Raw genomic sequence first — 56589 nt, forward strand, 5'->3', positions numbered from 1 at the left:
GCCACCATGAACAGCGGGATCGTCGGCAGTCCGATCCGGACTCCCGCGCGGGCGATGACACCGGCGGCCAGGAACGCACCGCCGACCGCGAGCAACGCGTGGCCTGTGTTCATCGGTCCTCCAGCACGATCGCCACCGGCGCCGCGGTCAACACGGTCGAGACCGTACCGGCGACCAGCCCGATCAGCAGCGCGGTGGAGAAGTCGGCCAGCGAGCCGTCACCGAGCACCAGCAGCGCGGCCAGCACGAACAGCACGCCGATACCCGTGTTCACCGTGCGCGGCAGGGTTTGCAGCACCGCGGAACTCATCACATCGGGGAACGGCGCCGGCGTCCGCCGCAGCTCGCGCACCCGGTCGAACACCACCACCGAGTCGTTCACCGAGTACCCGATCACGGTGAGCAGCGCGGCCAGGAACACCGCGTCGGCCGTCTTGCCCAGCCACGCGAACGCACCGACCAGCACGACCACGTCCGTGACCAGCGCGACCACCGTGGCCACGCCGAGCCGCCAGTCGAACCGCACCGCCAGGTAGACCAGCTGCGCGGCGACCGCGATGGCCAGCGCGATCAGCGCGTTGCGCCGCAGCTCCGAGCCGAGGCTGGGGCCGATCAGCTCGTTGCTGAGCTGCTCCGCGCCACCGGTCGCGCGGTCGACGGCCTTGCCGACCCGCACGGCCGCGGCCGAGTCGATCGGGCCGGTGCGCACCGAGATGCCATCGGAGCCCGAGGTCACCACGACCGCGTCGGCGAACCCGGCGCTCGCCAGTTCCGCCCGGACCCGACCGGTGTCCACCGAAGACGCGGTGAACTCCAGCACGCGGCCGCCGGTGAACTCGACGCCCAGCTCCAGCCCGCGCACGAGCAGGCCGCCCACGGCCGCGAGCACCACGAGACCGGCGGCGAGCAGCCAGCGCCGAGGCCGCCGGAACAACGTGAGGCCGCGCGCGGTGAGCCACGTGCGCACCCGCCCCAACGTGTGCAGCCCGCTCCACCGGGGCCGCCGTTCCAGCAACGGCATGACCAGCTGCAACAGCACCCGGCTCAGCACCAACGCGCTGAACAGCGACGCCAGCACACCGATCGACAGCGTGACGCCGAACCCCTTCACCGGCCCCGTAGCCAGCCAGAACAACAGGCCCGCGGCCAGCAGCGTGGTCACGTTCGAGTCGGCGACCGCGCTCAGCGCGCCGCGGAAGCCCTCGTCCACCGACCGGGTCAGGCGCTTGCGCCGCGCGTACTCCTCCCGCGACCTCTCGAACACCAGCACGTTGGCGTCCACCGCCATGCCGATGGCCAGCACGAACCCGGCCAGTCCCGGCAACGTCAACGTGGCGCCGATCGCCAGCATCGCGGCGTACGCCAGGGCCGCGTAACCGCCCAGCGCCAGCACCGCCACGAGCCCGGCCAGCCGGTACACGAACACCAGGAACAGCCCGGTCAGCGCCACGCCGATGATCGCCGCCCGGGCGCTGGCCTCGATCGCCTCCGCGCCGAGCGTCGGCCCGACGGTCCGCTGCTCCACCACCTCGACCGGCACGGGCAGCGCGCCGGACCGGATCACCAGCGCCAGCTCCTCGGCCTCGGCCTGGCCGAACTGCCCGGTGATCGACGTGCTGCCGCCGATCATGCCGGTGCCGCACACCGTCGACACGTCGACCTGCGGCGCGGACACCACTTCGCCGTCCAGCACGAACGCCACCCGCCGCTTCGGGTCACCCGGCGGTGAGCACGCGGCCTCGGCGGTCACCCGCTGCCACGCCTGCGGCGCGTCACCCTGGAAGTCGACGCCGACCAGGTAGCCGACGCCCTGCGGGTTGGGCGTGGCGCGGGCGTCCTCGATGCCCTCGCCGGTCATCACGACCTCGCCGAGGCCGACCGCGTCACCTTCGGGCGTGGGCACGTCGCCGGGCCCGGTCACCGGCTGCACGCGCAGCTGGGCCGTGCGGCCGAGCACTTCGATGGCCTCGGTCGGGTCCTGCACGCCGGGCAGTTCGACCACGATGCGGTGGTCCCCGGACCGGGCCAGCACGGGTTCGGCCACGCCGAGTTCGTCGACCCGGCGGCGCAGCACCTCCATCGCCCGGTCGGTGGCGTCGGAGGTGGCCTCGGACGGTGTTTCGAGCACGATCTGGGTGCCGCCGCGCAGGTCGAGTCCGAGGCGCGGTTGGACGGTGAGCAGGGTGAACGTGGACGCGGCGAGCACGCCGAGGGCAAGTAGCCCGCGGACGAGTAGCGCTCGCCGCGCGCTGGGGCGCGGCATCGTGAAGGGACCTCCGGCTGAGGTGAACGGGGGTGAGGTTCAGCTACCGGGGGTCGGGGGCGGTGCGCGTTCGCCGAGCGGGGTCTGGCCGTTGCGCTCGGGGGTGCGGTGGGTCGGGTCGACGACGTGGACCCGCACCGGTGGCGCGGGTGGGACGTGCACGGCGGGCTGGACACCGTCCAGCGGCTGGCCCAGGTGCACCTGCACGGGGTGCACCGCGTGCGTGCCGCGGGTGGCCGTGCCGGGCAGGTGGGTGGCGTCGACGGTCGAGGAGACGGCGACCGCGTCGACGGGGGTGCTCGGGCCGGGTCCGGACACGACGAAACCCGCGATCAACGCCAGGATCGCGAGCAGCGTGCGCCGGGTCATCGGCCTCCTTCCCGGCGTCCAGGTTAGCGACCGCCGCCGAGCACGACGACCGCTCCGCCGATCAGCGCGCACAGCCAGGCGACCACGAGCGGCTGCATCGTCGTGGCGCCGACCAGGAGCGCGACCGACCAGCCGGCCAGGATCACCGCCGACAGCCAGAACATCGTCGCCACGATCGCGACCTTGGGCCGGTGCGCCGGCAGGCGGAGCAACGCCCGGCGCACCCCGCGCCGCGCCTTGAGCAGCAGCAGCCCCACGACCACCAGGCAGGCGACCACCAGCAGGCCGGAGAACGCGCCGAGCAGCGGCGTCGGCTTCGGCATGCCCGCCAGCAGCAGCACCAGGCCGCCCGCGACGAGCAGCGCGGCCAACCGGGACAGCGCGGGCCACACCAGCACGTGTGCGGCGTGCAGCGCTTCGCCGGACGGTGGCGGGATCGGCGCGCCGCCGCGCTTGCTCCGCACGGTGGCGAGGTTCGCCCGCACGTCGTCGGCGTCGGGGTCGAGGCGCAACGCGGTGCGGTAGGCGCGTTCGGCGGTGCCCCAGTCGCGCACGCGCAGCGCGGCGTCGCCGAGCACCTGGAACGCCCGGGCCTCCGCGGGCGCGAGGTGCGCGGCCTCCCGGGCGACCTCCACGGCTTCCCGCGGGCCTTCGGGGCTGTTGGCCAGCACTTCGGCCAGCACCACCTGGCAGCGCCAGTCGCCGGGCTTGCGGCGCGCACACTCCCGGGCCGCGACCACCGCTTCGGGGTGCCTGCCGAGTTCGCTCAACGCCAACGCGGTCAGCCGCTGCGCCCACACCGGGTCGCCGTCGAGGACCAGGGCGCGCTTCGCCGCGTTCAGGGCCGGGTCGGGTTCGCCCGCGTCGAGGTACGCGGCGGCCAGGCGGCACCACGCCTCGCCGTGCAGGGGGTTGACCACCAGGGCCGGCTGGAGCAGTTCGATCGCCTTGCGCGGCAGCCCGCGCGCGATCAGCTCGGCGGCGCGCAGCACGACCGCGGCGATCGACTCGGACATGGCCCCCAGTGTCGCAGTCCGAACAAGCCTCCTCTATCGGGTGACGGGCCGCCCCCTCGACCCACGGCCCGTCACCCGATACCCCCTTTCAGGCGACGGCCAACTTGCGCACCACCCGGTGCGCGTCCTCCAGCGAGGCGGCCGCGTGGTCGCGGAACTGGGCCAGGTGCGGCATGACGCCGGCCATCGTCATCTCGGCGTGCACGAACTCCAGGTGCTCGCCCATGCCCAACGTGGTGAACACGGCCCGCAGGTACGGCTCCTGGAAATCGAACGAGTGCCGGGGCGTGCCGGGCGCGTAGGAGCCGCCCCGCGCGGTCACGACCACGACCCGGGTGCCGGTCAGCACGCCTGCACCGGTCTCCTGGTCGGCGAACAGCTCCGGCACCGCGATCCAGTCGAGCCAGGCCTTGAGGCTCGACGGCACGCCGTAGTTGTACATCGGCACGCCGAGCAGCACGGTGTCCGCCGCCTTCAGCTCCGCGACCAGCCGCTGCTCCAACGGGCGGTCGCCATCGGCCTGCCGGACGGCCAGCGCTTCGGGGTCGATGTGGGGCAACGGGTCGGCGGCCAGGTCCCGGTAGGTGTACCCGCCGTCCGGGTGCGCCGATCGCCACGCCTCCGCGAACGCCCCGGTGACCTCGCGTGACACCGACCCCTCGAACCGCAGGCTGGTGTCGAGGTGGAGCAGTTCCGCCATAGTTCCTCCCAAGAAGTTCTCGGTTGAGAACATATGACCAAAGTTGTTCCGAGTCAAGACGTTCTTACCCGAGAATATCTCGTGCCTCGCGTATGATCGGGGCATGGATCTCGCCCCTGACCTCGGCTGCACCAGCCGTGCGGGCCTGAACTGGCTGCTGCACCGCGTGGCGCAGAAGCTCGGCACGGTCGCGCAGGAAGCGGCGGTGCGGCACGGCATCACCACCCGGGGCCAGATCGTGCTGACCGCGTTGGCCAGCGAGGAGTTCCAGCGCACCCAGCTCGCGCTCGGCCACGCGCTCGGCGTGGACAAGACCACGCTCACCGCCGAGCTGGACCGGCTGGAACGAGCGGGCCTGATCGTGCGCAAGCCGGACCCGAACGACCGGCGCGTGCGCGTGCCGGTGATCACCGAGCAGGGCCGGGCCGTCCAGGGCGCGGTCGAGGCGCTGCACGTCCAGGTGGAGCGCGAGTTCACCGCCGGGCTGGCGCCCGAGGAAGCCCACACCCTGCGCGTGCTGCTGGAACGCCTGATCGAGACCGGTCACGGCCCCGACAGCGGCTCCTGCCTCTGACGCAGCTGCTCCGGCGTCACCTCGGCTTGGGTGTCGAGCCGGTTGCCGGGATCAGCCGATCGCACGAATGCGTTGCGCCAGTGGAGTCCTCGACCGACCGACCGTCGACGTCCACGCGGACGATCTCGACCCCGAGACGCAGCTCGACTCGGCGGTCTTCGTAGAAATCGGGCTCGTGCACGCGGTTCGGCTCGTCGGCGTCACCGAGCAGCATCTGCTTGGACAGCACCGGAAGCTCGTACGACCGGTGACTCTCCCGCCCGAAGAGGACGAGGTCACCGACATAATCCCGATCCCGCAACGCACCCGCCGCGGCGGCACCGGCCAGGCCCGAGCCGATTATCACGATCCGTTGCGGTTCAGCCATTTTCTCACCCTTTCAGGTGACTGTGACGACAGCCGCATGCGACGCTAGCGACAGCTCGGCACGGTCGCCCGGCGGAATCTCCCGTCATGGCACCAACCCGCGTGCGTCTCCTCCTCGCGGGCGCCCGGATTGGTCCGAGCACCCCGTGTCGAGACAGTTGGAGGTTGGGGGCCGTGGGTACAGACAGGGAGTGGCAGATCTCGTGCCGCGACATCGCGTCACGTCGCCGCGACATGACCGTTTTCGTCAGCCAGGGCCACGTCGTGGTGACCGTGCCGCCGGGTGAGGCGGCCGTGCTGACGCCGTTGGAGGTGGGCCGCCTGCGCGCGGCTTTGCGCGACGCGGTGGTGAACGCGTCCGGCACGCCGGAAAACTGATCACCAGCGTTCCGATTTCGGACCGCACTCTTCCTACTCGCGGGTAGGTAATGTCAGTATCGGGGTCGTGAGTACCTACTTCGTCACCGGCGCGACGGGTTTCATCGGCAGGCGCCTGGTCGCCGAGCTCCTCCGGCGACCGGACTGCGAGCGGGTGTTCGCGCTGGTCAGGCCGCAGTCGGCGGACAAGCTGGACCGGCACGACAAGCTGACCGCGGTGCTCGGCGACCTCGGCTCCCCGATCGACGCCGACCGGGTCGACCACGTCGTGCACCTGGCCGCCGTCTACGACTTCACCGCGTCCGCGGACGAGCACCACACCGTCAACGTCGAGGGCACCCGGCGGGTCGTGGAGTACGCCGGGCGCACCGGTTCGGGGCTGCTGCACCACGTGTCGTCCATCGCGGTCGCGGGCGACCACCGCGGCACGGTCACCGAGGACGACTTCGACCTCGGCCGGCACCTGCCCTCGCCGTACCACGCGACCAAGCACGCCGCCGAGAAGATCGTCCGCGAACAGGGCGATGTCCCGTGGCGGGTGTACCGGCCCGGCGCGGTGGTCGGCGACTCGCGCACCGGCGAGATCGACAAGGTCGACGGCCCCTACTACTTCTTCCCGGCACTGGCCGCGCTCGCCCGCCTGCCGCGCCTGCTGCCGCTGGTCGCGCCGCACTTCGGCGCCGTGAACCTGGTCCCGGTCGACTACGTGGTGGCGGCGCTGCTGGAGCTGATCCACGCGGACGTGCCCACCGGCAGCACGTTCCACCTCACCGCGCGCCGCTCCCTCCGGCTGGACGCCGTCTACAACGCGCTGGCCGACGCCACCGGTGCGCCCAAGGTCCGCCTCACCGTGCCGCTGCCGCTGCCCGCCGCGCCGACCAGCGCGATCGTGACCGGCGTGCTCACCGAGCTGGGCATCCCGCCGCAGGTCGTGCCCCACCTCGCGATGCGCGCCGAGTTCGACTCGACCGCCACCCGCGCGGTCACCGGTCTCGAACCGCCGGACTTCACCACCTACGCGCACACGGTGTGGCGGTACTGGGCCGACCACCTCGACCCGTTGCGCGCCGCGCGCAAGCACGGCCTGGCCGGGCGCACCGTGCTGATCACCGGCGCGTCGTCGGGCATCGGCGCGGCCACCGCCCTCGCCGTGGCCCGTCGCAAAGCCGTGCCGCTGCTGGTCGCACGCCGTGCCGACGAGCTGGAGAGCGTCGCCGAGCGGATCCGCGCCGAGGGCGGCACGGCGCACACCTACCCGTGCGACCTGACCGACGCCGAAGCAGTGGGCGCACTGCTCAAGCAGGTGCTCGCCGAGCACGACGGCGTCGACGTGCTGGTCAACAACGCGGGCCGGTCGATCCGGCGCAGCGTGCACCTGAGCGTGGACCGGCTGCACGACTACGAGCGCACCATGGCGTTGAACTACTTCGCACCGCTGCGGCTGGTCCTGGGCCTGCTGCCGCACATGAGGGAACGGCGGTCCGGGCACATCGTGAACATCTCCAGCATGGGCGTGCAGCTGAACACGCCCCGGTTCTCCGCCTACCTGGCGTCCAAGAGCGCGCTCGACGCGTTCAGCCGGGTGGCGGCCAGTGAGACCGTCGCCGACGGTGTGACGTTCACCTCCGTGCGGATGCCGCTGGTGCGCACGCCGATGATCGGGCCGACGAAGGTCTACGACGCGTTCCCGGCGGCGACGCCCGAGCGTGCCGCGCAGTGGGTCGTGCACGCGCTGGAACGCCGTCCCGAAGAGGTCAACCGGCCGTTCGGGGTGCTGGCCGAACTCGCCCGCAGGACCGCGCCGAAACAGGTCCGGTCGCTGCTGCACCTGGCGTACCGGGCGATGCCGGAGCAGGGCACCCCGCGCACCTCACCGCTGGCCGCCGTCGCCGCCGGGGTCACCCGCCTGGTCCTGCGGGCGACGCGGTGAACCGGGTCCTGGGAGCGCTGCGCGCGTTGGCGACGCTGGTGCGCGCCGGTGTCGTGCGGCCGATGGGTCCCGGCAGGCTGCTCGGCGTGGTGGACGCCTACCTCCAGTGGGACATCACGGTGGCGTTCGGCTTCGCCCACGGCGCGGCGCGCCACCCCGACCGGCCGGCGATCGTCGACGACGCGGGCACGCTCACCTACGCCCAGGTCGACGAGCGCACCACCCGGCTCGCGCACGGCCTGCGCGACCTGGGCGTGCGGCCGGGTTCGAAGGTCGCGGTGCTGTGCCGCAACCACCGGGGTTTCGTGGAGACCGTGGCCGCGTGCGTGAAGCTCGGCACGCACACCGTGCTGCTCAACACGGGGCTGAGCGCGGCCCAGATCGCCGTGGTGCTGCGCGAGCAGGACGTGTCCGTGGTCGTCGCCGACACCGAGTTCCGCGACCTGCTCGCCAACGCGCCCCGCAAGGTGCGCCGGGTGATGGCGTGGGTGGACGGCGCCACCAAGAGCAAGACGCTGGAGCAGCTGATCGCGGGCTCCCCCGCCACCCCGCTGCCGAAACGACCGCCGCGCGGCCGGATGATCGTGCTGACGTCGGGAACCACGGGCGCGCCCAAGGGCGCCAAGCGGCCGGAACCGGCGAGCCTCACGCCCGCCGCCGCGTTGCTGTCGCGCATCCCGCTCAAGGCGGGCGACCGGTTCTCCGTGCCCGCGCCCCTGTTCCACACGTGGGGCCTGGCCGCGTTCCAGATCGGGCTCGTGCTGGGCGCGACCTTCGTGCTGCGCCGCAAGTTCGACCCGGCGCTCGTGCTCGCCGACGCGCGTCAGCACGGCAGCGACGCGCTGTTCGTCGTTCCCGTGATGCTGCAACGCGTCCTGGAGCTGACCGGGCGCCCCCACCTGCCGCGGCTGCGGGTGATCGCGTCCAGCGGCTCGGCGCTGCCGCCACCGGTGGCCCGGCGGTGCCTGGCGGAGTTCGGTCCCGTGCTCTACAACCTCTACGGCTCCACCGAGGTGTCCTGGGTGAGCATCGCCCGGCCCGACGAGCTGGCCAGGCACCCGGACACGGCGGGCGTGCCGCCGCACGGCACCCGGCTGCGGATCCTGGACGACGACGGCAACCCCGTGCCCGCCGGCACCACCGGCCGGATCTTCGTGGCCAACGACATGCTGTTCGACGGCTACACCAACGGCGCGAACAAGGAGGTCCGCGACGGCCTCATGGCGACCGGCGACGTCGGCTACCGCGACTCCAACGGCCTGCTGTACGTGGCGGGGCGGGACGACGAGATGATCATCTCCGGCGGCGAGAACGTGTACCCGCGCGAGGTCGAGGACCTGCTGGCGGGCCTGGCCGGGGTGCGCGAGGTGGCCGTGGTCGGCGTGCCGGACGAGCAGTTCGGCCAACGGCTCGCCGCGTACGTCGTGTGCGAGGAACCGGGCGCGCTGGACGAGGACGCGGTGCGCGAGCACGTGCGCGGCAACCTGGCCAAGTTCTCCGTGCCGCGCGAGGTCGTCTTCCTCGACGCCCTGCCCCGCAACGCGACCGGGAAGGTGCTCAAGCGCGAGTTGGGGTGAGTACGCTCTCCAGCCGGGGGGCAACGATGACGATTCCCGTCCAGCGAGCGGCCGATCCGCGTGAGGCCGCGGTGTCCAACCTGCGCGAGGCGCGGCTGGCGTTGGACGAGGGCCGCCCCGGTGACGCGCTGGAGGCCGCGGAGAAGGCGCTGGCCGCGTTCTCCTGGCTGGACGACGCCGAGGGCGTGGCGCACAGCGTGCTGGCCCAGTCCGTGGCGCTGGGCAAGCGCGGCCTGCTGCCGGGCGCGCTGGACACCATCGACCGGGTGCGGGCGATCGCGGTGGCCAACCGGCACGTCGGGTTGCAGGCGTGGTGCGGTTTCGCGCAGGCCGTGGTGGAGCTGCGGCTGGACTCGCGGGAGCGGTCGCTGCACTCGTTGGCGCGGGCGCTGGGCCTGGCCGAGCTGACCAAGGACGTCGAGCTGATCGGCTCGATCCTGTTCGAGCAGGCCGACGTGCTGCGCACGCAGTACCACGAGCACTGCATGGTGCGCACGGCGGCGAGCCGGTGCAGCCCGGACGGCGAGCCGTGCACGCGCAAGCTCCGGCGCGCGGAGGCGCTGTGCGCGCAGGTCCGGGACCGGTGGAAGCACCTCGACCAGCCGTGGCGGATGGCCCGGTTGAACCTGCTGCTCACGCACGTGCGGCTGGACCTGGGCGAGGTGGAGCGGGCGCTGCGCTCGTGCCAGCGGGCCGACCGGTTGCTCGACGGGCAGGACCGGCCCGTGCTGCGGGCCGAGCTGCTGATGGCGCGGGCCCGGATCAACGGCGTGCGCGGCCGGCACGACGACCAGGTGCGGCTGCTGACCCGTGCGGCGGAGCTGGCGATGGGCGTGCTGGCGCGGGAGGTCGCGGTGCGGGCGCACGGCGCGTTGAGCGTGGCGCACGAGCGGGCCGGGAAGCTGGACTCGGCGCTGCGCCACGCCCGGTCTCAATTGGAGCAGTACCGGCTGTGGGAACTGCAGGAAGGCCGCGACCTGCTGCGGATGCGCGAGCACGACCTGTCCGCGCGGCTGGTGGACCAGTTGGCCGAGCGGACGTTCGGACCGCACCGGGAGCACCGGACGGCGCCGGACCCGCTGCGCAGCTCGGCCACCGCCGAGCAGGACAACCGGCGGATCGCGCGGGCGTTGCGGTCCGGGCTGACCAAGCGCGGTATCGAGGTGCTGCGGCGGGTCGCCGCGGGCGAGAGCACGGGTGACATCGCGGCCGAGCTGTCGCTGTCGCCGAAGACCGTGCAGAACCACCTCCAGCGCATCTACCGGACGATCGGCGTGCGCGACCGTGCGGGCGCGGCGGTGTGGTGGGTGGACCTCGACGAGGAGACGCGCGCACGAGCCGTGCTCGACTGAGTCACTTCCGGGTTTCCGGCTCGTTACCCGTGATGGTGGGATGTCCCCGACGATCGGGGCGACCGCTCCGGGGGTATTGCCTAGCGGGCAGAGGCAGAAGTGGGTGATGACCGTGACGACCCCTCTGTGCCATGCTCCGCTTGGACGCTTCCGGGCGTTACCCGCGGATCTGGTCCGGCTCCCCCCTGCCGACAAAGCCGCTACGATCGAACGGAGTTCGACGATGGTTGTGCACTCCCTGCACAAGATCATGGCTGCGCTCGCCATCTGCGCCGGTCTCGCGGTCGTCGTCGGCGTGCCCGCCGCTGTGGCCGTCCAGGGCGAGGGCGCCCACGCGAAGGTGTTCCAGGCGCCGTACGCACCGCAGCCGTAACCGGTCGGTGACGGGGTCGGGTTCGCGCGCACGCGGGCTCGGCCTTGAGGCACAGTGGACGGCGTGAGCAACGAAGTGTTGCGCCTGCGTGCGCCGCGGCACCAGGTGAGCCGCAAGTCGATCACCCTCTGGACCCTGCACGCGCTGATCGGCTGGGCGGTGCTGCTGGTGCCGCAACTGGTCGTGCTGATCTTCGCCGCGTCGCCGTGGCAGGTCACCGCCGCCGTCGCGACGCTCGTGCTCGGCACCGCGCACACGCTGGTGATGCCGCGCTGGCGGTACCGGGTGCACCGCTGGGAGGCCACCCCGGACGCGGTGTACACGCTGGCGGGCTGGCTCAACCAGGAGTGGCGGATCGCGCCGGTCTCGCGCATCCAGACCGTGGACACCAAGCGCGGTCCCCTGCAACAGCTGCTCGGGCTGTCCACGGTCACCGTGACCACGGCCTCGGCCGCGGGCCCCGTGCTCATCGAGGGCTTGGAGCACGACGACGCGGTGCGGCTGGCCGACGAGCTCACCACCACCACGCAGGCCACGCCCGGTGATGCCACGTGACCACGGACCTGCCCGCCGCGCCCGAGTACGCCGAACCGGTGGTGGACTGGCACCGGCTGGACGTGCGGATGCTCATCGTCCGCCCGCTCAACGAGCTGATCGGCCTGGTCCCGCTGTTCGTCGGCCTGCTGGTGCTCGGCCGGGGCGAGACGTGGCGGATCCTGGTCAGCGTCGGCGTGATCGCCGCGATCGTGCTGCTGGGACTGCTGCGCTGGATCACCACCCGGTACCGGATCACCACCGAGCAGGTCGAGCTGCACACCGGCCTGCTGGTGCGCAAGCGCCTGGCCGTGCCGCGTGACCGGATCCGCACCGTTGACCTGACCGCGAAGCTCGGGCACCGGCTGTTCGGGCTGTCCGCGATCCGGGTCGGCACCGGGCAGCGCGACCAGCCGGGCGAGGACGGGTTGACGCTGGACGCGGTGTCGTCGGCCGAAGCGGAACGGCTGCGCGTGCTGCTGCTCACCATCGCCAAGACCGAGGCGCCGGCGGCTGCCGAGGAGCGGCCGGGGGTCGTGCTGTCCGAATGGGACAACCGGTGGCTGCGGTACGCGCCGTTGACGCTGTCCGGGCTGGTGGCCGCCGGTGCGCTGTTCGGGTTCGTGATGAACTTCGCGCGGGAGCTGGACATCGAGGTGTTCGAGCCGATGAGCGAGGCCGCGCGCTGGGTGGTGGAACAGCCGCTCGGGCTGACCGTCGCGGTGTTCGCGGGTGTCGTGCTGCTGGTCGCGACCCTCGGCTCGGTGCTGGTGTACGTGGTGCAGTTCTGGGGCTACCGGCTGACCCGCGAACCGGACGACACGGTCCGGGTGCGCCGCGGCCTGCTCACCACCCGTTCGGTTTCCGTTGCCGAGCAACGGCTTCGCGGCGTGGAGCTGGTCGAGCCGCTGCTGTTGCGCGCCGGGCGCGGTGCGCACGCCAAGACCGTGACGACCGGACTGGGCCGCAAGGGCGAGAGCAACCTGCTGCTGCCACCCGCGCCGGTCGCCGAGGCGCACCGGGTGTCCGCGGAAGTGCTGCGGCCCACCTCCGACGACTCGCCGACGCAGGCACCGGGCTCGCCGACCCGGACACCGTTGCACCGACACCCGCCCGCCGCCCTGCGCCGCCGGATGGTGCGTGCCGTCGTGCCCCTGCTGGTCCTCGCGGCGATCCTGGCGTGGTTCGCACCGAGCTGGACGTGGCAGGTCGTCCTGGCACTGGTCCCGTTCTCCGCCGCCCTGGGCTGGGACCGCTACCGCTCGCTCGGCCACGCGCTGACCGACCGCCACCTGCTCGCCCGCGCGGGCTCGGCGATCCGCGAAACCGTGGCGCTGCAACGCACCGGCATCATCGGCTGGCGCATCTCCCGTTCCTTCTTCCAGCGCCGCGCGGGCCTGGTCACCATCACCGCCACCACCGCGGCGGGCGACGGCGCGTACCACGTGATCGACGTGGGCGAGTCCACCGGCCTGACCCTCGCCGACGAGGCGGTCCCGGACCTGCTCCGTCCGTTCCTGGAACCCGGACCACCCGACTGATGCGGAACGTGTGCGCCGCTTACGTGGTCACCGGCGCTTGCGGGAGGTTCCGAAGAGACCGCGGGTGATCTCACGGCCCAGCGCGCTCGCGGCTGAGCGGAGGAACGACTTGACGGCCGTGTTGCCGAGCACCTGCGCCACTACGCCCGGCTCCTCGCGCTCGGCACGCCGTTCGGAGGGCTCGGGCGGTGGCGCCTGCTCCTGGTCGGGCGGGGGCGCCACCTTCGCCGCCAGCTTCTCGTACGCCGACTCGCGGTCCACCGTCCCGGCGTACTTGCCGTGCAGCTCGGACGTCCCGGCGGCCTGCCTGATCGCGTCCGGCCCGATCGTGTCCATCAAGGACCGCGGCGCGCGCAGCCTCGTCCACGCGACCGGCGTCGGCGCGCCCTTCTCGCTCAGCACCGTCACCACCGCCTCGCCGATGCCCAACGACGTCAACGCCTCGTCCAACTCGTAGTGCGGCGTGTTCGGGTAGGTCTTCACCGCCTTCGCCAACGCCGCCTGGTCCTCCGGCGTGAACGCCCGCAGCGCGTGCTGCACCCGTGCGCCCAGCTGCGACAGCACGGCGTTCGGCACGTCGGTCGGCAACTGCGTGCAGAAGAACACACCGACACCCTTGGACCGGATCAGCTTCACCGTCTGCGTGATCCGCTCCAGGAACGCCTTCGACGCGTCGGCGAACAGCAGGTGCGCCTCGTCGAAGAAGAACACGAGCTTCGGCTGGTCCAGGTCACCCTCCTCGGGCAGCACCTCGAACAGCTCCGCCAGCAGCCACATCAGGAACGTCGAGAACAACGCCGGCTTGGCCTGCAGCTCCGCCAGCTCCAGCAGCGACACCACGCCGCGACCGTCGACCACGCGCATCAGGTCGAGCGGGTCCAGCTCCGGCTCGCCGAAGAACGTGTCACCGCCCTGCGCCTCCAGGTTCACCAGCGACCGCAGGATCACCCCCGCCGTGGCCGACGACACACCGCCCAGGCCCTTCAGGTCCGCCTTGCCCTCGTCGGACGTGAGGTGCGTGATCACCGACCGCAGGTCCTTGATGTCCAGCAACGGCAGCCCGCGCGTGTCCGCCCAGTGGAAGATCAGCCCGAGCGTGGACTCCTGGGTGTCGTTGAGCCCGAGCACCTTCGACAGCAGGATCGGCCCGAAGCTGGTGACGGTCGCCCGCACCGGCACCGCCGCCCCACCCGTGCCCAGGGACAGGAACTGCACCGGGCACGCCCCCGGCTGCCAGTCGTCACCCGTCTCGGCGGCCCGCGCGGTGATCCGCTCACCGCCCTCGCCCGGCCGTGACAGACCGGACAGGTCGCCCTTCACGTCCGCCATCACCACCGGCACGCCCGCCGCCGACAGCTGCTCCGCGATCAGCTGCAGCGTCTTCGTCTTGCCGGTGCCGGTGGCACCCGCGACCAGGCCGTGCCGGTTCAGCGTGGCCAGTGGGAGCCGCACCCGCGCGGTCGGCTCCACCTCGCCGTCCACCAGCACGGCGCCGAGTTCGATGGCCGCGCCCGCCGAGGCGTAGCCGGCAGCGATGTCGCTCTGGGCCGTCATTGCGATGAGCGTAATGAGATTGGAAGGGGCCGCCACCCGAAGCGACGCGGGACCGGCGGGAGCGGGCGACTAGGCTCGCGCGGGTGATGGATCGCCTGGTGTGGATCGACTGCGAGATGACCGGCCTCGAACTGGGCAAGGACGCCTTGATCGAGATCGCGGCGCTGGTGACGGACGCGGAGCTGAACGTGCTCGGCGAAGGCGTCGACGTGGTGATCCACGCCGACGACACCGCGCTCGACTCGATGCCGGACGTCGTCATGCAGATGCACGCCAAGTCCGGGCTCACCGAGGAGGTGCGGCGGTCCACCGTGACGCTCGCCGACGCCGAGGCGCAGGTGCTGGCCTACATCAAGGAATGGGTGCCGGACCCGCGCACCGCTCCCCTGGCGGGCAACTCGATCGCCACCGACCGCGGGTTCATCGCCCGTGACATGCCCGAACTCGACGCGCACCTGCACTACCGGATGGTCGACGTGTCGTCGATCAAGGAGCTGTGCCGGCGCTGGTACCCGCGCATCTACTACGCGCAGCCGGGCAAGGGCCTGGCGCACCGCGCGCTCGCCGACATCAAGGAGTCGATCCGCGAGCTGGCGTACTACCGGCGCACGGCGTTCGTGCCGCAGCCAGGGCCGACGTCGGAGCAGGCGCAGGCCGTGGCCGCCGAGCTGCTGGCCGACGAGGGCCTCGAATAGGGTCGATTTCAGACCCGGCGGTAGGGCACTGTATGCTTCACGCGCCGGGTCAGCCGGTCTTGGTGGGTGTAGCTCAGCTGGCAGAGCACTGGGTTGTGATCCCAGGTGTCGCGGGTTCAAGTCCCGTCACTCACCCCAAGCGGAACGCCCCTCGACGCCCGAGTCGAGGGGCGTCTTCTTTTGCCCTGGAGTCGTCGTGAGCGCCACCCTCGTCGCGAAAGACCTGGCCGCCGGGCACGGCGACCGCGTGCTGTTCTCCGAGCTGGACCTGGTCGTCGCACCCGGTGACGTGATCGGGCTGGTCGGCGCCAACGGCGCGGGCAAGTCCACGTTGCTGCGGACCCTCGCGGGCCTGCTGCCCGCCGAACAGGGTGTGATCCGCCTCTCACCCACGAGCGCGACGGTCGGCCACCTGCCGCAGGAGCCGGACCGGCGTCCGGGTGAGACGGTCCGGGCGTTCCTGGCCCGCCGCACGGGCGTGGCGGCGGCGCAGGTCGAGCTGGACCGGGCGACCGAGGCGCTGGCCTCCGGGTCGGGTGACGACGGGTACTCCGACGCGTTGGAGCGGTGGCTCGCGCTGGGCGGGGCCGACCTGGAGGAACGGTCGCTGGAGGTGGCGGCCGAGCTGGGGCTGGAGGTCTCGCTCGACCTGCCGATGACGGCGTTGTCGGGCGGCCAGGCGGCGCGGGTCGGCATGGCGTCGTTGCTGCTGAGCAGGTACGACGTGTTCCTGCTCGACGAGCCGACCAACGACCTGGACCTGGACGGCCTGGCCCGGCTGGAGCGGTTCGTGACGGGGCTGCGCGCGGGCGTCGTGGTGGTGTCGCACGACCGCGAGTTCCTGGCCCGCACGGTGACGCGGGTCGTGGAACTGGACCTGGCGCAGCAGCAGGTGCGGACCTACGGCGGCGGGTACGAGTCGTACCTGGAGGAGCGTGAGATCGCCCGCAGGCACGCGCGTGAGGAGTACGAGGAGTACGCGTCCACGCGGTCGTCGTTGGAGGAGCGCGCTCGGGCGCAGCGGTCGTGGATGGAGAAGGGCGTGAAGAACGCCCGCCGCAAGGCGCCCGACAACGACAAGGTGGGACGCAAGTTCCGCACCGAGGCAACCGAGAAGCAGGCGTCCAAGGCGCGGCAGACCGAGCGGCTGATCGAACGGCTGGACGTGGTCGAGGAGCCGCGCAAGGAGTGGGAGCTGCGGATGGAGATCGCCGCCGCGCCCCGGTCCGGTGCGGTGGTGGCGGTGCTGCGGTCGGCGGTCGTGACGCGGGGGTCGTTCACCCTGGGGCCGGTCGACGTGCAGGTGGACTGGGCCGACCGGATCGCCATCACCGGCGCCAACGGGTCGGGCAAGTCGACGTTGCTGGCGGCGCTGCTGGGCCGCGTCCCGCTGGCCTCCGGGTCGTCGTCCCTGGGCTCCGGCGTGGTCGTGGGCGAGATCGACCAGGCCCGCGGCCTGTTCCTCGGCGACGAGCCGCTGCTGGACGCCTTCGGCGCGGCCGTACCCGAGCTCGTGCCCGCCGACGTGCGCACGTTGCTGGCGAAGTTCGGGCTGAAGGCGGCGCACGTGCTGCGGACCGCCGCCTCCCTCTCCCCCGGTGAACGCACGCGTGCCGCGTTGGCGCTGCTGCAGGCACGCGGGGTGAACCTGCTCGTGCTGGACGAGCCGACGAACCACCTGGACCTGCCCGCGATCGAACAGCTGGAGTCCGCACTGGACTCCTACACCGGCACGTTGCTGCTGGTCACGCACGACCGGCGGATGCTGGACGCGGTCCGGACGACCCGCCGCCTGGTGGTGGCGGCGGGTCGGGTGTCAGAGCTCTAGCGTCAGCGGTTGCCCTTGATCCACTGGTCCCACGGGATCTGCCAGTCGCCGAAGCCGTCCCAGGACTCCAGCACCGGGCCGCCGGAGTTGGTGACGATGACGATGTCGCCCTGCTTGGAGTTGTCGAACACCCACTTGGCGTTCTCGGGCGACAGGTTCAGGCAGCCGTGGCTGACGTTGCGCCTGCCCTGGTCGCCGATCGACCACGGCGCGCTGTGGAAGAAGATGCCCGAGTTGGACATCCGGTAGGCCCAGTCGACGGGCGTGACGTAGCCGCCCGCTTCCAGCGACAGGCCGTACGTGCGGGAGTCCATCACCATGTGGGCGTGCTTCTCCATGAGCACGTAGGTGCCCGTGGGGGTCGGGTTCTGCGCGTCGCCCATCGACGTGGGCATGGTGCGCACGACCTGGCCGTTCACCTTGGTGACGACCTGGTGGGTCTGGCCGTCCGCCTCGTGGACGACCGCGTCGCCGATGGTGGTGTTGATCACGCGGTCTTCCTCGCCGTAGACCCCGTTGCCCACGTGCTTGCCGTAGATCTTGGCGTTGATGGTGATCTTGGTGCCGGGCGTCCAGTAGGCCTGCGGGCGCCAGTGCACGGTCTTCTCGTCGAACCAGTAGAAGGCGCCCTCGACGCGCGGCGCGGTGGTGATGGAGATCATCGCCTCGGCGGCGGTCTTGTCCGCGATCGGCTCGTCGAAGTAGAAGGCGAGCGGCTGGCCGACGCCGACCGTCGTGCCGTCCTGCGGGTTGACCGACAGGTAGGTCAGCGTGCGCGGCTTGACGGTGGTGAAGGTCGAGGTCTTGGTGACGGCCTTGCCGTCCGCGCCCTCGCCCGTCACGGACAGCGTGTAGGTCTTCTGGTAGCCCAGCGGCTCGGTGTTGGTCCACTGCAGACCGTCCGGGCTCACCTGGCCCGCGACGACCTTGCCCTCCGGGTTGGTCAACGAGACCGACGTGATCTTGCCGTCGGTGGCCGTGGCCACGACCGGCACGCCGGGCTGGACGTCGACCGCCGCGTCCACGGGGCCCGTGCTCAACATCACGGGCTTCGGCGGCGGCGTGGACGACGTGGTGGTGGAGGTCTCACCGGCGGCGTCCTCGGTCGAGGCGGAGCCGGACGAACAACTTGTGATCAACACCGCGACCAACCCGATCGCGACCATCCCCAGCGCTCTGCGCGCCCCCCGCTTGCGGTACATCCCCGTCCTCCGCTTCGTCCCCAGAACGCCGTGACTGCCCGCCACAGGAGTCCGCCGGCGTCCCCTGACAAGGTGACGCCCAGAGGGTTGACGATGTTGCCCGAGATGCTGGATCGTTACCAAGGCGAAGTTCCCCCTGCACCAGGGCGGCACACCGGCCCTGACCAGGCGATTGGGAGCTGGGAGAGACGCTGTGCTAATGTTCTTCGCGTCGGACAGAGCAAGAGAGTCCGAGCGCCGCTAGCTCAACTGGCAGAGCAGCTGACTCTTAATCAGCGGGTTCGGGGTTCGAGTCCCTGGCGGCGCACAACACAGCGAGAGGGTCACCATTCCGGTGGCCCTCTTGTTGTCTTTCTCGGCGATGAACGCCACTAAGGAGTGGGTGGGAACTCGTACTCCCACCCACGTCCTCAGGTCGGCGCCTCGGAGGTTCCACCACCGGTACTGCCGGCTCTGCGTATGTCGGGTTCCATCAGAGCTCCTCGTTCGAGTCTCGACACCGCGAAGCGGTCGTCATCCGATACGGCCGGGCCATTGCACAACACAAGCCGAGCCGTTCAGGTCGGCTTCGGCGGCCGTTGCCGTCGGGCCGCCGAGCACGAATGCGACGACGGCGAGTGAACCGATCAACGAAACAACCAGGTTCCGCATTGCGCGGTAAACGGGAGTGCTCACGGGCGCAGTAGATCACCCGCCCCAGTGGTCCCTCACACTGGGGTGGTTCTCTTCCGGGTGTCACCCACCCGTCAGAGGAGAGGGGCGACCACCATTGATGCATAACTATTTTGTTGTCCTACTCAACATTCACTGGATCAGGTGACGAACTTTCCTCTCAGTTCTTACGCTCAGTGATCTCCTCGGCTGGCGTGGCGGTGAAGTCGGGCGCCGACGAACGAGGCTCCGGAATAGCGCTGCGAATAGTCTTCACATCGGCCAGGTGTTCCGTTACCACCTCGGCCTCGACCTCCTGCACGCCCCGCAGCACGCCGACTGCCAGCCGGAACCGCTCTTCGGCCTCGTCCAACCGCCCGAGGGCCACCAGCGCGTGACCCCAGACGTGCAGCGCGCGCCCCTGTCCCGCACGCGCCCCGATGACGTGACACGTGGAAACTGCCTCCTCGGCGTGGCCGATGGCCTCACCGAACCGGCCCAGGTCGTACTCCACCTCGGTGAGCGTGACGAGCGCGTCGGCGGTGCGGGCGCGATCACCGCCGATCGGGTGGAGCGCCAGGGCTTCGTGGAGGCGACCCAGGGCCTCCTCGTGCTCGCCCCTCTCGAAGTGGAGCCGCCCGACGTCCGTGAGGGTGGTCGCGACACCCCTGACGTGACCTATCGAGCGACGGATGGCGAGCGCCTGGTAGTAGTGCTCCAGCGCGAGATCGTCCCGCTCCGCTTTGCGGTACGCGTTCGCGAGCTCGTTCAGGGCGTACGCCTCGCCGTCGCGGTAGCCGGATTCGCGCGTCGCGTCCAGGGTTTCCCGGTACAGCTCGATCGCGGCGCCGACCTCGCCCAGGGCCAAGCGGATTCCGGCCAGGTTATGCGAGCAGATGAGTTGGATCTCGTGCGCGCCGATGGCTCGCGCCAGGTCCGATCCGGCTTTGAAGTGCTCTTCCGCCTCGGCGTACTTGCACAACCGGTACAGCACCATTCCGACATTGCTGTGCGTGCCGCTCAACGCTTCCAGGTCGCCGAGCGCGGCACACGATTTGAGCGCCGCCCGGTGACTGATGAGGACGTCCTCGTAATGCCCGGACCGGTCGTACGCCTCGTGGAAATTGGCCGACAGCCGCCACGCGTGCGCGTGGAACCCGTGGCGGACGGCTTGCGGCACCGCGGCGACCAGGTTCACCCGCTCCCTGGTGAGCCACCTCAACGCGTCCGACTGGTCCGCGAGCGGCACCGGCTCCGCCGACATGCCCGGCAGTGGCGGCACCGGCGAGGTCTGGGGATCCAGCAGGTGGGCCGCGGCGCCGGACGACGCCAGGTACCAGTCCAGCAGCCGGGTCATGGCGTGCTTGCGCGCCTGCGCGGGCTCGTCGCGGCGCACGAGGTGCAGCGCGTAGCCGTACAACGTGTCGTGCAGCCTGAACCGCCGCGGCACGGCGCCGTAGTCCAGCAGGTTGCTGCGCACCAGCGTGCTCAGGTGCGCGCTGACCGCGTCGTAGGGCTCGCCCAGGAGCGCGACCGCCGCGTCGACGCCGAACTCGGCCGTCGGGTTGAGCGCCAGCAGCCGGAACATCCGCGCGGTGTCCGCGGGCAAGTCGCGGAACGACCAGGAGAACGCCGCCGGCAGCGTGGCGCTCTCGTCGTCGCTGTCGTGCACGGATCCGAGGATCCCGAGCCCGTCCTGACCCTTGAAGTCCTCGACGAGCTCCCCGATCGGGGTGTCCGGCCGGTTCGCGACGTGCTGCGCGATGATCCTCAACCCGAGCGGCAGGCCGTCCACCAGACCGGCCAGGTCCCGCAGCGCCGCGGGGTCGACGTCGGCCCGCTCGCGGCCGATCTCGTTGCGCAACAACGTGATCGACTCCGCCGTCGACAGCGGCGGCACGGGCACGAGGTCGACGTGGTCGAGGACCTTCAGCCCCATCAGCCGGGTCCGGCTCGTGATGATCGTCAGGCACTGCGGCGTCGCCGCCAGGACCGGCCTGACCTGCGCGCTCTCGTGCGCGTCGTCGAGCAGGACCAGCATCCTGCGGTTGCCCAGCAACCGGCGGAGCTCGAGCTGCCGCTCGCCACCGGTGGCGGGTATTCGCTCGGCTCCGAGCGACCTCAGCAGGAACGCCAGCACGTCGTCGGGCGCGACCCGCGTGCCGGGGCCGGCGCCGCGCAGCTCCAGGTACAGGTTCCCGTCCGGGAACCGGTCGCGGTGCCGTGCCGCCCACTTGAGGGCGAGCTGGCTCTTGCCCACGCTCGGCATCCCGTGCAGCGCGACGACCCGGCCCTGGTCGCCGTCGCCGAGCAGGGCGTCGAGCCTGGCCAGCAGGTCGTCGCGGCCGGTGAAGCTTCGCGCGGGCGGCGGCAGCTGGTGTGGCGCCGTCGTGCCCGGCAGCGCGGTGCTCTCCTGCTTGCGCAGGATGCTCCGGTAGAGGTCCCTCAACTCCGGGCCGGGCTCGGCGCCGACGTGCTCGAACAGGCGCTGGCAGAACACGGCGTAGAAGTCGAGCGCCGTGGAGTAGCGACCCAAGGCGTCCAGGGAGCGCATGTATAGGCCGGCGAACGCCTCGTCCGGGGCCTGGCTCGCGGTGAGCCTGCCCGCTTCGGCCATCACCTCCAGGTGCTCGCCCAGTTGCCGCTGGCTGTCCAGCAACGCGTAAAACGCGGGCATCCGGTCGAATGTCTCCATTTGGTCACGACAATGGTCGGCCCACGCCCCGCCGAGCTCTTCGAGCGGCCTGCCGTTCCACTGCGAAAGCGCCTCGCGCAGCAATGCCTTGGCCTCCCGGTGGTCACCTCGAGAGGCCGCCACCCGACCCATCTCCGCCAATTTGCGGAAACGGTGGTAGTCTATCAGGTCCGCCTGTCGCAACACCAACCGATAAGCGTTGCCCTCCTTCGGTATCGACGCACCTGTCCCCGATTTGGCCAGAATGGCTCGCAGTCGGCTGACGATCGGCTGCAGGTTTCGTTTCACCTGTTCCGGGGCACTGTCCGGCCAGAGCACCTGAGCGATGGTGTCCACTTGGACCGGTCTCGGGAAGTAGTAGAGGAGCAATGTGAGCACGCCGCGGTGCTTGGCCGGCCCGAGATCACAATCATTCCCGTCGATGTGTAATCGCGTCTTGCCGATGATCTTGAACTCCACCAGCGCCACCTTTCGCTGGCCAACTTGCCCTTGGGCACAGTGTGCTTCACTGGGAGGAAGTTCCGCAGGCCCGTTTCCCATTTTCGTCCGAATTGCCCAGGTGACCGGACGGCGATCGGCAGATGCAAGCGGACTGCAAGTTCCCGGCAAACCGGTCCGTCACTCTTCTCCCGAGGGTTGGAGCGCGAGGGGGAGTGCATGACACGTCCAGAGTGGCCGCGAGTGCCGATCGGGCTCGACGCGTCGCAGTGGGTCAGCCGCGCCGGGTGCCTGTCGGTGCTCGCCGTGGTGCACACGGTCACCAGCGGGCAACGCCTGCTGGAAGCCGTGGAGCTGATCGAGACGGACACGAGGCTTCAGGTCGTCTTCACGCAGGCGCCTGACGTCTTCAGCAACGGGGTGGCCGAATTCCTGCGGTCCACCGGGGGCATCGTGTGGCCGTGGGAGCTGGCGATCCGGCAGGAGTTCGCCCTGGCCGTCGCCGCGTCCTACGGCGGGCTGCACGAGTTGCACGCGCCGCTGGTGGTGATGCCGCACGGCGCCGGCTACGGCAAGTCCTTCACCACCGGCGGCGAGCCGGTGGTCTACGGGTTGGACGCGCAACGGCTCCTGCACAACGGCCGTGTGCTGGCGAGCGCGCTGGTGCTCGCGCACGACGACGAACGGGAGGTGCTGCGGCGGCAGTGCCCGCAGGCGCTCGATGTCGCCGTCGTGGCGGGCGACCCGACCTACGACCGGTTGGTCGCGAGCCTGCCGCGGCGCGACGAGTACCGGGCCGCGCTGGGCATCGAGCCGGGTCAGCAGGCCGTGGTGGTCAGCTCGACGTGGGGGCTGGACTCGTTGTTCGCGAGGTTCGAGGACCTGCTGCCGAGCCTGCTCGAAGAGCTGACGCCGCACGGGTTCCGCGTGGTGGCGCTGGTGCACCCGGGAGCCTGGTTCGGCCACGGCAAGCGGCAGGTGGACGCGTGGCTCGCGGAGTGCCGGGACGCGGGGCTGGTCGTGGTCGGCCCGCACGTGGACTGGCGGGCCGCGGTGATCGCCGCCGATCACGTGGTGGCCGACCACGGGTCGGTCGGCGTGTACGCGGCGGCGATCGGCCGGCCGGTGGTCCTGGTCGACGCACCGGTGCGGGTCGCCACGTCCAGCGGGTCAGCGCAGGAGCTGTTGCGGCACCTGGCGCCCAGGTTCCAGTCGGGATCGCCCGTGCGACCGCAACTCGACCTGGCCGCGGCACGTGCGGCCGAGCTCGGCGAGGTCGTGCGGGAGCGGTTGACCTCCGAGCCCGGCCGCTCGTCGGCGCGGCTGCGCCGGATCATGTACGAACTGCTCGACCTCCCCGAACCGGGACGGCACCGCGCCGTGCCGCCGGTTCCGACACCACCGGAGGAGTCTCCGTGACCGAACCCATGGTGCGGTGGACGAGCGGACCGGACCGCCTGGCGGACGTCGTCGTGCGCGAGGTGTCCGGTGTGGATGGTGATCCGACCGCCGAGCTGCTGCGCGACAACCCGTTCGCCGCGCTGGCGGTCGCCGCGTCGGCCGATCGGCTCGTGGTGCGGACCGAACTCGGCCAGGTGGTCGAGCTCACGCCAGCGGCCACCGAGGCGCGCTGCCTCGACGTCCAAGCGGTCGTGGTGTCGGCCGTCCAGTCGCTCTACGCGTGGCACGTGGCACGACTCGACCTGAGCGCGCTGCGACCGCGTGGGCTGCCCGTGTGGTGCGCGGAGCACCGGGCACGGCGGTCAGCCGTCGCGTGCGGGTGGCTCCGGGTCGTCGTCCTGGACGCCCAGTCGTCGAGCGATGCCGTCGGCCTTTGAGGATCCGATCTCGGTGTAGAGCCGCAGAGCCTGTCTCCAGTGCTCTGCGGCCCGCTCCGCGTCACCCTGCCGTTCGGCGGACTCCGCCAGCAGTTGGTGCGACTCGGCCATCCCCTGTTTGGAGCCGAGCGCGCTCAGCGCGTCCAGCGCGCTCCGGGCCGTTCGGTCGGCGAGCGGCAGGTCGTCGGCACGCAGGTACGCCGCGGCCTGTGCCACCACGACCCGTGCCTGGTTGTAGGGGTCCGGCGGCTCCAAGCCGCGGAACTGCTCCGTCGCCTCCAACAACGCCCGCTGCGCCTCGTCGACCCGACCCAGCCCGGTCAGCGCCCGGCCGAGGTTGATCAGCGTGAGGCCGAGGCTCCGCCGCGCGCCCAGGTCCCGGTTGGTCCGGGCCAACCGCTCGAACAGCCCGACCGCCTCGGCGAGCCGGCCACCGGCCACGTGCAGCAGGGCGAGCGCCTCCTCCGCGTCGGCGGCGCCCCGCCGGTCGTCGATCTCCTCGGCGACGGCGACCGACGCCCGCAGGTGCTCTTCGGCCTCCTCCAGCCTGCCCACCGTGGTGCACACCAGGCCGAGCCGCTTGAGCATGTCGGCCTCGGCGAGCCTGTTCCCCCACCGGCGTGCCGCCTCGACGCCGCGCCGGTCGACCTCCAAGCGGTCGCGGTAGTGCTTGTGGTGCAGGAACAAGGGCCAGAGCACGTCGGCCAGCTGCCAGGTCAGCGCCCACCAGCCGCGTTCCTCCACCACCAGGCCGCAGGCGATGAGGTTCCGCCGCTCCTCCTCCAGCCACGCCAGCGCCGACTCGCGGTCCTCGAACTCCGGCACGCCCTCGGGCCGCGCCAGGAACTCGTAGGCCTGTCTGCGCCGGTGGGGCGTGACGACGAGGTCGGCCGCCATCGCGCCGGCGAGGTACCACTCGACCATCCGCCGCACGGCGCGCGCCCGCTCGTCCGGGTCGTCCTCGGAGTTGGCCTTGTTGCGGGCGTGCAGCCGGAGCAGGTCGTGGAAGCGGTACCGGCTCTCGCCGACCGACTCGACCAGGTTGCCGTCCACCAGTTCCTCCAACAACGCGTGCGAGGTGTCCTGCTCCAGCACCGACGTCGCCACCGAGGCGCCGAACTCCTGACCGGGGTGCAGCGCGAGCCTGCGGTAGAGCGCCGCCGCGGTCGGTCCGAGCGCGCGGTAGGACAGGTCGAAGGTCGTCTGCACGGACAGCTCCGGCGCCGACAGCATCGACAGCCTGCTGCGCTCGTCGCTCAACTCGGTGACGATCTTCCGCACGGACCACTGGGGCCGGCTGGCGAGCCGTGCGGCGGCCACCCGGACCGCGATCGGCAGGCCGCCGCACATGCCGACCAGCGCCTCGGCCCGTTCGGGATCGTCGTCGATCCGGCGCCTGCCCACCACCTTCGCCAGCAACCGGACCGCCGAGAGCTTGCCGAGCGGACCGACGTCGACCAGTCGCGCGCCCTCGGCGACCAGACCGGTCAAGCGGTTGCGGCTGGTCACCAGGACCGCGCTGGCCGGCGAGTTCGGCGCGAGCGGGCGCACCTGCGCGGCCGAGTACGCGTTGTCGAGCAGGACCAGGAGCTTCTTGTCCGCGGTCAGCGAGCGGTAGAGCGCCGCCTGCTCGGCGATGTCGACCGGCACCTCCCGGGACGGCACGCCCAGGCTGCGCAGGAACAGGCCGAGCGCGTCCTCCGGCGTCACCGGCTCGGATCCGCTGAACCCGGCGAGGTCGACGTAGAGCTGGCCGTCGGTGAACCGGTCGCGCGCGGTGTGCGCCCAGTGCAGCGCGAGGGCGGTCTTGCCAACCCCGCCGGGACCGCTCAGCACCGCGAACATGCGGATTCCGTCACGCCGGTTGTCGGCCAGCGCCTCGTTCAGCTCGGCCAATTCCGCGGCCCGGTCCGTGAAATGCACCGGAGCCCCCAATAATTGCCGCGGCACCGGCGGCGGTGTGGACGGTGCATTGTGGAACGCTATCCCCCCGTGCACCACTGCCGCCTGCACCGCACCGCCGGAGACGGACCCCGACAAGGTGTTGCCCAGCCCGTCCGCCGGGCCCTGACCTGATCGCGACATCCGCTACCCCCGTGGCGTGTCAATTCGACCAACAACACGACCGTACGGTATGCCAGGACGGAAGACATTCCCCTACTTCGGCAATTCGCTCTCCGTTCGGACCAACGGGATCGTGACCGCGGTCACCTGATTCGATGTCGGAGTAATGAATTAGGGGTCACCCGAACGCGAGCGCGATCCGGCGGGCCGCCAGCAGCCGGGTGCGCCGGACGTCCTGGTCGATCACCGCGTCCGCGTTGCGGTCGAGGCGGTGGTAGGACTTGGCCAGCAGCCAGTGCGCGGCCTCGGCTCCTATCGGGGTCAGCGGGCCTTGTTCGGCCAGGCGGCGGCGGGCGGTGGTGACGTCGCGGGTCACGAAGGCGGTGCGGACCTCGCCGCCGGCCAGCTCGTCGATCAGGAACACCATGGCGTGCTCGGCGGCGGCGAACCGGTACGTGCAGATCAGGGCCAGGTAGCCGGCGTCGATCGAACGGTCGCAGATCCAGGCGCCGCCGACTGCCAGGGCGGGACCCGCGGGGATGACGGCGCTCGCCGCCCACTCGCGCGGGCGGCCGGTGAGCACGGCGGCCAGGACGCGCAGCAGGGCGTGGTTGCGGCGGCTGGGCAGCGACACGGCGTGCTCGATCAGGCCCGCCCAGAACTCCTCGTCGGGCCCGACGTCGGCCACCGCGCTGCTGACCGTCAGCTCGGCCTCCAGCGGGTCGAGCAGTTGCGGCAGGGCGCGGCAGCGGTGGACGACCTGTCGTTGCGCCGTGGTCAGCGGCGTCCCCTGTGGACGGTGCACCACCACGATCGGCCGCCGTTTCGGCGACTGCGTCTTCCGGCTCACCGCGCGAGGCTGGCACGTCGGGGCGCGTGCGGGCCGCAACGCGCACCGGCTGCGGCGACACCACACCCGAAAGGGGACAATCGGCAGTCGTGGACTCCCTGCGCGAGGCGTTGTGGCGGGCCGCGGCGAACCGCCGGGCCCGGCTGCCGCGCACCTCCTCCCTCCCACCGGCCGAAGTGGACGACGCGGTGCAGGCGGTGCTGAGGCGTGCCTTCGAGCACCTGTGGAAGCACGGCTGGCTGCCGTACGACGTGTACGAGGTCGTACGGCGTAACGAGGACGAGCGCGCGCTGTCGTTCCTCGTCGACTCGCTGGCGCTGGAGGCGTCCCGCTACCCCGCGCTGCACCCGCGCTGGCGCGAGCAGTTGGCGGAGATCGAGGCGACGGTCTGGTGGGACGTCGACCAGCCGCACGTCGACCAGTGGGCGAGCAGGCACATCGAGCTGCGCGACGACGCCGTGTCCGCCGCGGTGGCGGTGCTGGCGGTGCTGATCACGTTGCCGGCACTGCCGGTGATCGTGCCCGAGCCCGGGACGCCGCTGGCCGCGGTCGACCACCACCACGTGGACCCGAAGATCCTCAACCGGGTGCGGGGGCTGCTGGCCAAGGCCGAGTCGACCGCGTTCCCGGACGAGGCCGAGGCGTTGTCGGCGAAGGCGCAGGAGCTGGTGACGCGGTACGCGTTGGAGCGGATGCCCCTCGACGCGCCGACCACGACGTCGCGCCGGTTGTGGCTGGACAAGCGGTACTTCGACGGCAAGGCGCAGGTCGTGCACGTCGTCGCGGAGGCGAACCGCTGCCGGGCCGTGGTGTACGACCTGGGGTTCGTGGCGCTGGTCGGCGAGGAGCTCGACCTGGAGATCGTGGAACTGCTGTCGGCGTCGCTGCTGGTCCAGGCGACGCGGGCGATGGTCGCGGCGGGTGAGAAGGCGCGCAAGGGCGACGAAGAGCGGTCTGCGGTGTTCCGCAAGTCGTTCCTGCTGTCCTACGCGCACCGGATCGGCGAACGGCTGCGTGCGGCGAACGAGGTGCCCGACGACGACCGGCTGCTGCCCGTGCTGGCGGAGCGGAAGAAGGCGGTGGAGGAGTACTTCGGCGCGATGTTCAGCCGGACCGTGGCCAAGACGACCCCGGTGCGCAGCGCGGCGGGGTGGGACGCGGGTCGTTCGGCGGCGGACCGGGCCAACCTGTCGATCACCTGACCTGCGGTTTCACCGGAACTGTCGGTGCCCGTCCGTACCCTCTGCGTCATGACCACCGCGATGGAAGTGCGCAGGCTGTTCAACGTCACGCAGGAGACCCGGTTCCACTTCAACCACTGGTACAGCAGGCGCAAGCACGTCGTGGCGCACGTGATGGCGCACGAGTCCGTCGCCGTCCACCGGATCACCGCGGATGAGGTCGAGGCCGCGTGCCGCAGCGCGCCGCGACCGGGTCCGACCGACGTGCCGGAGATCCGGGACTGGCGGCCCGATTTCGCGTTCACGCACGTGGCTCACCACGTGGTCGAGGCGCTGGGTCGATTACCCGGATGGCCCGAGTTCCGCGAGTTCTGCGAGGCGGACGAGCGGGCGCGGGCGATGTTGTGGACGCCGGCTCGTGAGGTGATCGCCGAGGTCGGTGCGGCGGGGCGGGACGCGTTGCGCAACCGGGTCGTGTCCGAGTTCCTGGGGTTCCTGCGGGACGTGTACGTGCTCGCGGTGCTGCGCGGGCACGGGCTGGACGTGCGGGTGCACCCGTTGGCGGACACCGTGTTCCGGGTGGACGCGTGGGTGGAGCGGCTGATCCTCAACACTCGCGGCGGTCGGCAGCGGTCGGAGGAGTTGCTGGTGCACGCGATGCCGCCGTTCTTCTTCGCGGACTTGGGGGTGGGTGAGTACACGCAGGTGGGTGCGGCCGTGCTGCCGGCGCGGGCGCAGCTGGACCGTGCGGCGCGGCGGTTGCGGGACGTGCTGCACCCGGTGTGAGGCCGCGTCCGGCGTGCGCGACGGGGTGCCATCATGGCCGGGTGCCGAACCTGGAGACGACGGACGACGTCCGCGCCCGGATGAGCAAGCAGCGTTCCCGTGACACGGGCATCGAGGTGGCGTTGCGGCGTGAACTGCACCGGCTGGGGCTGCGCTACCGGGTGCACCAGCGGCCGGTGCGCGCGGTCCGGCGTGAGGCGGACGTGGTTTTCGGGCCGGCCAAGGTGGCGGTGTTCGTGGACGGGTGCTTCTGGCACGGCTGCCCGGAGCACGGCACGTGGCCCAAGCGCAACGGCGAGTTCTGGCGGACGAAGATCGAGACGAACCAGGCTCGTGACGCGAACACCGACCAGGTGCTGGCGGAGGCGGGGTGGCTCGCGGTCCGGGTGTGGGAGCACGAGGACCCGGCCGACGCGGCGAGTCGGGTGCGGACCACGGTCTTGCGGCGGCGCGGTCGGCTAGCCTGAGCTCGTGCTGTCCATGATCGACCTGTTCGCCGGCTGCGGCGGCATGACCTCCGGGTTCGCCGCGGCGGGCGGCTACCGGCCGGTCATGGCGGTCGAGTGGGACCTGCACGCGGCAGCCACGTACGCGGCGAACTTCGGCGACGACCACATCCGCTGGTCGGACATCGCGGCCGTGCCGGACAGCGAGATCCCCGAGGTCGACGTGATCGTGGGTGGTCCGCCGTGCCAGGGTTTCTCGAACCTGGGCTCGAAGGACGTCGACGACCCGCGCAACTCGCTGTGGCGCGAATACCTGCGGTTCGTGCGGCGGGCCCGGCCGGCGGTGTTCGTGATCGAGAACGTCGACCGGTTCCTGGCGTCGACGGAGTTCGCGTTGCTGCAGGCCGAGACCGAGGGCTACGAGCTGAGCTACGGCATCCTGCTGGCGGCGGATTTCGGCGTGCCGCAGCGACGTCGGCGGACGATCGTGATCGGCTCGCGGATCGGGCCGATCCCGTTGCCGACCGCAACGCACCCGCGTGGGCGTTGGCACACGGTGGGTGACGTGCTGCGCGGGCTGCCGGAACGGCCGGTGACGACCGCGTTGCCGGACTCGGTGGTGGAGTTCTTCGGGCGGGAGCTGCCCGGGCCGTTCAAGAGCCCGGACTTGCACATCGGTCGCAACCCCACGCCGTTGTCGCTGGAGCGGTACCGCCACGTCCCGCCGGGCGGCGGCCGGTTCGACGTGCCGCAGCACCTGCTGCCCCGGTGCTGGCGGGAGAAGAAGACCGGCACCACGGACGTGATGGGCCGGATGCGGTGGGACGAGCCGTCGCTGACCATCCGCACCGAGTTCTACAAGCCGGAGAAGGGCCGCTACCTGCACCCGCAGTGGGAGCCGGGCGAGGACGGCCACCGGGTCGACCGGCCGATCACGCACCTGGAGGCGGCGCGGCTGCAGTCGTTCCCGGACTCGTTCGAGTGGTGCGGCACGAAGGTCGAGGTGGCGAGGCAGATCGGCAACGCCGTACCGCCGTCGCTGGCCAGGGCCATCGCCGAGCACCTCAAGCCGTACCTGACGGGCGCCGAACCGACCGCGCCCAGTTGCCCGCTCTGCCGCTGACGCCTCGTCTCCCCCGAAATTGTCAGACCCCTCCGCTAACGTCATCACCATGACGACAACCACGTACGAGAACGCGGTCCGCATCGGCTCCACCACCTACCAGGTGGTGGCCACCGCCGACCCGGACCTTTCCGTCGACCTGACCGGTGTGGACACCTCGGGCGCCCTGGTGGCCGAGGGCACCATCCACCTGCCCGCCAGCGCGGGCGCGAAGATCGGCAAGCTGCTGGCCCAGGTGCTGGAGGCGTTGGCCAGGCTCAGCACACCGGCCCTGCCCGCGCCACGCGACCGCCCGGCCAACGCCAACCAGCCGTGGACGCCGGACCTGGACGCGGCTCTGCGCACCGAGTGGCTGGCCGCGACCACCGAGACCCCGACCGCCGAGCTGATCCGTTCGATCGCGCGGCGGCTGGAACGCTCACCCACCTCGATCAGGTCACGTCTGGCGAGGGTGGGCTGCGACCCGGACGTGCCGGGTCGGGCGCTGTCCGCCGAGGGCGCGCAGGTGTTCCACGTTCAGGGTCGGGATCAGGGGCGGGTCAGGGGCAAACCCGATTCGGGAGGGGAAGGCGTGGAGTGATGCTCGTGGTGGACGCGTAGGGCGAGGAAAGGACCTCTCGTGGAGATCACCGGGCTCATCTCGGCGCTCATCATCGGCGTGATCGTCGGTGGCCTGGGACGGCTGGTCGTGCCGGGCAGGCAGAAGGTCTCGATGGTGATGACGCTCCTGGTCGGTATCGCGGCGGCCCTGGCGGGCACGTTCGCGGCGTCGACCATCGGCGTCTCGGACACCGCGGGCATCGACTGGATCGAACTGGCCCTCCAGGTGGGCCTGGCCGCCATCGGCGTCACCACCCTGGCCCGCAAGAAGTCCCACCAACCCCACTGACCAAACCCATCGACCACCGGCAGGCCGCCCGGTCCAACCCCGCCCGGCCTGCCACCCACAACCATCACCCGGTTTGGCCCGGCTCGGCCCGGGCCCGGTTCGGCTGGCACGGCTGGGCCAGCTCGGTTGGTTGGGTGACGAGCGTGGGCGGGAAGGGGTGGGCGGAGGCGGTTGGGGTGGGGGCGGGTTGGGGGTTGAGGTTGGGTGGGCGCATAGTGCTGGGGTGTTGGTGTTGCACGCGTTGGGCGTGAGTGGCGGGCGGGTTGGGGTTTGGGTCGAGGATTCGGCGTTGCCGGAGCGGGTTGGTGGGCGGTTGCCGCGGCGGGCGGTTGGGCATCCGTTCGCGGTTGGTGGGGAGGGGCTTGGGCGGTTGGTCGGGGTTGGGGGTGAGGTTGGGGAGGTCGTGATTCGGTTGCCCTCGTATGCCGGTGGGCCGGTGGGGTCTCCCGAGTTGGTTCGGGAGGACGGGGGTGCTCGGCGAGGGGTGGTTCGGTGGCGGGAGTGGGTGGTTCCCGTGGTGTGGGTGGAGGGGGTGGTTCCGCAGTCGCCGCCCGATTGTCGGGGTGGGGCTTCGTGGAAGTTCCTGGGTGATGTGCAGGAGTTCGTGAGGGATCTCGTGCGGCGGGGCCGGGTTTTGCCTGCGGTCGACGGGGATGGGGTGGCGCGGTGGCGGGCGGTGTTGGCGGGGGTGGACTCTCTTCGTCACGCGGCGTTGCGGGCGGGTATGCCGCCGTCGTTCCGTGGTGGTGATGGGCCTGGTGACTTGGTTCAGGAAGTGGTGGACCGGGCGGTTGACCGTGAGGTCAGGGTGGCGCTGCGGGGTGTGGACGCCGGTGGTGACGGGGTGGTGGGGCGGTGGTTGGCCGGGTTGGTGGGTGAGCCGCGGGTGGTCGGGGATGCCGGGGCGTTGCGGTCGAAGTTGGCGGCTTGGCGGGCCAGTGGGCTGCAGGAGAGTCCTGTTCGGACGTGTTTTCGGCTCAGCTCGCCCGACCAGGGCGGTATGACGAAGGACGGGTGGCGGGTCGAGTTCCTGTTGCAGGCGGTGGACGAGCCGAGTGTGGTGGTGACCGTCGAACAGCTGTGGCACAAGCAGGACGCGGTGCTGCGGCGGTGGGTGAGCCGGCCTGAGGACGTGTTGCTCGGCGACCTGGGCCGGGCGGGGCGGCTCTACCCGGCGTTGGATCGGGCGCTCTCCGCACGACGACCGGTCGAGCTGGAGCTGGACGTCGAGGGCGCCTACGACTTCCTGCAGCACGCGGCGGTGTTGGCGGAGGCCGGCTACGGCGTGATGCTGCCCTCGTGGTGGCGTCAGCCCCACCGGCTCGGGCTCCGGCTCACGGCCACCAGTCGCGGCACGGCGGGGCAGGTGGCGAAGGAGAGCGAACTCGGGCTGAAGGTCCTCGTCGACTACCGGTGGGAACTGGCGGTCGGCGACGAACGGCTGACCGAGGCCGAACTGCAGTCACTGGCCGAGGCGAAGGTGCCGCTGGTCCGGGTCCGCGGCCAGTGGGTGCACGTCGACCCGAAACGCCTCGCCGCGGGCCTCGCGTTCCTGAAGCGGGGCGGCGGGCAGATGACGGCCGCCCAGGTCCTGCTGCACTCGGGCCTGCACCCGGAGGACGCCGACCTGCCGCTCCCGCTGAACGGCGTCAGCGCCACCGGCTGGCTCGGCGACCTGCTGTCCGGCGAGGTGGAGCACCACCTCGAACCGGTCGAGTCGCCGAGAGGGTTGGTCGCCGAACTGCGGCCGTACCAGAAGCGCGGCCTGGCCTGGCTCGCGTTCCTCGACCGGCTGGGCCTGGGCGCGTGCCTGGCCGACGACATGGGCCTCGGCAAGACCGTGCAGCTGCTGGCGCTGGAAGCGCACAACCGCGCCCACGGCAAGAGGCTGCCGACGTTGCTGGTCTGCCCGATGTCGGTGGTCGGCAACTGGCAGCGCGAGGCCGCCCGCTTCACGCCCGACCTGGAGGTTCGCGTCTACCACGGCGCCGACCGGGCCCTCGACACCGACTGCGACCTGGTCATCACCACCTACGCGGTCGTCGCGCGGGACGCCGGGAAGCTCGCCGAGGTCAGCTGGGACCGGGTCGTGCTGGACGAGGCGCAGAACATCAAGAACAGCTCCACCCGGCAGTCGAAGGTGGTGCGCGCGTTGCCCGCCCGGCACCGGGTCGCGCTGACCGGCACACCGGTGGAGAACCGGCTGGCCGAGCTGTGGTCGATCATGGACTTCGTCAACCCCGGCGTCCTGGGCACGGTCAACACGTTCCGCGCCCGCTTCGCCGTCCCCATCGAGCGCCACCACGACGAGGACGCCGCCGTCCGCCTGCGCCGGATCACCGGCCCGTTCGTGCTCCGCAGGCTCAAGACCGACCCGCGGATCATCACCGACCTGCCGGACAAGATCGAGGTCAAGCAGCTGTGCACGCTGACACCCGAACAGGCCACGCTCTACCAGGCCGTGGTCGACGACATGCTGGCCAAGATCGCCGAGGCGGAGGGCGTCCAGCGCAAGGGCCTGGTCCTGGCCACGATGTCCCGCCTCAAGCAGGTCTGCAACCACCCGGCGCAGCTCCTCGGTGACGGCTCGCGCGTCGCCGGCCGCTCCGGCAAGCTCACCCGGCTGGAGGAGATCCTCGACGAGGCGCTGGCCGATGGCGACAAGGCGTTGTGCTTCACCCAGTTCACCGCCTTCGGCTCCCTGGTCGTGCCGCACCTGGCCGCGCGCTTCGACACCGAGGTCCTCTACCTGCACGGCGGCACGCCGAAGCGGCAGCGCGACGAGATGGTCCGGCGGTTCCAGGCCGAGGACGGCCCGTCGATCTTCGTGCTGTCGCTGAAGGCCGGCGGCACGGGGCTGAACCTGACCGCCGCCAACCACGTCATCCACCTCGACCGCTGGTGGAACCCGGCGGTGGAGGACCAGGCCACCGACCGCGCGTTCCGCATCGGCCAGCGCAACCACGTGCAGGTGCGCAAGTTCGTCTGCGTCGGCACGCTGGAGGAGCGGATCGACCGGATGATCGAGGAGAAGCGGGGGTTGGCGCACCTCGTGGTCGGCGCGGGCGAGGACTGGCTGACCGAGCTGTCGACCGGTGAGCTGCGCGACCTGTTCGCCCTGTCCGGGGAGGCCATCGGTGACTGACTGGCACGGGTACCGCCCGCCGTCGCGCCCCATCCGGGTCGAAGGCGGCCTCACGCTGCGCAGCAAGCGGGGTGACATCGCGCGGACGTGGTGGTCGCGCCGGTTCCTTGAGGTGCTGGAGTCGTTCGGCATGGCCGCCCGACTCGCCCGCGGCCGCACGTACGCGCGCACGGGCCAGGTGATGAGCCTGTCCCTGTCCACCAGCCTGGTCGTCGCGCTGGTGACCGGCACCCGCCCGGAGCCGTACCGGGCGCGGATCGGGGTGCGGAAGTTCAGCGACGACGACTGGCGGCGCATCGAGCACGCGTTGGCCGACCAGGCGATCTTCGCGGCCAAGCTGCTGGCGGGCGAGATGCCGCCGGAGATCGAGGACGTGTTCCGCGACCTCGGCCTCACCCTGTTCCCCGGCACGATGCGCGAGCTGCACATGGACTGCACGTGCCCGGACTGGGAAGTGCCGTGCAAGCACCTCGCCGCCACCTGCTACCTGCTCGCCGAGTCGTTCGACACCGACCCGTTCGAGATCCTGGCCTGGCGCGGGCGGTCCCGCGAAGACCTGCTGGACCGGCTCCGCGACCTGCGCGCCCCCATCCCGCCCCACGAGCCCGAGGCACGCCGGGAACCGCCGGACGACTCGTTCGAGGCCTTCTGGGCACGCCCGAAGGTCGCCGACGTCGTGCCGGACGTCCTCGAACCGACCACCCGGCGCCCGGACGCCCTGCTCGACCAGCTGGAACCGCTCGTCGTGGACGGCCGTTCGGTGACCGACGCACTGCGCCCGCTCTACCGGCGGCTGGCGAAGTAGCCGAAGCAGCACACTCCCGTCCGGGTGCGAGCAGCCGAATAAGTTACCGACTGGTAGCGTGCGGCGGCGACGAAGGGAGAACCCCGGTGCTGTTCGACCCGAACACCCACGACTTCGGACACCTGGACGCGGAGAGCCGCCGCCTGCTGCGCGCGACCGTCGACTGGTTCGAGGAGCGCGGCAAGCGCCGCCTGATCGCCGACGACCAGGCCAAGGTCTGGTACACCGAGTTCCTCGACTTCGTCGCGCGCGAGAAGCTGTTCGCGACCTTCTGCACGCCCGCGACCGAGGCGGGCGGCGACCCCCACAAGCGCTGGGACGCCGCCCGCAACGCCGCGCTGAGCGAGGTCCTCGGCTTCTACGGCCTCCAGTACTGGTACGCCTGGCAGGTCACCGTGCTCGGTCTGGGCCCGATCTGGATGAGCGACAACGCCGCGGCCCGCGAGAAGGCCGCCGAACTCCTCGACCGGGGCGCGGTGTTCGCGTTCGGGCTCTCGGAGAAGGAGCACGGCGCGGACGTCTACTCCACCGACATGGTCCTCACGCCGACCGCCACCGGCTTCACCGCGACCGGCGGTAAGTACTACATCGGCAACGGCAACGTGGCCGGCATGGTGTCGGTCTTCGGCCGCCGCGCGGACGTCGAGGGCCCGGACGGGTACGTGTTCTTCGCCGTCGACTCCCAGCACGAGAAGTTCACGCTGGTCAAGAACATCGTGGACTCGCAGATGTTCGTCAGCGAGTTCCGCCTGGACGACTACCCGGTCACCGCGGACGACGTCCTGCACACCGGGCCGGACGCGTTCAGCGCCGCCCTGAACACGGTCAACGTGGGCAAGTTCAACCTGTGCACGGCCTCGATCGGCATCGACGAGCACGCGTTCTACGAGGCCGTCACCCACGCCCACAACCGGATCCTGTACGGCAAGCGGGTCACCGACTTCCCGCACGTCCGGCAGAGCTTCGTGGACGCCTACGCCCGCCTCACGGCCATGAAGCTGTTCGCCGACCGCTCGGTGGACTACTTCCGCGGCGCCTCCCCCGAGGACCGCCGCTACCTGCTGTTCAACCCGATCACCAAGATGAAGGTCACCAGCGAAGGTGAACGGGTCCTCGACCTGCTCTGGGACGTGATCGCGGCCAAGGGGTTCGAGAAGGACACCTACTTCTCCATGGCGGCCCGCGACATCCGCGCGCTGCCCAAGCTGGAGGGCACGGTCCACGTGAACCTGGCCCTCGTGCTCAAGTTCATGCCGAACTACCTGTTCCACCCCACCGCGTACCCCGAGGTCGCGACCAGGCACGACCCGGCGGACGACGACTTCTTCTGGCACCAGGGCCCGGCCCGCGGCCTCGGGCAGGTCCGGTTCCACGACTGGGAGACCGCCTACCGCGAGCACGCGCACGTGCCCAACGTCGCCCGCTTCCACGAGCAGGCCCGGGCACTGCGGACCCTGCTCACCACCGCCGCGCCGGACGACGAGCAGCAGAAGGACCTGGACTTCCTGCTCAACCTCGGCCACCTGTTCACACTGGTCGTCTACGGCCAGTTGGTGCTGGAGCAGGCCCGGATCACCGACCTGGAGGCCGACGTGCTGGACCAGGTGTTCGACGTCCTGGTGCGCGACTTCTCGGCTTATGCGGTCGCGTTGCACGGAAAGGCGTCGTCAACGGAGGCGCAGCAGCGGTGGGCGGTCGAGCAGGTCCGCAAGCCCTTGGTCGACCAGGCCCGCTTCGAACGCGTCTGGAGCAAGGTGGCGGCGTTGTCGGGGGCCTACGAAATGCGCCCGTGAGCCGATCACGGCAAGGCAACGGCACCACTCGGCACCACTCCGACCGGACGGTGCCGCACACGTCCTTGCGGCTTAACGCGCACCCTCCGGGCGAAGATGCGTCTTGACTGGTGAGTGCGCGTCCGTGTTTCGTCGTCAGCTACCGACGAACCGGAGGGAATCGCGCGCATGACCGCGTCCAAGGCACTGCGGGCCCTGCGGGAGGCGATCGTGCTGGAGCACCTGGAGTCCGAGAACGAGCACGAGTTCGACACCGCGGTCGGGGCCTTCGACCACCCGCGGTGCGAGATCGTGGCGACCGGGCAGGTGTTCGACGGTCGGGCCGAGGTGGCCGGGTACTACGCCCGCGTCCGCGACGAGTTCCCGGACCGGCGCAGCACGCTGGTCGAGCTGCACCACGCCGACGACGCGGTGATCGTGGAACTGGAGCTGCGGGGCACCCACCTGGGCAGTCTCCGCGGCGAGGAGCCCGCGGGGCGGGCCTACCGGGTGCGCACGACGGTGTTCTTCGTCTTCGACGACGCCCGGCTGGTCGGCAAGCGGGTGTACGGCGAGCACGTCGGCGAGGCGCCCGCGCTGACGAGCTGAACGAGACGATTCAGGCCGCCACCCCCGCTGCTGCGAGGGGTGGCGGCCCGAAAAGATCGAGGTCCTGGTGGTGACCCCGATTAGGTCAGAGCGGTCGAACCGTCTGCGCCTGCGGGCCCTTCTGGCCCTGGCCGATCTCGAACTCCACCCGCTGGTTCTCTTCCAGGGTGCGGTAGCCGTTGCTCTGGATCTCCGAGTAGTGCACGAACACGTCGGCGCCACCGTTGTCCGGGGAGATGAAGCCGAAGCCCTTCTCCGCGTTGAACCACTTGACGGTGCCCTGAACTGCCATCTTGCTACTTCTCCTCTAACAGGTGCCGGATCGCGCTTGCGACCACCGGGTCAGCTAGGGCCCCGGCCCCTCCTGGCGAGGAAAGTTCGGCGCCCGCAACTCCGTTCCGCGAGCGTGGTGGAACACGAACACAGAAAGGTACGACCGAAGACAGTCAACCATGAGATCCCGCCGGCAGTCGAGCGGAAGAATGCGGCGAGTCGCACTGCTACCGTGGGCGAGGTTGCGATCACAGGGGGTCCCCGATGCCTGAACCGATGCTGGTCTCCATCGCCGCTTCGCTCGCCACGCGGGCGGTCGCGGGCTTGTACGAGCTGGTCCGGGCGAAGTTCGCCGACGACCCCGTCGCGACCGCGGCGCTCGCCGCCGCCGAAGGCGCGGCCGAGGACTCGCCGCAGGTCGCGGCACTGAGCGAGACGTTGGAGCGGGCCGTCCAGGCCGATCCTGCCTTCGGGGCCGAACTGCGCGCCCACCACGCCGTCACGCAGACCGGCCGGGTGAACAACCAGATCTCCGGCACGGTGCACGGCACGGTCGTGCAGGCGGGCGACGTCACGGGTGGCATCAACCTCAAGTAGCCCCGGCGGGTGAAGATGGGGAGGTGTACGCGCTCCACCTGCCCCAGTCCCGGCTGCTGTTCTTCTTCGTCGGCCTGGTGCTCACCTTCGTCTTCATCCGGATCAGCGTCCGCCTGATCCGGGCGAAGGTCCGCTGGTGGCCGGGCAACATCACCTCTGGTGGCACGCACATCCACCACGTGGTGTTCGGCGCGGTCTTCATGCTGCTCGGCGGCGTGATCGGGTTGGCCGTGCCGGACGACCAGCACGGGGTGCGGGTTGCCGCAGCCGCGTTGCTGGGCGTGGGCGCGGCCCTCGTGCTCGACGAGTTCGCGCTGATCCTGCACCTGCGCGACGTGTACTGGACCAAGGACGGCCGGCTGTCGGTCGACGCGGTGTTCCTGGCCATCGGGATGACCGGTCTGCTGCTGCTCGGCGCCCGGCCGCTGGGCTACGACGAGTTCTACGGCGAGGGCGTCGCCCTGCGCGTGCTGATCATCCTGGTCAACCTCGGGTTCGCCATCGTGGCGCTGCTCAAGGGCAAGGTGTGGACCGGGCTGCTCGGGCTGCTGGTGCCCGTGCTGCCGGAGATCGGCGCGGTGCGGCTGGCCCGGCCGGGCTCGCCGTGGGCCCGCTGGCGGTACACCGAGGGCTCCCGCAAGCTGCGCAAGGCCTACCGCCGGGAGGCCCGGATCCGCCAGCCGCTGATCCGGGCGAAGATCCGGGTGCAGGAGTTCATCTCCGGCCGGCACGACGAAGAGGCTTAGCCCTCCTCGAAGGCGTTCGTCAGCCACCGCACCGGACGGCCGGTGAACAGCACGAACGTGCCCGACGGTGCGGCGGTCTCCGACTCGGCGAACGCCCGCGCGTCGGCTTCGGGCATGTACCGGCTCGCGACGGCGACCACCTCGTCGGTCGACGGCGCCCGGTCGGCCCGCTCCACCACGCACTCGGCGGTCGCGTACCGGTACGGGTAGGTCGCCTGCTGCACGTTGAGGCTGAAGGCGCCCGCGCGTTCCAGCAGCCGGATCTTGCGCGCCGTGCGGCCCTGCGTGCCGGTGAAGAACGAGACGCGGCCGTCCCGGTAGGCGTAGAACACCGGCACGAGCAGCGGCGGCCGGTCCTCGGCCGCGACGCCGAGCACGGCGACGTGCGGCAGGCCGAGGAACTCGTCGCGTTCGGCTTCGGTCAGGACGCGGTCCACGTCGGGTCACACCTCGTATTCGTCGCGCAGGCGCAGCCACGCCATGGTCGGGGTCTGCGGCCAGCCCTCGGGTGAGTCCTCCCACTGCTCCTGGCGGCCGTACGGCGTCAGGTCGAGCAGGTTGAAGTCCAACCTGAGCCGGTCGACACCGCGCCCGGTGGTGAAGTAGGTGCGGAACACCTCGTCGCCGTCGCGCAGGAACACGCTCAGCCCGAAGCCGCCGCCCAGGCCGAGTTCGTCGTAGAACGCCTGGCCGGACGAGTACCAGGGCACGGTCCAGCCCATCCGCTCGCGCACGGCGGCGATCTCGTCCTGCGGCGCGCGCGACATCAGGATCAACGTGGTGTCGCGGGCGTTGAGGTGGGTCTGATCGCCGAGGTTGTCGGTGAACGAGCAGCAACCCGAGCACAGCCAGTCCTGGCCCGGCGCGAGCATGTGGTGGTAGGCGACGAGCTGGCGGCGTCCCGCGAACAGGTCCGTGAGGCCGACCACGGCGCCGTCCGGCGCGGTGAACTCGTGGTCGGTGCTCAGCCGCACCATGGGCAACCTGCGCCGTTCGGCGGCCAGCGCGTCCAGCGCGCGGGTCAGCTCCTTCTCCTTGACCAGCAGGTCGTCGCGGGCGGCCTGCCAATCCCGCGGCGAGACGACGGTCGGTCGAGCCATCACACACCTCCAAGTTCCTTGAGGGAACTCACCCTAGCGCGGTCCGTTCCCTGAAGGAACCCTAAGCGCTAGACTCGAGTCGTGCAGCGGACCAGGTTCGGCGACATGACCTGCTCGATCGCGCGCACCATGGACGTCGTCGGCGAGCCGTGGTCACCGCTGATCCTGCGGGACGTCTACGTGGGCATCTCCCGCTTCGACCAGCTCCAGGAAGACCTCGGCATCTCCCGCAAGGTGCTCGCCGAACGGTTGAAGTGGCTGCTGGAGCAGGGTGTGCTGGAACGGCGCGAGTACTCGGCCAAGCCGCCGCGCCACGAGTACGTGCTCACGCCGAAGGGCACCGAGCTGGTCGAGCTGCTGATGGTGATGGTGCGCTGGGGCGACCGCTGGACGGCGGGGGAGGCGGGCCCACCCGCGCTCTACCGCCACCACGCGTGCGGCCGCATCGCCCACGTGGAACTGCACTGCTCCGAGTGCGGTGAGCCGATGGGCCCGGACGGCATCGACGTGCTGCCCGGCCCCGGCGCCGCCGTGCCACCTGAACCCGCAGCCGGCCGGGACCGCGCTAGCTGACCAGGATGCCCAGCTCGGCGCAGTCGTCCGCGGTGTCGCCCGCGCACAGGTCCACCGGCTTGACCACGCTCTCGGCCACCAGCCCGCGCACGTTGTCCCGGGTGATCAGGTCCGCGCCCAGCAGCACCGACTTCACGTCCCGCTTCGCCACCAGGTCGCGGGTGTTGCCGGTGGCCAGGTCGTCCGCGCCGCTGAGGTCGCCGCGGGCCACCGCGATGGCCAGTCGAGCCGCTGCCTCGGCTTCGTCGCGGATCGGCTTGTAGACCGTCATGCACTGCTCGCCGCGCAGGATCGACCGCAGGCCCTCCACCGTGGCGTCCTGGCCGGTCACCGGCACCCGCCCGGCCAGGCCCTCGGCCTTGAGCACCTCGATCGCCGCGCCCGCCAGCCCGTCGTTGGCCGCGACCACGCCGTCCACCGCGCCGCCGGCCGCCGCCAGCATCTGCTCGAACGCGGCCTTGCCGAGCACCGGGTCCCACTTGTCGATGGGCTTGCTGTCGACCAGTCGCAACGCGCCCGTGTCGTACTTGGGGCCGAGCGTGCGGCGCTGGCCGTCGAAGAACAGGGTGGCGTTGTTGTCCGTGGGCGCGCCCTGCAGCTCGATGATCCGCGCGCCCGACTTGTCGCCCAGGCACCTCAGCAGGCCCTCGGCCTGCAACTCGCCGACGTTGAGGTTGTCGAACGACACGTAGTAGTCGGCCTGGCCGCCCAGGCTGATCCGGTCGTAGTTGATGACCGGGATGCCCGCTTCCCTGGCCTTGCGCTCGACCGCCGCGCCGCCCTCGGGGCTCAGCGGCGTCGTCATGAGCACCTTCACGTTCCGGGCGATCATCTCGTCGGCGATGCTGGCGAACTTGGCCTCGTCACCGTCCGCGTTCTCGATCAGGCCCTCGACGCCCGCGAAGTTCAACGCCTGCAGCAGCAGCGGCCGGTCCTGCTCCTCCCACCGGTCCGACGACGAGCGGTCCGGCAGGATCACGCCGACGACCGGTTTGGGCGCACGGTTGCCGGTCTGCGGCGCCAGCGGGTCGACGGCCGAGCCGCAGGCGCCGACGAACAGGACGAGCACACCGCAGGACACGGCTCGGACCAGCCTTCGCATTCGCCAACCCCTTGCCCGGCAACATCGTCGTGGACGGCTGAAATACGGAATGTTGCGGAATTCCATCCCTTGGGGAGCAGGTTCGTCAAGACGTAGCAACCCGACAGCGCCAAATGGTCTGTAACATTCGATGCACCGACCTCTCCGGACCCCTGAAACCCCAGCTCACCCCCCTACCCAGGGCCGGACGTCACGCTGTGCACTCGATCGGCTACAAAAGACGCAGTGTCGCGGGTCGGCGCTTGATCACGTAATTTGTACGCAAAGGTGGCGCCGACCGATCCCGGTCGGGTGTGTGAGGAGAAGACAGCGTGAGAATCATCCCCGCAGCGCTGATGGCCGCGACCGCAGCGGCCCTGCTCGCCTTGGGCGCCGGAACAGCCGTCGGCGCCGGAGAAGTCGCACAGGACCAGACCGTCGTCGATGTCGCTGAGTCGTCCGGGACCACCTGGGCGATCGCCTTCCAGGACAACCGCGACTGGTAGCCGGGCGTGCGAAATCCCCGCCCGCGGAGCAACCGGGGGCGGGGATTTCGGCATGCGCGTGAACGGGCGGGCTCAGCCCAGGGCCGTGCCCAGCGCCTGCCAGTCCAGCACCGGCGCGGCCAGGTCGCGGATCGCGGCCAGCAGCCCCAGCCTCGCCCGCCGCACGTCGGCGTCCTCGGCCATCACCAGCACCTCGTCGAAGAACGTGTTCACCGGCCCGGTCAGCCCGTTCGCGGCGGCGGCGAACGCGGCCAGCCCCGTGACGCCCGCCGGCACGTCGGCCAGCGCCTTGTGCAGCGCCAACTCGGCCGGTTCCACCAGCGCCTGCGGGTCGTACTCGCCGACGGTGTCCGCGGGCACGATCCGCCGCACCCGCTGCAACGCGGCCACCAGCGCGGCGAAGTCCGGGTCACCGGCCAGCCCGGTCAGCTCGGCCAACGTCGCGTCGGCCACCGCGGGCGCGTCGGCCAGCGGCAGCACGGCGTTGACGAACCGGTGGTCGTGCCCGGCGTCCAGCAACTGCTGCTCGTACCGCCGCACGGTGAACTCGCGCGCGGTGTCCAACGCCTCCGCGGACACCTCCAAGTCCTGCGACGCCAGCGCCAACGCCTTGGTCAGCGTGATGTCCTTCAGGTCCGGGAACGCCCGCAGCACGCTCACCGCGCCCAACGCCGCCCGCCGCAACCCGAACGGGTCGGAGCTGCCGGTCGGGTTGGCCCCGATGCCGAACAGCCCCGCCAGCAGGTCGAACCGGTCGGCCAGCGACAGCAGCGCGCCGGGCGTGGACGACGGCAGCGCGTCACCCGCCGAACGCGGCAGCTCCATCTCCCACAGGGCCCGCGCGACCTCCGGCGTCTCCCCCGCCCGCTCGGCGTACTCGCGGGCCATCACACCCGCCAGGCTCGACAGCTCGATCACCATCTGCGAGCCCAGGTCGAACTTGGCCAGCTCACCGGCCCGCGCCAGGGTCTCGTCGGCCGTGCCGACCTCGTCGGCGAGCCGCCGCGCGAGCGTCGCGATCCGGCCCGCCCGGTCGGCCATCGAACCGAGCTTGTCGGCGAACGTGAGCTTCTCCAGCCCGGCCTTCATGTCCGCCAACGGCGTGCGCAGGTCGGCCCGCCAGAAGAACGCCGCGTCCTCGTACCGGGCCCGCAGCACGGCCTCGTTGCCCGCGCGGACCAGGTCGGCGTCCACCTCGCCGTTGGCCACGGCCACGAAGTGCGGCAGCAGCGAACCGTCCTGCGCGCGCACCGGCAGGTACCGCTGGTGCTTGCGCATCACGGTGGTGAGGATCTGCGCGGGCAGCTCCAGGTAGCGCTCCTCGAACGAACCGAGGATCGGCGTCGGCCGCTCGACCAGGTTGGTGACCTCGTCCAGCACGCCCTCGAAGTCCACCACGCCGCCCACGGACGCGGCCAGCTCCTCGGCCCGCGCCACGATGGCGTCCCGGCGGGACTGAGCCGAGGCGTCGATGCCGTGCCCGGCCAGGAACTCCAGGTAACCGTCCGCCGTGGACACCTCGACCACGGGCGTGGCGGCGGTGCGGTGCACGCGGGTCTTCGGCTCGGCCGCCAGCGACGACACCGCGACCGGCACCGGCGTCGTGCCCAGCAGGGCGAGCAGCCAGCGGATCGGGCGGGTGAACGACAGCTTCGGGTCGTTCCACTTCATGTTCTTCTCGGCGCGCAGCTCCGCCACCACCTCGCCGAGCAGCCCGCTGAGCACCTCGACCGCGCCGCGACCGGGATCGGTGCGCACCAGGGCGACGTGCTCGACGCCGTTCTCCGTGACGCGGCCGAGCGCGTCCACGGCCACGCCCTGGCCGCGGGCGAAGCCCTGCACGGCCTTGGTCGGGTTGCCGTCTGCGTCGAACGCGGCGGACACGCGGGGACCGCGCACGGTCTTCTCCGCGTCCGGCTCGCGCGGCGCGACGTCGGGCACCAGCACCACGACCCGGCGCGGCGTGCCGTGCACCTCGACCGCGCCGTGCGCCAGCCTGGTCGTGCCCAGCTTGTCCGTGACGGCCTTGCCGACCGCCTCGACGGTGCGGGTCACCTCGGCGGGGGGCAGCTCCTCCGTGCCGATCTCGAACAGCAGCGTGGCCGGGGCGGTGACCTCGGCGAACGTGTCCGGCGTCGTGGCCGCGGCGGGCGCCTCGGCCAGCCCCAGCGGGTGGCCGAGCTCCTCGCGGCGGGCCGCCCACAGGCCGGCGACCTCGCGGGCCAGGCCACGCATCCGGCCGAACGCGCGGGCCCGCTCCGTGGTGCTGATCGCGCCGCGGGCGTCGAGCACGTTGAACGTGTGCGAGCACTTGAGCACGTAGTTGTGCGCGGGCACGGGCAGGCGCGCGTCGAGCATCCGGCGCGCCTCGGAGGCGTACTCCTCGAACAGCCGCTTGTTCGCCTCCACGTCGGCGTCGTCGAGGTAGTAGCGGCTCATCTCGTACTCGGCCTGGCCGAACGCCTCGCCGTAGGAGATGCCGGGCGCGTACGCGATGTCCTTGAAGTGGTCGACACCCTGCAACGCCATCATGATGCGTTCGATGCCGTACGTGATCTCGACCGACACGGGGTCGAGCGACATGCCGCCGGCCTGCTGGAAGTAGGTGAACTGGGTGATCTCCAACCCGTCCAGCCACACCTCCCAGCCCAGACCCCACGCGCCGAGCGCGGGCGAGGCCCAGTTGTCCTCCACGAACCGCACGTCGTGCGCCCGGACGTCGATGCCCAGCGCTTCGAGGCTGCCCAGGTACAGCTCCTGGGGGTTACCCGGGTCGGGCTTGAGGATGACCTGGAACTGGGTGTGGGTCTGCAGCCGGTTCGGGTTCTCGCCGTACCGCGCGTCGTCGGGCCGCACGCTGGGCTCGACGTAGGACACGCGCCACGGCTCCGGACCCAGCACCCGCAGCACGGTGGCCGGGTTCAACGTACCGGCGCCGACCTCGGTGTTGTACGGCTGCACGACGACGCAGCCCCGTTCGGTCCAGTACCTGGTGAGCGCGAGCAGCGCATCCTGCATGGTCAGCACGGTGGCAGTCTACGAACGCAGCACCGGTGACCTCACAATCGGGTAACCGACCTGGTCAGCACGGCCGCGGCCCGGTATCACCACGTCCGGCGACGCGGCTGTGCGACGCTGGTGGCAACCCGGGCGGCCTGTCATGCGTCCATTGGCGTGAACCCGGGTACATGGGAGGAGTGGGAGTGGACAACCGGCCGCCGAGGCCAGGCGAACCCGATGGGTTCCGCAGGCGACCCGTTCCCCCTCGGAATCCTTCCGCCGGTCAACCGCCGCGCGGCCACGAGCCGCCCCGGCGCTCCGAACCGAGCGCCGGCTTCGACCCGCCGCGGCGCGGACCCGAGCGCCCTACCGGTGAGCGCCGCACCCCTGGCCAGCCGGAACGCCGCGCGCCCGGCGCCGGTGAACGACCCTCCGGCGAACGACGCGCGCCCGGTCCGACCGGTGAACGCCGCGCGCCCGGCGAGCGCCCGAAGCGCTCCGCGACCGACCCCGCCCCTGGTCCGCGCGCGAGTGCGCCGCGGGCCAGGGCGGGCAGCGAGCCCGGTCGCTCCCGCGCGGACGACGACCGGCGGCCCGCCGCACCCCAACGCGTCTCCCCCGCCCAACGGCCCCGTCCGCCGGCCGGCCGCGGGGGTGGTCCGCCACGCCGCAGGCCGCCGACGCGCCCCACGAGCGGCGGCGCGATCTTCCGCCGGTCGCTGCTCGCCCTGTTCTCGGTCGCCGTCCTGCTCGGCACCGGCTACGCGTGGGCGAACCTCAGCACGCTGCTGAGCAACATCACCACCACCGACGTGATCAGCGCCGCGGGCGGCGGCGAGAAGCCCGCCGACGGCTCGGTCGACATCCTCATGGTCGGCATGGACAGCCGCACCGACTCCAAGGGCAACCCGCTGCCCGACGAGATCCTCCGGGAGCTGCACGCGGGCAACGAGAACGACGGCGGCCTGAACACCGACACGCTGATCCTGATGCACGTGCCGAACGACGGCGGCAAGGCGGTCGCGGTGTCGTTCCCGCGCGACTCCTACGTGCAGATCGCCGGCGGCTACGGCCGACACAAGATCAACTCCGCCTACGGCTACGGCAAGAACGAGGCCGTCGCGAAGCTCCAGAAGGAAGGCGTCGACAACCCCGCGGAGCTGGAGGTCAAGTCGCGCCAGGGCGCCGCGAAGACCCTCATCTCCACCATCGAGGGCCTGACCGGCGTCGTCATCGACCACTACGCCGAGATCAACCTGGTCGGGTTCTACGAGATCACCAAGGCCATCGGCGGCGTGGACGTGTGCCTCAACCAGGCCACCCGGGACGACATGTCCGGCGCGAACTTCGCCGCCGGGCCGCAGAAGATCCAGGGCCGCGAGGCGCTGGCGTTCGTCCGGCAGCGGTACGGGCTGCTGCGCGGCGACCTCGACCGCATCGTGCGCCAGCAGGTGTTCATGGCGGGCCTGGCCAAGCAGGTCCTGTCCGCGGGCACCCTGTCGGACCCCGGCAAGCTGCGCGGCCTGATCGACGCGCTGACCAAGTCGATCGTGCTCAACGACGGCTGGAACGTGCTGGACTTCGCCACCCAGATGAAGGACCTGACCGGCGGCAACCTCAGGTTCGAGACGATCCCGACCGGCAGCATCGAGCTGAACACGCCCGAGGACGGCATGGCGGTCGAGGTCAACGAGCGCGAGGTGAAGAGGTTCTTCAAGAACCTCAGCGCCGACCCGAACGCGACAGGCACCACAACGCCCCCCGTCGACCACGCGACCGTCACCGTCGAGGTGCGCAACGCCTCGGGCCTGCCGGGCCTGGCCGGGCGGGTGCTGCAGGCGCTGGTGGCCGAGCGGTTCGTCGACGGCGGCGCCGACAACGCCACGCCCATGGCCACGTCGGTGGCCCGCTACGGCACGGGCGGCGAGGCGGCGGCGGAGGCAGTGTCGGAGAGCCTGGGCGGCCTCGAACTGGAAGAGGACCCCAACGTCCCGGCCGGTCACGTGCGCGTGTTCGTGGGCTCGGACTACGCCGGGCCGGGCGCGCAGAACCTCGCCGGCAAGCCGCTGGTCGGCCTGGACGGCGCGCGGCAGCAGCCGACGACGACCACGACGGAGCCGCCCATCACCGCGGACGGGGTGCGCTGCGTCAACTGATCGACTACTCGGGGGGTAGCCGTGGGGAGCTTCGTCGGACGGATCCGGTGGAAGCGCGTGCTGGTCGCGCTCGGCCTGCTGGCCGTGGTCGCGGCCACGCCGTGGGTGTGGGTGCAGACCAGCAGCGCCGCCTACCGGCACGACGCGGCGGACGTGCCGGACGCGCCGGTGGCACTGGTCCTCGGCGCGGGCCTGACCAGGGCGGGCACGCCGACGCCGTTCCTGGCGGGCAGGCTCGACGTGGCCGCCGACCTGTACCGGCGCGGCAAGGTCGAGGTGCTGCTGGTCAGCGGCGACAACAGCCGCACGGAGTACGACGAGCCGACCGCGATGCGCACGTACCTGATCGGCCGGGGCGTGCCCGCGGACGACGTGGTGGCCGACTACGCGGGCCTGGACACGTGGGACTCGTGCACCAGGGCGAAGCGGATCTTCGGCGTCGAGCGGGCGACCGTGGTGACCCAGGAGTTCCACCTGCCGCGCGCGGTGGCGCTGTGCCGTTCGGCGGGCATCGAGGCGTTCGGCGTGGGGCACGACACGTCCGACCGGGTGTCGACCACCGCCTACGGGCACTTCCGGGAGGTGTTCGCGGCGGGCAAGGCGATGTGGGACGGCGTCGTCGCCAAGCCCGACCCGCGCTTCCTCGGACCGCGGGAAAGCGGCGTGACCAGCGCCTTGGAGTGATGAAACGCTACTGTCAGTACCACTCGATTAGCCTAATCGGGCGATAAATGGGACAACCCGCGTAAGCGAACGTCCTGTCGCGCTTTCCATCTGCGTGGGGTCTGTCGGGGCCCCGGCGGACTGGAGGATCGACGGTGCAGATCGACACAGCGGCGTACCAGCGCGTGCTCGGCGACGAGCTCCGCAGCCTGCGCAAGCAGCGCGGCTGGACCCGCAAGGAGCTCAACCGCCGGCTGCAGAGCGACATCTCGCTGCAGACGCTCGCCACGTACGAACTGGGTACCCGCCAGTGCTCGGTGGTCCGCTTGGTCGAGATCTGCGTCGCGCTCGGCGTGCCCGCGCACCAGGTGCTCGCGCGCGTCCACGAACGCGTGTTCGGCGACACCCCCGCCGGGCACCTCTCGGTGGACTTGGCCACGGTCGTCGCCGACACGCGACCGCAACTGATGCCGCTGCGCCGCTGGGCGCAGGGCAGGCTCGCGCACCTGGTGCCCGGCCAGCCGCCCGAGGTGCACCTCGACCTGCCCGCGCTGGAGTACATGGCCCAGTTGTGCCAGCTCAGCACGGTGGACCTGATCAGGACCCTGCGGGAGCTCGACCACCACGGGCCCCGGTAGCATCGGGGGATCTCCCTCCCCTGACAGATCCGGGAAGTCGGTTGCCTAACACTCCAGGTGCAGACCCAGCCCGCCTGCCGCTGCGCACCGCGGCGGCCGTGCGACTGGGCAACATGAGTTCCAAGCTGTCGCAGAAGATGGGCCTGGGCGCGGGCGGCATGATCGGTGGCCGGGTCGCGCTGAAGCTCGACCCGCAGGCGCTGGCGCACTTGACGTCCGGACGCCAGGTCGCGCTGGTGACCGGCACGAACGGCAAGACCACCAGCACGATGATGCTCAGCCGGGCCGTGTCGTTCCTGGGCGAGGTCGCCACCAACCACGGTGGCGCGAACATGCCGGACGGGCACGTGACCGCGCTGTCCAAGCAGCCCGACGCGCCGTACGCGGTGCTGGAGGTCGACGAGGGGTACTTCCCCGAGGTCGTGCGGGCCGCGGCACCCGCGGTGGCCGTGCTGCTCAACCTCAGCCGCGACCAGCTCGACCGGGTCGGCGAGGTGCGCACCATCGAGAAGTCGCTGCGCACGGCGCTGGCGTCGGTGACCGGGGTCGTGGTGGCCAACTGCGACGACATCATGGTGACGTCGGCGGCCCGCGACTCGGCGAACGTGGTGTGGGTCGCCACCGGGACGGGCTGGCACAACGACGCCGCCTCGTGCCCGCGCTGCGGCGACCCGATCCGCTGGCAGGGCGAGCACTGGCAGTGCACCGGGTGCGACCTGGCCCGGCCGCGGCCGCAGTGGGTGACCGGCGACGGGTACCTGGTCACGCCGAACGGCGTGAAGGTGGAGCTGTCGCTGCGTCTGCCCGGCAAGTTCAACCAGGCCAACGCCGTGATGGCCGCAGCGGCCGCGGCGGCACTGGGCGTGCCGGTGGAGGAGGCCGTGCAGCGGTTGCGCGCGGTGTCCAACGTGGCCGGTCGGTACCGGACGATCCAGCGGTCCGGGCACCGGGCGCGGCTGCTGCTGTCGAAGAACCCGGCCGGGTGGAGCGAGACGCTGACCGTGGTGCGCGAGGCCGACCACCCCGCGGTGCTCGTGATCAACGCGCACGAGGCGGACGGGCGCGACCTGTCGTGGCTGTGGGACGTGCCGTTCGAGCGTTTGCGCGGCCGTCAGGTGATCGCGTCCGGCGAGCGGGCGACGGACCTGGCCGTGCGGCTGACCTACGCCGAGGTCGAGCACACGATCGTGCCGGACCCGCTGCTGGCGATCGACGCCATGCCGCCGGGACCGGTCGAGGTGATCGCCAACTACACCGCATTCCGCGACCTGAACGCGAGGGCCGCCCAGTGAGCACCAGCAAGGTCCAGATCGCGCTCGTGCTGCCCGACCTGCTGGGCACGTACGGCGACTTCGGCAACGCGGTCGTGCTGGAGAAGCGGATGACGTGGCGGGGCATCTCCGCCGAGATCGTCAACATCCGGTTCGGCGAGCCGGTGCCGGAGTCGTGCGACATCTACGTGGTCGGCGGCGGTGAGGACACGGCGCAGACGTTGGCCGTGCGGCACCTGCGCGAGCACCCGGGGATGCAGCGTGCGGCGGCACGCGGGGCGGTGATCCTCGGTGTGTGCGCGGGGATCCAGATCTTCGGCGAGTCGTTCACCCGGGCCGACCAGGTGACCCACGCCGGTCTCGGGTTGATCGACTCGACGTCGCACGCGGGTGGCAGCCGTGCCATCGGCGAGGTCATCGCGACCCCCGCGGACGGCCTGTTCGAGGGGCTGCTGACCGGGTTCGAGAACCACCAGGGCCGCACCGTGCTCGGCCCGTCTGCCCGCCCGTTGGCGCACGTCAAGGTGGGCACGGGCAACGACGGTTCGGTGGAGGGCGCGGTCCAGGGCCGGATCCTGTGCACCTACCTGCACGGTCCCGTCCTGCCGCGCAACCCGCAGATCGCCGACCTGCTGATCGAGTGGGCCACGGGCATCAAGCCCGGCCCCCTCGACCTGCCCGACGTGACCCGCCTGCGCGCCGAACGCGCCAAAGCCGCCGGCGTCCCGCTCTGAGCGTTGAATTCACCGACCCTGAGCGTTGGACTCTCGCGGCCTGAGCGTTGGACTCTCGCGAGAGTCCAACGTTCGGCGCGCGAGAGTCCAACGCTCACGTTGCGCGTGTCCTACGTTCAGAACCCCTGAGTTGAACGTTCGGGTCAGGCCGGGACGCGGGTGCGGCGGGCGCGGGTCAGGGTGTAGTCCTCGGCGCGGACGGTCTTGGTGCGCATCCAGTAGCGCCACGTGAAGCCGGGCCACACCGTGCGGTTGATGCCCTGCGCGTCGAGGTACCAGCTCTTGCAGCCGCCCTCGGTCCACACGCCCTTGGACAGCTTGCGCTGCAACTGCCGGTTGAACCGCGCCTGCACGTCCGGCCGCACGTCCAGCTCGTCCGCGCCGTGGGAGTCCAGCAGCTCCAGGCACTGCCGGACGTACCGGATCTGCGACTCGATCATGAACACCACCGAGTTGTGCCCCAGGCCGGTGTTCGGGCCGAGCAGGAAGTACAGGTTCGGGAAGCCCGAGACGGTGATCCCGTAGTAGGTCTCGATCCCCTCCTCGCGCCACTTCTTCGCCAGGTCGACGCCACCCTTGCCGGTGATGTCCAGGTAGTCGAACGAGTCGACCACGTGGAACCCGGTGCCGTAGACGATCACGTCGACCTCGTGCTCGACGCCCGCGGCGTCCACGATGCTGTTCGCCCGCACCTCACTGATGCCGTCCGTCACCAGGTCGACGTTCGGCTTGGCCAGTGCCGGGTAGTAGTCGTTGCTGATCAGCACGCGCTTGCAGCCCATGGTGTAGTCGGGCGCCAGCTTCGCCCGCAACGCCTCGTCCGGCACCTGGGAACGCATGTGCCGCCGGGCGATGTTCTGCGCGAACTCCATGATCTTCGGGTTCACGGCGAAGCCGAGCGCGCTCGACTCCCGCGTCCAGTACACGAAATCGCGGTACAGGCGCTGGGTGAACGGCAGCGCTCCGAACAGCTTCTGCTCCCAGGTCCGGATGGACCGGTCCATCTTGGGCATGATCCACGGCGGCGTGCGCTGGAAGATCGTCAGCCGACCGACCTCGTCGGCGATCCGCGGCACGAACTGGATCGCGCTGGCACCCGTGCCGACCACGGCGACCTTCTTGCCGCGCAGGTCGTAGTCGTGGTCCCACTCGGCCGAGTGGAACGCCTTGCCGGCGAAGTTCTCGATACCGGGCAGGGTCGGCACGTTCGGGATGTGCAACGCGCCCACGCCCGCGACGACGGACTTCGCGGTGTACGTGTCACCGTTCTCGACGGTGACGTGCCAGACCTTGTCGTCCTCGTCCCACCGCGCGCCGCCGACCTTGCTGTCGAACCGGATGTGCTCGCGCAGCCGGTACTTCTCGGCGACCCGCTTGAGGTAGTCCCAGATCTCCGGCTGCCGGGCGAACATGCGCGACCACCGCGGGTTCAGCTCGAACGAGAACGAGTACATGTGGGACGGCACGTCGCACGCGCAGCCGGGGTAGGAGTTGTCCCGCCAGGTGCCGCCGAGGTCGCCCGCCTTCTCCAGCACGACGAAGTCGCGCTTCCCGGCGCGCTTGAGCTCGATCGCCATGCCCAGGCCGGAGAAGCCCGTGCCGACGATCAGGACTTCGACCTCTCGGTGCATGCCCGTCTCCTCCACGTCCGCGTACATACTGCCGAGTAGGTTACTCGAAGTAAGTTACCTCCGGTAGTCTCGACTTCGTGACCACGACCGAGCCGCGCCGCCGAAGGATGCCGAAGGCCGAGCGCAAGGCGCAGATGCTCGACATCGCCGAGGGCGTCTTCGCCGAACGCGGCTACCTGGCGGCGTCCATGGACGAGATCGCCGAACGGGTCGGGGTGTCCAAGCCGATGCTGTACGAGTACTTCGGCTCCAAGGAGGGCCTGCTCATCGGCTGCATCCACCGGGCGCGCACGGAACTGCTCGACCGCACGCAGCAGGCGATCACCGGCGCGGACGGCCCCGAGGAGATCCTGCGGCGCGGCCTGCTGGCGTTCTTCGAGTTCATCGCCGAGCACAAGCAGTCGTGGGCGTTGCTGCGCCAGGAGGCGGCGATCACGGTGCCGTCCGCCGTCGAGGAGGTCGAGGGCATCAGGCGGCAGCAGACGGACCTGATCGCGGCCGTGATCGGCAGCTTCGACTCCGATGTGGACGCGGTCGAGGCCGAGGCGTTCGCCGAGATCGTGGTCGGCTCGACCGAACGGCTGGCGCTGTGGTGCGAGCGCAGGCCCGAGGTGGGACCTGCGCTCGCGACGGCCTACGTGATGGACGTCGTGTGGCGCGGCGTGGCGAGCCGGCTCACGACGTGAGCGGCGGGGTCAGGCGCGGCGACGGCGGCTGAACAGCAGCAGCACCCCGCCGGCGAGCAGCACGGCCAAGCCGCCCAGAGCCGTCCACACCGGTGCCGCGCCCGTGCTCGCCAACCCGTGGTCGGCCGACATCACCCGTGGCGCCGGCGGCGCACCGGCGGGCACGGTGGCGCCGACCGGGCTGCTCGTGGTGACGCTCGTGGTCGATGACGGGGTGGTCGACGGCGTGGTCGACGCGGTGGTCGAGGCGGTGGTGGTGCCCGCGACACCCGTCGTGGTGGTGGTGACCGACGTCGCGGACGTGCCGGACACGGCGGTCGTCGTGGTGGTGGCCCCGGTGGACGTTCCTCCGGTCGACGGGGTGGTGGTCGTCGGGTACGTCGTGGTGGTCGCGGAGGTGGTCGTCGTCGACTTGGTGGTCGTGGTGTGGCACGGCGGATCGCCGCGGTGCTTGCAGACGTCACCCCGGACCTGGTCGCCCCACCCGTCCGGCACGTGCCACGGCGGACTTGCCATCGCCACGCCCGGCGCGACCGCCAAGCCCAGCGCCAGGCACACCAGAACGACCACTCGACGGCTCATGACGACCTCTCAGACCAAGGTGATTACTCCAAACAGCCTATCGGCACCCGATGGCCGCCCGTTACCGCTCATGCACCGTCCGTACAGGGATTTCCAGTACACGATCGGGTGGCGCGCGGGGACGTCGCGGCCCCATGTCCGGCATTTACTAGATAGAAGAGTGCCGTGTCCACACTCCCGATCACCGCGAACTACCGGCGCAACGGCGACGATTGGGCGGTCACCGTGCGTGCCGCCGGCAAGGAGCTCGACGCCACCGCACCGGGCCTGATCGCGGCCAGACTGGCCGCCGACCAACTGGTCGAGGAGATCGCGGTCGGCCGCTCCGCGCGGGCCGTCGTGCACCTGCTCGACGGCGACGCGCTCGCGTTCTCCGTGGCGTACCTGCACACCCGCGCGGGCCTCGCGCCACCGCAGACGGGGTGAACCCGAAGCGGCGCGGCGCCCGGGCGGATGATCGAAGCCTGATTCCGGGCGCTCCCGGCCTAGGATGTCCCGCCAAAGGCGACAGGAGCGCGAAATGGCCACACCGGTGTACAGCGGGGCTACTCGGAACCCGCAGCGAGGCAGACCCAGGGACGCCACCCGGGACGACGCGTTGCGACAGGCCGCGCTGGAGGTGATGGCGGAAGTCGGGTACCGCGCGCTGACGATGGACGCCGTCGCGGCGCGCGCCCGTGCGGGCAAGGCGACGATCTACCGGCGTTGGGAGTCCAAGCTCGACCTGGTGATCGACACGTGCACGCAGCTGGCGCAGCAGAACCTGGCCGAGCCGGACACCGGTTCCCTCGCCGGCGACCTGCGGGAGTTCCTGAGCGCGTTCGCCGCGTTCCTGTCCGGCCCGATCGGCAAGGCGGCGCAAGCCCTCGTCGGGGAGCTGCCGCACGAGCCGGAACTCGCTTCGGCGTTTCGCGGGACGTTCCTGACCGCGCAGCGGGACGTGCTGCGGCGCATCCTGGACCGCGCCGAGGAGCGCGGCGAACTGCGCCAGGACGCACCGCGCGGCATGGCGGTCGAACTCGCGGGCGCCGCACTGATCTACCGGCTGATGCTCACCGGTGACCCGCTCGACCTGCCGTTCGTGGACCGCGTGGTGGATCAGGTGCTGATGCCCCTCGTCGCCAAGGGGCAGTAGGCCACTTTCAGCGGAACAGCTTGCGCAGCAAGGCGAACCCGACGAGCACGGCCACCGCGATCAGCGAGTACCGGATCTTGGGTTCGTCGAGCTTCGCGCGCACGCTCAGCTTGCCGGACTCGACGAAGCGCTGGGGGTTCGCCCTGGTCCCCAGCTCGTCGAGGGTCACGGCCAACGCGTCGCGCGCCTGCTCGATCTCGCGCTGGATGGTGTCGGGATCGCGGGCCACATCTCCTCCTAGCTGCTGCACCTTGGTCACAACCGTAGTTGAGCCGTGGGGCGGGCGTTGACCTGACCGGCCGACAACAGCTTTATAACACTGTTTTTGTTCAAGTGGAGCAGTGGTGTCCCTCGGCGTCGTGCTTTCCGGCCTGCCGATAAGCTTGCGCCGCCGGGCTCGTAGCCCAATTGGCAGAGGCACACGGTTTAGGTCCGTGCCAGTGAGAGTTCGAGTCTCTCCGAGCCCACGTCACCGGTGGCCCTCGGCGTTCGCGCGCCGGGGGCCGCCGCCGTTCAGGCCGTGTAGCGCAGGACTTCCAGCATCGACTGCGGGTCGACGGCGGACGGGTCCGGTTCCTCGCAGGCGGCCAGCCCGGCGCGGATCGCGGCGACGTCCAGGCCCGTGCCGATCAGCACGAGCTCGGTGCGCCGCGGTCCCGGCCACGCCGAGCGCTCGAACCGCAGGAACGCGCCGACCGTGTGCAGGCCGAACCGCTGCCGGTGGCCCGGCACGTCGAACCGCACGAAGCCCTTGATCCGGTACAGGCCCTTGGGCCGTGCGTCGAGGAAGGCCATGAGCCGCAACGGGTTCATCGCACCGCCGGTGAACTCCACGCTGTCGTAGCGCACGTGGTCGTGCTCTTCGTCCACCAGGTCCTCGAACGACAGCTGGCCGAACCGCTCGCGCGGCCGCGGGTCGAACAGCAGGGCCGGGTCCACGCGGCCGAACGACGACCGCACCACCGGCACACCCGGCTCGAGCCGGTCGATCTCGGCCGCGAGCGCCTCCGGGTCCGTGACGCGGTCGACCTTGTTCAGCACCACCAGGTCCGCCACGCGCAGGTGCTTGGCCAGGTCGTCGGGGAACTCCGCGGCGTCGACCAGCAGCACCAGGCCGCCGTAGGCGAGCCGCGGGTTCTCGCTCGCGAGCACCATCCGCGCCATGGCCTGCGGTTCGGCCAGGCCGCTGGCCTCGATCACGATGACGTCGACCTGCGAGTCCAGCTTGGCCAGCATCTCGTCCAGCTCGCTGACGTCGACCGCGCAGCACAGGCACCCGTTGCTCAGCGAGACTGTGGAGTCGACCTGCCCGGCCACGCTCATCGCGTCGATGCCGATGGCACCGAAGTCGTTGACCACCACCCCGATCCGCGTGCCGCGGCTGCCGTTGAGGAGGTGGTTGAGCAACGTCGTCTTGCCGGAGCCGAGGAACCCCGCCACCACGACCACCGGGATCCGCTTCACGCCGTCCGATCCTACGGACCGGTCATCAGGGCGATGAACTGGTCCATGGCGGCGTCGACACCGGCCAGGTCGTCGGTGGCGACCAGGTCCAGGAGCAGGCCCCGGGCGACGGCCAGGCCGAGGCGGGCGCGGGCTTCGGCGACGTCGGGCGGGTGGCCCAGCGAGCGCTGGATGGCGGCCACCGGCTCCAGCCAGTCGGTGACGATGCC

56 protein-coding genes and 3 tRNA genes (2 of these 59 only partly in view) are annotated in these 56589 nt (G+C 71.1%); 37 read left to right on the forward strand and 22 right to left on the reverse strand.

Translation table 11 applies throughout. The annotated features are described in order from the left end of the window. From B0I31_RS10955 to B0I31_RS10975, 5 genes are all read right to left on the reverse strand, one after another. Positions 1–113 carry the beginning of a cation:proton antiporter gene (locus B0I31_RS10955; RefSeq protein ID WP_106615193.1) on the reverse strand. 1057 nt of this gene lie to the left of the window's left edge, so 113 of the gene's 1170 nt are visible here — the first part of the coding sequence; the start codon lies at positions 111–113; its stop codon lies beyond the left edge, outside the window. Continuing rightward, entirely contained in the window at positions 110–2263 is a 2154-nt protein-coding gene (secD, locus tag B0I31_RS10960) for a protein translocase subunit SecD (protein ID WP_106615194.1), read from the reverse strand. Before secD ends, B0I31_RS10955 begins: the two co-directional genes overlap by 4 nt. Positions 2264–2302: 39 nt before the next feature. Next, positions 2303–2632: a hypothetical protein gene (locus tag B0I31_RS10965; RefSeq protein ID WP_106615195.1), complete on the reverse strand. Its 330-nt coding sequence runs from the start codon at positions 2630–2632 to the stop codon at positions 2303–2305. Between the two features lie 23 nt (positions 2633–2655). Then, positions 2656–3648 carry a tetratricopeptide repeat protein gene (locus B0I31_RS10970; protein ID WP_106615196.1) on the reverse strand — a complete coding sequence of 331 codons (993 nt, stop codon included), beginning with the start codon at positions 3646–3648 and terminating at the stop codon, positions 2656–2658. A gap of 88 nt (positions 3649–3736) precedes the next feature. Beyond that, complete coding sequence (locus B0I31_RS10975; protein ID WP_106615197.1) at positions 3737–4348, reverse strand: FMN-dependent NADH-azoreductase; 612 nt, start codon at positions 4346–4348, stop codon at positions 3737–3739. Positions 4349–4451: 103 nt separating this feature from the next. On the opposite strand from B0I31_RS10975, the gene B0I31_RS10980 reads away from it, so the two are divergent. Continuing rightward, a complete protein-coding gene (locus B0I31_RS10980; protein WP_106615198.1) occupies positions 4452–4922 on the forward strand; it encodes a MarR family winged helix-turn-helix transcriptional regulator in 471 nt (156 codons plus the stop codon). A 16-nt stretch (positions 4923–4938) separates the two neighbouring features. Here the strand turns inward: B0I31_RS10980 and B0I31_RS10985 are convergent, their stop codons facing one another. Continuing rightward, complete coding sequence (locus B0I31_RS10985; RefSeq protein ID WP_106615199.1) at positions 4939–5289, reverse strand: FAD-dependent oxidoreductase; 351 nt, start codon at positions 5287–5289, stop codon at positions 4939–4941. A 173-nt stretch (positions 5290–5462) separates the two neighbouring features. Here B0I31_RS10985 and B0I31_RS39960 point away from each other — a divergent pair, with 173 nt between their 5' ends. From B0I31_RS39960 to B0I31_RS11010, 7 genes are all read left to right on the forward strand, one after another. Next, entirely contained in the window at positions 5463–5666 is a 204-nt protein-coding gene (locus tag B0I31_RS39960) for a hypothetical protein (protein WP_146173805.1), read from the forward strand. 67 nt (positions 5667–5733) lie between these two features. Continuing rightward, a complete protein-coding gene (locus B0I31_RS10990; RefSeq protein WP_106615200.1) occupies positions 5734–7596 on the forward strand; it encodes an SDR family oxidoreductase in 1863 nt (620 codons plus the stop codon). Then, complete coding sequence (locus B0I31_RS10995) at positions 7593–9173, forward strand: AMP-binding protein (RefSeq protein ID WP_106615201.1); 1581 nt, start codon at positions 7593–7595, stop codon at positions 9171–9173. Before B0I31_RS10990 ends, B0I31_RS10995 begins: the two co-directional genes overlap by 4 nt. Before the next feature lie 26 nt (positions 9174–9199). Continuing rightward, a complete protein-coding gene (locus B0I31_RS11000) occupies positions 9200–10525 on the forward strand; it encodes a helix-turn-helix transcriptional regulator (protein ID WP_146173806.1) in 1326 nt (441 codons plus the stop codon). 223 nt (positions 10526–10748) lie between these two features. After that, entirely contained in the window at positions 10749–10898 is a 150-nt protein-coding gene (locus B0I31_RS40505) for a hypothetical protein (RefSeq protein ID WP_181320098.1), read from the forward strand. Positions 10899–10961: 63 nt separating this feature from the next. Further along, positions 10962–11453: a PH domain-containing protein gene (locus B0I31_RS11005; protein ID WP_245949803.1), complete on the forward strand. Its 492-nt coding sequence runs from the start codon at positions 10962–10964 to the stop codon at positions 11451–11453. Next, entirely contained in the window at positions 11450–12973 is a 1524-nt protein-coding gene (locus B0I31_RS11010; protein WP_342751473.1) for a PH domain-containing protein, read from the forward strand. The genes B0I31_RS11005 and B0I31_RS11010 overlap by 4 nt, the downstream gene beginning before the upstream one ends. A gap of 27 nt (positions 12974–13000) precedes the next feature. Here B0I31_RS11010 and B0I31_RS11015 read toward each other — a convergent pair whose 3' ends face one another. Next, positions 13001–14527, reverse strand: coding sequence for a helicase HerA-like domain-containing protein (locus B0I31_RS11015; protein ID WP_106615203.1), 1527 nt, complete (start codon positions 14525–14527; stop codon positions 13001–13003). A gap of 83 nt (positions 14528–14610) precedes the next feature. Between B0I31_RS11015 and orn the strand changes: the two genes are divergently transcribed. From orn to B0I31_RS40510, 3 genes are all read left to right on the forward strand, one after another. Beyond that, the gene (gene orn / locus B0I31_RS11020) at positions 14611–15222 is read left to right on the forward strand and encodes an oligoribonuclease (RefSeq protein WP_106615204.1); all 612 of its coding nucleotides are present in this window, start codon (positions 14611–14613) and stop codon (positions 15220–15222) included. Between the two features lie 62 nt (positions 15223–15284). Next, a tRNA-His gene (locus B0I31_RS11025) sits at positions 15285–15360 on the forward strand. A 58-nt stretch (positions 15361–15418) separates the two neighbouring features. Beyond that, a complete protein-coding gene (locus tag B0I31_RS40510; RefSeq protein WP_106615205.1) occupies positions 15419–17050 on the forward strand; it encodes an ABC-F family ATP-binding cassette domain-containing protein in 1632 nt (543 codons plus the stop codon). 2 nt (positions 17051–17052) lie between these two features. On the opposite strand, the gene B0I31_RS11035 is transcribed toward B0I31_RS40510, so the two are convergent. Then, positions 17053–18252, reverse strand: a complete 1200-nt coding sequence (locus B0I31_RS11035; protein WP_106615206.1) for a L,D-transpeptidase — start codon at positions 18250–18252, stop codon at positions 17053–17055. A 234-nt stretch (positions 18253–18486) separates the two neighbouring features. On the opposite strand from B0I31_RS11035, the gene B0I31_RS11040 reads away from it, so the two are divergent. Continuing rightward, positions 18487–18559, forward strand: a tRNA-Lys gene (locus B0I31_RS11040). Positions 18560–18765: 206 nt separating this feature from the next. On the opposite strand, the gene B0I31_RS40515 is transcribed toward B0I31_RS11040, so the two are convergent. Together B0I31_RS40515 and B0I31_RS11045 are read right to left on the reverse strand one after the other, a co-directional pair. Beyond that, positions 18766–18927 carry a hypothetical protein gene (locus B0I31_RS40515; RefSeq protein ID WP_181320099.1) on the reverse strand — a complete coding sequence of 54 codons (162 nt, stop codon included), beginning with the start codon at positions 18925–18927 and terminating at the stop codon, positions 18766–18768. Positions 18928–19084: 157 nt separating this feature from the next. Further along, positions 19085–22057, reverse strand: coding sequence for an AfsR/SARP family transcriptional regulator (locus B0I31_RS11045; RefSeq protein ID WP_181320100.1), 2973 nt, complete (start codon positions 22055–22057; stop codon positions 19085–19087). Positions 22058–22255: 198 nt separating this feature from the next. On the opposite strand from B0I31_RS11045, the gene B0I31_RS11050 reads away from it, so the two are divergent. Together B0I31_RS11050 and B0I31_RS11055 are read left to right on the forward strand one after the other, a co-directional pair. Then, on the forward strand, positions 22256–23455 hold the full coding sequence (locus tag B0I31_RS11050; RefSeq protein WP_146173808.1) for an NADPH-dependent FMN reductase family protein: 1200 nt from the start codon (positions 22256–22258) through the stop codon (positions 23453–23455). Beyond that, positions 23452–23874, forward strand: a complete 423-nt coding sequence (locus tag B0I31_RS11055; protein ID WP_106615209.1) for a hypothetical protein — start codon at positions 23452–23454, stop codon at positions 23872–23874. Before B0I31_RS11050 ends, B0I31_RS11055 begins: the two co-directional genes overlap by 4 nt. Here the strand turns inward: B0I31_RS11055 and B0I31_RS11060 are convergent. Together B0I31_RS11060 and B0I31_RS11065 are read right to left on the reverse strand one after the other, a co-directional pair. Next, positions 23800–25797, reverse strand: a complete 1998-nt coding sequence (locus B0I31_RS11060) for a tetratricopeptide repeat protein (protein ID WP_181320101.1) — start codon at positions 25795–25797, stop codon at positions 23800–23802. The two genes, B0I31_RS11055 and B0I31_RS11060, sit on opposite strands and share 75 nt — an antisense overlap. 319 nt (positions 25798–26116) lie before the next feature. Continuing rightward, positions 26117–26788, reverse strand: a complete 672-nt coding sequence (locus B0I31_RS11065; RefSeq protein WP_245949804.1) for a hypothetical protein — start codon at positions 26786–26788, stop codon at positions 26117–26119. A gap of 89 nt (positions 26789–26877) precedes the next feature. Between B0I31_RS11065 and B0I31_RS11070 the strand changes: the two genes are divergently transcribed. The 10 genes from B0I31_RS11070 to B0I31_RS11115 all read left to right on the forward strand — a co-directional run bounded on the left by B0I31_RS11070 (position 26878) and on the right by B0I31_RS11115 (position 37544). Next, positions 26878–27990, forward strand: coding sequence for a DUF2786 domain-containing protein (locus B0I31_RS11070; RefSeq protein ID WP_106615212.1), 1113 nt, complete (start codon positions 26878–26880; stop codon positions 27988–27990). Positions 27991–28038: 48 nt separating this feature from the next. Then, a complete protein-coding gene (locus B0I31_RS11075; protein ID WP_106615213.1) occupies positions 28039–28755 on the forward strand; it encodes a hypothetical protein in 717 nt (238 codons plus the stop codon). Positions 28756–28835: 80 nt separating this feature from the next. Further along, a complete protein-coding gene (locus B0I31_RS11080; RefSeq protein WP_106615438.1) occupies positions 28836–29222 on the forward strand; it encodes a very short patch repair endonuclease in 387 nt (128 codons plus the stop codon). A 13-nt stretch (positions 29223–29235) separates the two neighbouring features. Further along, positions 29236–30324, forward strand: coding sequence for a DNA cytosine methyltransferase (locus B0I31_RS11085; RefSeq protein WP_106615439.1), 1089 nt, complete (start codon positions 29236–29238; stop codon positions 30322–30324). 49 nt (positions 30325–30373) lie between these two features. Beyond that, positions 30374–30904 (forward strand): hypothetical protein, encoded by a 531-nt coding sequence (locus B0I31_RS11090; protein ID WP_106615214.1) that lies wholly within the window; start codon positions 30374–30376, stop codon positions 30902–30904. Between the two features lie 39 nt (positions 30905–30943). After that, entirely contained in the window at positions 30944–31213 is a 270-nt protein-coding gene (locus B0I31_RS11095) for a GlsB/YeaQ/YmgE family stress response membrane protein (RefSeq protein WP_106615215.1), read from the forward strand. A gap of 778 nt (positions 31214–31991) precedes the next feature. Then, on the forward strand, positions 31992–34358 hold the full coding sequence (locus tag B0I31_RS11100) for a DEAD/DEAH box helicase (RefSeq protein WP_245949805.1): 2367 nt from the start codon (positions 31992–31994) through the stop codon (positions 34356–34358). Continuing rightward, positions 34351–35163 (forward strand): SWIM zinc finger family protein, encoded by an 813-nt coding sequence (locus B0I31_RS11105; protein WP_106615217.1) that lies wholly within the window; start codon positions 34351–34353, stop codon positions 35161–35163. Before B0I31_RS11100 ends, B0I31_RS11105 begins: the two co-directional genes overlap by 8 nt. A gap of 86 nt (positions 35164–35249) precedes the next feature. Continuing rightward, positions 35250–36956 (forward strand): acyl-CoA dehydrogenase family protein, encoded by a 1707-nt coding sequence (locus B0I31_RS11110; RefSeq protein WP_106615218.1) that lies wholly within the window; start codon positions 35250–35252, stop codon positions 36954–36956. Between the two features lie 168 nt (positions 36957–37124). Next, on the forward strand, positions 37125–37544 hold the full coding sequence (locus tag B0I31_RS11115) for an ester cyclase (RefSeq protein WP_106615219.1): 420 nt from the start codon (positions 37125–37127) through the stop codon (positions 37542–37544). An 85-nt stretch (positions 37545–37629) separates the two neighbouring features. On the opposite strand, the gene cspE is transcribed toward B0I31_RS11115, so the two are convergent. Then, the gene (cspE, locus tag B0I31_RS11120) at positions 37630–37836 is read right to left on the reverse strand and encodes a transcription antiterminator/RNA stability regulator CspE (RefSeq protein WP_053717138.1); all 207 of its coding nucleotides are present in this window, start codon (positions 37834–37836) and stop codon (positions 37630–37632) included. A gap of 245 nt (positions 37837–38081) precedes the next feature. On the opposite strand from cspE, the gene B0I31_RS11125 reads away from it, so the two are divergent. Both B0I31_RS11125 and B0I31_RS11130 read left to right on the forward strand, forming a co-directional pair. Beyond that, the gene (locus B0I31_RS11125) at positions 38082–38414 is read left to right on the forward strand and encodes a hypothetical protein (RefSeq protein WP_106615220.1); all 333 of its coding nucleotides are present in this window, start codon (positions 38082–38084) and stop codon (positions 38412–38414) included. A 23-nt stretch (positions 38415–38437) separates the two neighbouring features. Continuing rightward, positions 38438–39160 carry a hypothetical protein gene (locus B0I31_RS11130; protein ID WP_106615221.1) on the forward strand — a complete coding sequence of 241 codons (723 nt, stop codon included), beginning with the start codon at positions 38438–38440 and terminating at the stop codon, positions 39158–39160. Here the strand turns inward: B0I31_RS11130 and B0I31_RS11135 are convergent. Continuing rightward, on the reverse strand, positions 39157–39597 hold the full coding sequence (locus B0I31_RS11135) for a pyridoxamine 5'-phosphate oxidase family protein (protein ID WP_106615222.1): 441 nt from the start codon (positions 39595–39597) through the stop codon (positions 39157–39159). The two genes, B0I31_RS11130 and B0I31_RS11135, sit on opposite strands and share 4 nt — an antisense overlap. Before the next feature lie 6 nt (positions 39598–39603). Further along, entirely contained in the window at positions 39604–40260 is a 657-nt protein-coding gene (locus B0I31_RS11140; protein WP_106615223.1) for a DUF899 domain-containing protein, read from the reverse strand. Between the two features lie 81 nt (positions 40261–40341). Here B0I31_RS11140 and B0I31_RS11145 point away from each other — a divergent pair, with 81 nt between their 5' ends. Then, positions 40342–40833: a winged helix-turn-helix transcriptional regulator gene (locus B0I31_RS11145; RefSeq protein ID WP_106615224.1), complete on the forward strand. Its 492-nt coding sequence runs from the start codon at positions 40342–40344 to the stop codon at positions 40831–40833. Here B0I31_RS11145 and B0I31_RS11150 read toward each other — a convergent pair. Beyond that, positions 40826–41935 carry a sugar ABC transporter substrate-binding protein gene (locus B0I31_RS11150; RefSeq protein ID WP_106615225.1) on the reverse strand — a complete coding sequence of 370 codons (1110 nt, stop codon included), beginning with the start codon at positions 41933–41935 and terminating at the stop codon, positions 40826–40828. The genes B0I31_RS11145 and B0I31_RS11150 overlap by 8 nt on opposite strands. A gap of 311 nt (positions 41936–42246) precedes the next feature. On the opposite strand from B0I31_RS11150, the gene B0I31_RS40520 reads away from it, so the two are divergent. Beyond that, positions 42247–42420 (forward strand): hypothetical protein, encoded by a 174-nt coding sequence (locus B0I31_RS40520; protein WP_181320102.1) that lies wholly within the window; start codon positions 42247–42249, stop codon positions 42418–42420. Between the two features lie 72 nt (positions 42421–42492). On the opposite strand, the gene B0I31_RS11155 is transcribed toward B0I31_RS40520, so the two are convergent. Continuing rightward, positions 42493–45438: a glycine--tRNA ligase gene (locus B0I31_RS11155; RefSeq protein WP_106615440.1), complete on the reverse strand. Its 2946-nt coding sequence runs from the start codon at positions 45436–45438 to the stop codon at positions 42493–42495. Between the two features lie 185 nt (positions 45439–45623). Between B0I31_RS11155 and B0I31_RS11160 the strand changes: the two genes are divergently transcribed. The 5 genes from B0I31_RS11160 (at position 45624) to B0I31_RS11180 (ending at position 50882) form a co-directional block, all read left to right on the forward strand. Then, entirely contained in the window at positions 45624–47576 is a 1953-nt protein-coding gene (locus B0I31_RS11160; RefSeq protein ID WP_245949806.1) for an LCP family protein, read from the forward strand. A gap of 21 nt (positions 47577–47597) precedes the next feature. Next, the gene (locus B0I31_RS11165; RefSeq protein WP_106615226.1) at positions 47598–48260 is read left to right on the forward strand and encodes a SanA/YdcF family protein; all 663 of its coding nucleotides are present in this window, start codon (positions 47598–47600) and stop codon (positions 48258–48260) included. 134 nt (positions 48261–48394) lie between these two features. Continuing rightward, positions 48395–48877 carry a helix-turn-helix domain-containing protein gene (locus B0I31_RS11170; protein ID WP_106615227.1) on the forward strand — a complete coding sequence of 161 codons (483 nt, stop codon included), beginning with the start codon at positions 48395–48397 and terminating at the stop codon, positions 48875–48877. A gap of 113 nt (positions 48878–48990) precedes the next feature. Continuing rightward, a complete protein-coding gene (locus tag B0I31_RS11175; RefSeq protein WP_106615228.1) occupies positions 48991–50169 on the forward strand; it encodes a Mur ligase family protein in 1179 nt (392 codons plus the stop codon). Next, complete coding sequence (locus tag B0I31_RS11180) at positions 50166–50882, forward strand: type 1 glutamine amidotransferase (protein ID WP_106615229.1); 717 nt, start codon at positions 50166–50168, stop codon at positions 50880–50882. Before B0I31_RS11175 ends, B0I31_RS11180 begins: the two co-directional genes overlap by 4 nt. Before the next feature lie 143 nt (positions 50883–51025). Here B0I31_RS11180 and B0I31_RS11185 read toward each other — a convergent pair whose 3' ends face one another. Then, positions 51026–52513 carry a flavin-containing monooxygenase gene (locus tag B0I31_RS11185; protein ID WP_106615442.1) on the reverse strand — a complete coding sequence of 496 codons (1488 nt, stop codon included), beginning with the start codon at positions 52511–52513 and terminating at the stop codon, positions 51026–51028. Between the two features lie 77 nt (positions 52514–52590). Here B0I31_RS11185 and B0I31_RS11190 point away from each other — a divergent pair, with 77 nt between their 5' ends. Further along, complete coding sequence (locus B0I31_RS11190) at positions 52591–53199, forward strand: TetR/AcrR family transcriptional regulator (protein WP_241828652.1); 609 nt, start codon at positions 52591–52593, stop codon at positions 53197–53199. 9 nt (positions 53200–53208) lie between these two features. On the opposite strand, the gene B0I31_RS40525 is transcribed toward B0I31_RS11190, so the two are convergent. Then, positions 53209–53781, reverse strand: a complete 573-nt coding sequence (locus B0I31_RS40525) for an LPXTG cell wall anchor domain-containing protein (protein ID WP_181320103.1) — start codon at positions 53779–53781, stop codon at positions 53209–53211. 165 nt (positions 53782–53946) lie between these two features. Here B0I31_RS40525 and B0I31_RS11200 point away from each other — a divergent pair, with 165 nt between their 5' ends. Together B0I31_RS11200 and B0I31_RS11205 are read left to right on the forward strand one after the other, a co-directional pair. Beyond that, a complete protein-coding gene (locus B0I31_RS11200; RefSeq protein WP_106615231.1) occupies positions 53947–54207 on the forward strand; it encodes a hypothetical protein in 261 nt (86 codons plus the stop codon). Between the two features lie 94 nt (positions 54208–54301). Further along, on the forward strand, positions 54302–54916 hold the full coding sequence (locus tag B0I31_RS11205; RefSeq protein ID WP_106615232.1) for a TetR/AcrR family transcriptional regulator: 615 nt from the start codon (positions 54302–54304) through the stop codon (positions 54914–54916). 7 nt (positions 54917–54923) lie between these two features. Here the strand turns inward: B0I31_RS11205 and B0I31_RS11210 are convergent, their stop codons facing one another. Beyond that, positions 54924–55145 (reverse strand): DUF3618 domain-containing protein, encoded by a 222-nt coding sequence (locus B0I31_RS11210; RefSeq protein WP_106615233.1) that lies wholly within the window; start codon positions 55143–55145, stop codon positions 54924–54926. A gap of 164 nt (positions 55146–55309) precedes the next feature. On the opposite strand from B0I31_RS11210, the gene B0I31_RS11215 reads away from it, so the two are divergent. After that, a tRNA-Leu gene (locus B0I31_RS11215) sits at positions 55310–55383 on the forward strand. Between the two features lie 46 nt (positions 55384–55429). Here B0I31_RS11215 and B0I31_RS11220 read toward each other — a convergent pair. Both B0I31_RS11220 and B0I31_RS11225 read right to left on the reverse strand, forming a co-directional pair. Then, complete coding sequence (locus B0I31_RS11220) at positions 55430–56380, reverse strand: CobW family GTP-binding protein (protein ID WP_106615234.1); 951 nt, start codon at positions 56378–56380, stop codon at positions 55430–55432. Between the two features lie 11 nt (positions 56381–56391). Beyond that, a protein-coding gene (locus B0I31_RS11225; RefSeq protein ID WP_106615235.1) for a TetR family transcriptional regulator crosses the window boundary here: on the reverse strand, positions 56392–56589 show its final stretch. The gene runs 357 nt beyond the window's last position; the window shows 198 of its 555 coding nt (coding positions 358–555); its start codon lies off the right edge, out of view; the stop codon is at positions 56392–56394.

It is taken from the genome of Saccharothrix carnea (assembly GCF_003014735.1).
Lineage (GTDB): Bacteria > Actinomycetota > Actinomycetes > Mycobacteriales > Pseudonocardiaceae > Actinosynnema > Actinosynnema carneum.

Bases quoted from the DNA above. Each gene is read 5' to 3' on its own strand.
- B0I31_RS11085 (WP_106615439.1), top strand. From the start codon at position 29,236: ATGATCGACCTGTTCGCCGGCTGCGGCGGCATGACCTCCGGGTTCGCC.
- B0I31_RS11205 (WP_106615232.1), top strand. From the start codon at position 54,302: ATGGCCACACCGGTGTACAGCGGGGCTACTCGGAACCCGCAGCGAGGC.
- B0I31_RS11000 (WP_146173806.1), top strand. From the start codon at position 9,200: ATGACGATTCCCGTCCAGCGAGCGGCCGATCCGCGTGAGGCCGCGGTG.
- B0I31_RS11150 (WP_106615225.1), bottom strand. From the start codon at position 41,935: ATGCGAAGGCTGGTCCGAGCCGTGTCCTGCGGTGTGCTCGTCCTGTTC.
- B0I31_RS10980 (WP_106615198.1), top strand. From the start codon at position 4,452: ATGGATCTCGCCCCTGACCTCGGCTGCACCAGCCGTGCGGGCCTGAAC.
- B0I31_RS10975 (WP_106615197.1), bottom strand. From the start codon at position 4,348: ATGGCGGAACTGCTCCACCTCGACACCAGCCTGCGGTTCGAGGGGTCG.
- cspE (WP_053717138.1), bottom strand. From the start codon at position 37,836: ATGGCAGTTCAGGGCACCGTCAAGTGGTTCAACGCGGAGAAGGGCTTC.
- B0I31_RS11155 (WP_106615440.1), bottom strand. From the start codon at position 45,438: ATGCAGGATGCGCTGCTCGCGCTCACCAGGTACTGGACCGAACGGGGC.
- B0I31_RS10985 (WP_106615199.1), bottom strand. From the start codon at position 5,289: ATGGCTGAACCGCAACGGATCGTGATAATCGGCTCGGGCCTGGCCGGT.
- B0I31_RS10970 (WP_106615196.1), bottom strand. From the start codon at position 3,648: ATGTCCGAGTCGATCGCCGCGGTCGTGCTGCGCGCCGCCGAGCTGATC.
- B0I31_RS11140 (WP_106615223.1), bottom strand. From the start codon at position 40,260: ATGGCTCGACCGACCGTCGTCTCGCCGCGGGATTGGCAGGCCGCCCGC.
- B0I31_RS11035 (WP_106615206.1), bottom strand. From the start codon at position 18,252: ATGTACCGCAAGCGGGGGGCGCGCAGAGCGCTGGGGATGGTCGCGATC.
- B0I31_RS11125 (WP_106615220.1), top strand. From the start codon at position 38,082: ATGCCTGAACCGATGCTGGTCTCCATCGCCGCTTCGCTCGCCACGCGG.
- B0I31_RS11115 (WP_106615219.1), top strand. From the start codon at position 37,125: ATGACCGCGTCCAAGGCACTGCGGGCCCTGCGGGAGGCGATCGTGCTG.
- B0I31_RS11075 (WP_106615213.1), top strand. From the start codon at position 28,039: ATGACCACCGCGATGGAAGTGCGCAGGCTGTTCAACGTCACGCAGGAG.
- secD (WP_106615194.1), bottom strand. From the start codon at position 2,263: ATGCCGCGCCCCAGCGCGCGGCGAGCGCTACTCGTCCGCGGGCTACTT.
- B0I31_RS11050 (WP_146173808.1), top strand. From the start codon at position 22,256: ATGACACGTCCAGAGTGGCCGCGAGTGCCGATCGGGCTCGACGCGTCG.
- B0I31_RS11185 (WP_106615442.1), bottom strand. From the start codon at position 52,513: ATGCACCGAGAGGTCGAAGTCCTGATCGTCGGCACGGGCTTCTCCGGC.
- B0I31_RS11090 (WP_106615214.1), top strand. From the start codon at position 30,374: ATGACGACAACCACGTACGAGAACGCGGTCCGCATCGGCTCCACCACC.
- B0I31_RS11015 (WP_106615203.1), bottom strand. From the start codon at position 14,527: ATGACGGCCCAGAGCGACATCGCTGCCGGCTACGCCTCGGCGGGCGCG.
- B0I31_RS40505 (WP_181320098.1), top strand. From the start codon at position 10,749: ATGGTTGTGCACTCCCTGCACAAGATCATGGCTGCGCTCGCCATCTGC.
- B0I31_RS11080 (WP_106615438.1), top strand. From the start codon at position 28,836: ATGAGCAAGCAGCGTTCCCGTGACACGGGCATCGAGGTGGCGTTGCGG.
- B0I31_RS10965 (WP_106615195.1), bottom strand. From the start codon at position 2,632: ATGACCCGGCGCACGCTGCTCGCGATCCTGGCGTTGATCGCGGGTTTC.
- B0I31_RS11175 (WP_106615228.1), top strand. From the start codon at position 48,991: ATGAGTTCCAAGCTGTCGCAGAAGATGGGCCTGGGCGCGGGCGGCATG.
- B0I31_RS40525 (WP_181320103.1), bottom strand. From the start codon at position 53,781: ATGAGCCGTCGAGTGGTCGTTCTGGTGTGCCTGGCGCTGGGCTTGGCG.